General features: G+C 69.2%; 39 protein-coding genes and 2 pseudogenes (2 of these 41 cut by a window edge). 28 read left to right on the forward strand and 13 right to left on the reverse strand.

Translation table 11 applies throughout. The features are described 5' to 3' along the window. A protein-coding gene (locus AWC24_RS07660) for a sensor domain-containing protein (protein WP_234807289.1) crosses the window boundary here: on the forward strand, positions 1-30 show its end. The gene continues 693 nt to the left of window position 1, outside the view; the window shows 30 of its 723 coding nt (coding positions 694-723); the start codon falls outside the window, past its left edge; the stop codon is at positions 28-30. Positions 31-76: 46 nt separating this feature from the next. Here AWC24_RS07660 and AWC24_RS07665 read toward each other — a convergent pair whose 3' ends face one another. Next, positions 77-2,131: a glycoside hydrolase family 15 protein gene (locus AWC24_RS07665; RefSeq protein WP_085083788.1), complete on the reverse strand. Its 2,055-nt coding sequence runs from the start codon at positions 2,129-2,131 to the stop codon at positions 77-79. A gap of 134 nt (positions 2,132-2,265) precedes the next feature. Here AWC24_RS07665 and AWC24_RS07670 point away from each other — a divergent pair, with 134 nt between their 5' ends. From AWC24_RS07670 to AWC24_RS07690, 6 genes are all read left to right on the forward strand, one after another. Continuing rightward, on the forward strand, positions 2,266-2,460 hold the full coding sequence (locus AWC24_RS07670; RefSeq protein WP_085083586.1) for a hypothetical protein: 195 nt from the start codon (positions 2,266-2,268) through the stop codon (positions 2,458-2,460). 141 nt (positions 2,461-2,601) lie between these two features. Then, on the forward strand, positions 2,602-2,694 hold the full coding sequence (locus AWC24_RS23480; protein WP_407663428.1) for an Ms4533A family Cys-rich leader peptide: 93 nt from the start codon (positions 2,602-2,604) through the stop codon (positions 2,692-2,694). A gap of 112 nt (positions 2,695-2,806) precedes the next feature. Continuing rightward, the gene (locus AWC24_RS07675) at positions 2,807-3,826 is read left to right on the forward strand and encodes an extracellular solute-binding protein (protein ID WP_085083588.1); all 1,020 of its coding nucleotides are present in this window, start codon (positions 2,807-2,809) and stop codon (positions 3,824-3,826) included. Positions 3,827-3,849: 23 nt separating this feature from the next. Continuing rightward, positions 3,850-4,680: a sulfate ABC transporter permease subunit CysT gene (gene cysT / locus AWC24_RS07680; RefSeq protein ID WP_085083790.1), complete on the forward strand. Its 831-nt coding sequence runs from the start codon at positions 3,850-3,852 to the stop codon at positions 4,678-4,680. Then, positions 4,680-5,495 (forward strand): sulfate ABC transporter permease subunit CysW, encoded by an 816-nt coding sequence (gene cysW / locus AWC24_RS07685; protein WP_085083590.1) that lies wholly within the window; start codon positions 4,680-4,682, stop codon positions 5,493-5,495. Before cysT ends, cysW begins: the two co-directional genes overlap by 1 nt. After that, on the forward strand, positions 5,492-6,529 hold the full coding sequence (locus tag AWC24_RS07690; RefSeq protein ID WP_085083592.1) for a sulfate/molybdate ABC transporter ATP-binding protein: 1,038 nt from the start codon (positions 5,492-5,494) through the stop codon (positions 6,527-6,529). The genes cysW and AWC24_RS07690 overlap by 4 nt, the downstream gene beginning before the upstream one ends. A 7-nt stretch (positions 6,530-6,536) precedes the next feature. On the opposite strand, the gene AWC24_RS07695 is transcribed toward AWC24_RS07690, so the two are convergent. From AWC24_RS07695 to AWC24_RS07710, 4 genes are all read right to left on the reverse strand, one after another. Further along, entirely contained in the window at positions 6,537-7,373 is an 837-nt protein-coding gene (locus AWC24_RS07695) for an iron reductase (RefSeq protein ID WP_085083594.1), read from the reverse strand. A 137-nt stretch (positions 7,374-7,510) separates the two neighbouring features. After that, on the reverse strand, positions 7,511-8,242 hold the full coding sequence (locus AWC24_RS07700) for a sirohydrochlorin chelatase (protein WP_085083596.1): 732 nt from the start codon (positions 8,240-8,242) through the stop codon (positions 7,511-7,513). Then, positions 8,221-8,952 (reverse strand): phosphoadenylyl-sulfate reductase, encoded by a 732-nt coding sequence (locus AWC24_RS07705; protein ID WP_085083598.1) that lies wholly within the window; start codon positions 8,950-8,952, stop codon positions 8,221-8,223. The genes AWC24_RS07700 and AWC24_RS07705 overlap by 22 nt, the downstream gene beginning before the upstream one ends. Beyond that, positions 8,949-10,628: a nitrite/sulfite reductase gene (locus AWC24_RS07710; protein ID WP_085083600.1), complete on the reverse strand. Its 1,680-nt coding sequence runs from the start codon at positions 10,626-10,628 to the stop codon at positions 8,949-8,951. The genes AWC24_RS07705 and AWC24_RS07710 overlap by 4 nt, the downstream gene beginning before the upstream one ends. A gap of 414 nt (positions 10,629-11,042) precedes the next feature. On the opposite strand from AWC24_RS07710, the gene AWC24_RS07715 reads away from it, so the two are divergent. The 3 genes from AWC24_RS07715 to hemW are packed head-to-tail and all read left to right on the forward strand — an operon-like array spanning position 11,043 to position 13,217. Further along, positions 11,043-11,585: an Rv1363c family protein gene (locus tag AWC24_RS07715; RefSeq protein ID WP_234807290.1), complete on the forward strand. Its 543-nt coding sequence runs from the start codon at positions 11,043-11,045 to the stop codon at positions 11,583-11,585. Further along, on the forward strand, positions 11,582-11,989 hold the full coding sequence (locus tag AWC24_RS07720; protein ID WP_085083603.1) for a transglycosylase family protein: 408 nt from the start codon (positions 11,582-11,584) through the stop codon (positions 11,987-11,989). Before AWC24_RS07715 ends, AWC24_RS07720 begins: the two co-directional genes overlap by 4 nt. 49 nt (positions 11,990-12,038) lie before the next feature. After that, a complete protein-coding gene (hemW, locus tag AWC24_RS07725) occupies positions 12,039-13,217 on the forward strand; it encodes a radical SAM family heme chaperone HemW (RefSeq protein WP_085083605.1) in 1,179 nt (392 codons plus the stop codon). Between the two features lie 20 nt (positions 13,218-13,237). Here the strand turns inward: hemW and AWC24_RS07730 are convergent, their stop codons facing one another. Further along, the gene (locus tag AWC24_RS07730; RefSeq protein WP_407663447.1) at positions 13,238-13,510 is read right to left on the reverse strand and encodes a hypothetical protein; all 273 of its coding nucleotides are present in this window, start codon (positions 13,508-13,510) and stop codon (positions 13,238-13,240) included. 203 nt (positions 13,511-13,713) lie between these two features. On the opposite strand from AWC24_RS07730, the pseudogene AWC24_RS07735 reads away from it, so the two are divergent. Together AWC24_RS07735 and AWC24_RS07740 are read left to right on the forward strand one after the other, a co-directional pair. Next, positions 13,714-14,121 (forward strand): annotated as a pseudogene (locus AWC24_RS07735) (Rieske (2Fe-2S) protein); the annotation flags it as partial. A 26-nt stretch (positions 14,122-14,147) separates the two neighbouring features. Further along, a complete protein-coding gene (locus tag AWC24_RS07740; RefSeq protein ID WP_085083607.1) occupies positions 14,148-14,417 on the forward strand; it encodes a metal-sensitive transcriptional regulator in 270 nt (89 codons plus the stop codon). Positions 14,418-14,461: 44 nt separating this feature from the next. Here AWC24_RS07740 and AWC24_RS07745 read toward each other — a convergent pair whose 3' ends face one another. Next, positions 14,462-19,618: a type I polyketide synthase gene (locus AWC24_RS07745; RefSeq protein ID WP_085083609.1), complete on the reverse strand. Its 5,157-nt coding sequence runs from the start codon at positions 19,616-19,618 to the stop codon at positions 14,462-14,464. Beyond that, positions 19,615-21,267 (reverse strand): (2,3-dihydroxybenzoyl)adenylate synthase, encoded by a 1,653-nt coding sequence (locus tag AWC24_RS07750; protein ID WP_085083794.1) that lies wholly within the window; start codon positions 21,265-21,267, stop codon positions 19,615-19,617. Before AWC24_RS07750 ends, AWC24_RS07745 begins: the two co-directional genes overlap by 4 nt. A 102-nt stretch (positions 21,268-21,369) precedes the next feature. Between AWC24_RS07750 and AWC24_RS07755 the strand changes: the two genes are divergently transcribed. After that, positions 21,370-24,897 (forward strand): non-ribosomal peptide synthetase, encoded by a 3,528-nt coding sequence (locus AWC24_RS07755; protein WP_085083611.1) that lies wholly within the window; start codon positions 21,370-21,372, stop codon positions 24,895-24,897. Positions 24,898-25,108: 211 nt separating this feature from the next. Here AWC24_RS07755 and AWC24_RS07760 read toward each other — a convergent pair whose 3' ends face one another. After that, the gene (locus AWC24_RS07760; RefSeq protein ID WP_085083613.1) at positions 25,109-26,041 is read right to left on the reverse strand and encodes a hypothetical protein; all 933 of its coding nucleotides are present in this window, start codon (positions 26,039-26,041) and stop codon (positions 25,109-25,111) included. Between the two features lie 167 nt (positions 26,042-26,208). Between AWC24_RS07760 and AWC24_RS07765 the strand changes: the two are divergent. The 3 genes and pseudogenes from AWC24_RS07765 to mbtN form a co-directional block, all read left to right on the forward strand. After that, positions 26,209-26,475, forward strand: a pseudogene (locus AWC24_RS07765) (acyl carrier protein); the annotation flags it as partial. After that, positions 26,472-28,055, forward strand: a complete 1,584-nt coding sequence (gene mbtM / locus AWC24_RS07770) for a long-chain-fatty acid--ACP ligase MbtM (protein WP_085083617.1) — start codon at positions 26,472-26,474, stop codon at positions 28,053-28,055. The pseudogene AWC24_RS07765 and the gene mbtM, both read left to right, overlap by 4 nt. Then, on the forward strand, positions 28,052-29,218 hold the full coding sequence (mbtN, locus tag AWC24_RS07775) for a mycobactin biosynthesis acyl-ACP dehydrogenase MbtN (protein ID WP_085083618.1): 1,167 nt from the start codon (positions 28,052-28,054) through the stop codon (positions 29,216-29,218). Before mbtM ends, mbtN begins: the two co-directional genes overlap by 4 nt. Here mbtN and AWC24_RS07780 read toward each other — a convergent pair. Continuing rightward, the gene (locus AWC24_RS07780; protein ID WP_085083620.1) at positions 29,179-29,808 is read right to left on the reverse strand and encodes a GNAT family N-acetyltransferase; all 630 of its coding nucleotides are present in this window, start codon (positions 29,806-29,808) and stop codon (positions 29,179-29,181) included. The genes mbtN and AWC24_RS07780 overlap by 40 nt on opposite strands. 128 nt (positions 29,809-29,936) lie before the next feature. Here AWC24_RS07780 and AWC24_RS07785 point away from each other — a divergent pair, with 128 nt between their 5' ends. The 3 genes from AWC24_RS07785 to AWC24_RS07795 all read left to right on the forward strand — a co-directional run bounded on the left by AWC24_RS07785 (position 29,937) and on the right by AWC24_RS07795 (position 34,922). Then, positions 29,937-32,528, forward strand: coding sequence for an ABC transporter ATP-binding protein/permease (locus AWC24_RS07785; protein WP_085083622.1), 2,592 nt, complete (start codon positions 29,937-29,939; stop codon positions 32,526-32,528). Next, positions 32,525-34,264, forward strand: a complete 1,740-nt coding sequence (locus AWC24_RS07790) for an ABC transporter ATP-binding protein (RefSeq protein WP_085083796.1) — start codon at positions 32,525-32,527, stop codon at positions 34,262-34,264. The genes AWC24_RS07785 and AWC24_RS07790 overlap by 4 nt, the downstream gene beginning before the upstream one ends. Before the next feature lie 73 nt (positions 34,265-34,337). Beyond that, complete coding sequence (locus AWC24_RS07795) at positions 34,338-34,922, forward strand: DUF3060 domain-containing protein (protein WP_174813616.1); 585 nt, start codon at positions 34,338-34,340, stop codon at positions 34,920-34,922. 82 nt (positions 34,923-35,004) lie between these two features. Here AWC24_RS07795 and AWC24_RS07800 read toward each other — a convergent pair whose 3' ends face one another. Next, the gene (locus tag AWC24_RS07800) at positions 35,005-35,379 is read right to left on the reverse strand and encodes a nuclear transport factor 2 family protein (protein ID WP_085083626.1); all 375 of its coding nucleotides are present in this window, start codon (positions 35,377-35,379) and stop codon (positions 35,005-35,007) included. A gap of 222 nt (positions 35,380-35,601) precedes the next feature. Here AWC24_RS07800 and AWC24_RS07805 point away from each other — a divergent pair, with 222 nt between their 5' ends. The 8 genes from AWC24_RS07805 to AWC24_RS07840 all read left to right on the forward strand — a co-directional run bounded on the left by AWC24_RS07805 (position 35,602) and on the right by AWC24_RS07840 (position 53,571). Further along, positions 35,602-36,348: a thioesterase II family protein gene (locus AWC24_RS07805; protein WP_085083628.1), complete on the forward strand. Its 747-nt coding sequence runs from the start codon at positions 35,602-35,604 to the stop codon at positions 36,346-36,348. Further along, positions 36,341-37,666: a beta-ketoacyl [acyl carrier protein] synthase domain-containing protein gene (locus tag AWC24_RS07810; RefSeq protein ID WP_085083630.1), complete on the forward strand. Its 1,326-nt coding sequence runs from the start codon at positions 36,341-36,343 to the stop codon at positions 37,664-37,666. Before AWC24_RS07805 ends, AWC24_RS07810 begins: the two co-directional genes overlap by 8 nt. Beyond that, positions 37,660-40,584 carry an SDR family NAD(P)-dependent oxidoreductase gene (locus AWC24_RS07815; protein ID WP_234807291.1) on the forward strand — a complete coding sequence of 975 codons (2,925 nt, stop codon included), beginning with the start codon at positions 37,660-37,662 and terminating at the stop codon, positions 40,582-40,584. The genes AWC24_RS07810 and AWC24_RS07815 overlap by 7 nt, the downstream gene beginning before the upstream one ends. Then, positions 40,577-47,071, forward strand: a complete 6,495-nt coding sequence (locus AWC24_RS07820) for a non-ribosomal peptide synthetase (RefSeq protein WP_085083632.1) — start codon at positions 40,577-40,579, stop codon at positions 47,069-47,071. The genes AWC24_RS07815 and AWC24_RS07820 overlap by 8 nt, the downstream gene beginning before the upstream one ends. Then, positions 47,068-51,465 carry a non-ribosomal peptide synthetase gene (locus AWC24_RS07825; protein ID WP_165757720.1) on the forward strand — a complete coding sequence of 1,466 codons (4,398 nt, stop codon included), beginning with the start codon at positions 47,068-47,070 and terminating at the stop codon, positions 51,463-51,465. The genes AWC24_RS07820 and AWC24_RS07825 overlap by 4 nt, the downstream gene beginning before the upstream one ends. Continuing rightward, on the forward strand, positions 51,462-52,754 hold the full coding sequence (gene mbtG, locus AWC24_RS07830; protein WP_085083636.1) for an NADPH-dependent L-lysine N(6)-monooxygenase MbtG: 1,293 nt from the start codon (positions 51,462-51,464) through the stop codon (positions 52,752-52,754). The genes AWC24_RS07825 and mbtG overlap by 4 nt, the downstream gene beginning before the upstream one ends. Further along, positions 52,751-52,981 carry a mycobactin NRPS accessory protein MbtH gene (gene mbtH, locus AWC24_RS07835; RefSeq protein ID WP_085083638.1) on the forward strand — a complete coding sequence of 77 codons (231 nt, stop codon included), beginning with the start codon at positions 52,751-52,753 and terminating at the stop codon, positions 52,979-52,981. The genes mbtG and mbtH overlap by 4 nt, the downstream gene beginning before the upstream one ends. A 92-nt stretch (positions 52,982-53,073) precedes the next feature. Then, the gene (locus tag AWC24_RS07840) at positions 53,074-53,571 is read left to right on the forward strand and encodes an MTB12 family secreted protein (RefSeq protein ID WP_085083640.1); all 498 of its coding nucleotides are present in this window, start codon (positions 53,074-53,076) and stop codon (positions 53,569-53,571) included. Positions 53,572-53,594: 23 nt separating this feature from the next. Here AWC24_RS07840 and AWC24_RS07845 read toward each other — a convergent pair whose 3' ends face one another. Both AWC24_RS07845 and AWC24_RS07850 read right to left on the reverse strand, forming a co-directional pair. Beyond that, positions 53,595-55,130: a xylulokinase gene (locus tag AWC24_RS07845; protein ID WP_085083642.1), complete on the reverse strand. Its 1,536-nt coding sequence runs from the start codon at positions 55,128-55,130 to the stop codon at positions 53,595-53,597. Between the two features lie 60 nt (positions 55,131-55,190). Continuing rightward, on the reverse strand, positions 55,191-56,585 hold the full coding sequence (locus AWC24_RS07850) for a pyridoxal phosphate-dependent decarboxylase family protein (RefSeq protein ID WP_085083644.1): 1,395 nt from the start codon (positions 56,583-56,585) through the stop codon (positions 55,191-55,193). Positions 56,586-56,697: 112 nt separating this feature from the next. Between AWC24_RS07850 and hrcA the strand changes: the two genes are divergently transcribed. Further along, positions 56,698-57,671, forward strand: partial view of a heat-inducible transcriptional repressor HrcA gene (gene hrcA, locus AWC24_RS07855; protein WP_085083646.1) — the 5' portion only. It continues 70 nt past the right edge of the window; the window shows 974 of its 1,044 coding nt (coding positions 1-974); it begins with the start codon at positions 56,698-56,700; the stop codon falls past the right edge of the window.

Raw genomic sequence — 57,671 nt, forward strand, 5'->3', positions numbered from 1 at the left:
CTGGACAAGGTCCGCAACCTGAGCGGCTGACCCGGGCACCCCGCCCCTCGCGTCTGCTCGCGCAGAAGAACGGCCCCTAGTTGGGTGCGTTCGCGGGCTGGAAGCCACCGGTGGAGTCGGCCTCCTCTTCGGCGCGGATCACGTGCACCACGGCGTTGATCAGCGCCAGGTGGGTGAACGCCTGCGGGAAGTTGCCCAGGTGCCGACCGGTGCGCGGCTCGATCTCCTCGGCGTAGAGATGCAACGGACTGGCGAACGACAGCAGTCGCTCACACAGATGCTTGGCCTGGCTGACCTCACCGATCTCCACCAGCGCCGAGACCAGCCAGAACGAGCAGATCGTGAAGGTGCCCTCGGCGCCGGCCAGTCCGTCGTCGGTCTCCTCGGTCCGATAGCGCAGCACCAGGCCGTCCTCGGTGAGTTCCTCGGCGATCGCCATCACGGTGGCACGCACCCGCGGATCGTCGGCCGGCAAGAACCGGGTGAGCACCACCAGCAGCAGCGAGGCGTCCAGCGCGTCGCTGCCGTAACTCTGCGTCAGCACCCCGCGCGAATCCACCCCGTTGGCCAGCACATCGGCCTTGATCTCCTCGGCGATCACCCGCCACTGCCGGGCGTAGGACACCTCGCCCTGCAACTCGGCCAGCTTCGAGCCGCGATCCAGCGCCACCCAGCACATCACCTTCGACGAGGTGAAGTGCTGCGGTTCGCCGCGCACCTCCCAGATCCCGCGATCAGGCTCGCGCCAGTGGTCGATCGCCTCCTCCACCTGACGTTTGAGCACCGGCCACAGGGTTTCGGGGATCTGTTCGCGGGACTTGGCGTGCAGATACACCGAGTCCAGCATGGTGCCCCAGATATCGTGCTGGCACTGGTTGTAGGCGCCATTGCCGATCCGCACCGGGCGGGCGTTGTCGTAGCCGGACAGGTGCTCCAGCTCCTCTTCGGCGAGTTCGTGTTCCCCGCCGACGCCGTACATCACCTGCAGCGGACGCTGCTGTCCGTTGTTGCCGCCGGACACGTCGGCGATGAACGAGAAGAAATCGTCGGCCTCACGGTCCAGTCCCAGGGTGTAGAGCCCCCACAATGCGAACGTCGAATCGCGCACCCAGGCGTAGCGGTAATCCCAATTGCGTTCGCCCTGCGGGGTTTCCGGTAGCGACGTGGTGGCTGCGGCCAACAGGGCGCCGGTCGGCGAATAGGTCAGCCCCTTCAGGGTCAGTGCGCTGCGCTGCAGGTAGACCCGCCACGGATGGTCGGGGAAGTTGCCGATGTTGATCCACTGCCGCCAGCACTCGGTGGTGTTCCACATCTTGTCGGCGGCCTCGGCGTAGGTCTGCGGGGCAGGATGTTTGGACCAACTCAGCGCCACGAACACGTCGTCGCCCTCGGTCAGCCGGGTGCGGGCCCGTGCCTCCCGGCCCTCCAGGCCCAGCCGCAGATTCGTCGTCAACCGCAAGGTCGGGTGGGCGTCGGGGTTCTGGCGGGCCCGCGCGATCGCCTCGCCGTAGGCGTTGGACGAGTACTCCCAGGTGGCGCTGGTGCGGTGATAGTCGAAAGCCGGCTCGCAGCTCATGGTCAACTCGACGGTGCCGCTGACGCAGCGCACCGTGCGCAACAAGATGTGCTCGGCGTCCCAGTCGGTGGGGGTGCGCCGGTGGGTCTGCGAACGCGCCTCGATGTCGTGCCACTTGCCCATCACCAGCGCGTCGCGCACGATCAGCCAGCCGGTGTGGGTCTGCCAGGTGGTCTCCATGATGGGACTGCCGGGCAGGTAACGCCGCGCCGCGGGCACCGCAACCCCGTAGGGCCCGAGCCGAAAGTGCCCGGCGCTGCGGTCCAGGATCGACCCGAAGACGCTGGGGGAGTCGGGTCGCGGCACACACATCCACTCCACCGAGCCGGCCGCCGAGATCAGACAGTTCGTTTCGCAGTCCGACAGAAACGCGTAGTCGGCGATCGGTGGAAACGAGTTGCGTACCTGTCCCGGCGCCGCCGAATAGGGGACCGGCGCGGTGGCCGACAGTGGCGGAGTCGCCTTGGTGGCGGCGGCACGGCCGTCGGAGGCGTTTGCGGTGACTTCGGGAGCGGTCTTGTCGGGTGCATCGCCCGGCGGGGTATGCAGGACCATTCCGACATCATCTCTGGCGGTCTGCCGTGAGTCCACCTGACCCACCGCTTCTTGGCGATCGCCGCCGGGCCTGATGGCGACGATCCGCTTCGCCCGGCTTCGCCGCGCTCGCGATCGCCGCTAAGGTGGGCGGGGTGGTTGGCTTCCTGAGCTGGTGGGACGGCGTTGAGCTGTGGCTGTCCGGACTCGGCTTCGTGATCCAGACCGCGGTGGTGATGCCGGTGGTCCTGGCATTGGCCTACGTCCTGGCGGTGATGCTGGACGCGATGCTGGGGCAGGGAATCCGGGTGCTGGAACGGGTCCGGCCCGATGACGGCGAGGTGCGGTAGATGCCGCGCTCGCAGGTGACGTTGATTCTGGTCGCATTGATCGCGCTGGTTATCGTCAGCTGGCTGCTGACCCGCTGAGCCGGCGTCGGCTCTCCTGCGTCGAGACTGGCTGAACCGAGGTGTTCTGTTACGCTTCCCGGCATGCTCGCAGCGTCCGGTAATGAAGAGTGCCATGTCTTGGCGCTCATTGCCGTGGGTACTTGCGCTGTGGCTGACGTGCACTGTTGTCGCTGACTCCCGCCCGTCGGCGCTCTGGGGTCGCACTGCCCGGCTTCTCATCCATCGGGCCACCACCTTTGCCACGCGACGGGAACCGATTTCCCCAGTCTGCACGGAAAGGTCACCAATGCCTCACACCGTCACCCGTGGCGCTGTCCTCGCTCTGGCCGCGGTTCTGATCGCCGGGTGCGGCGGCGGACCCAGCGACGTCGTCGGTGGCGGCGAGCGGTCCGACGCTGACACCACGTTGACCCTGGTCGCCTATGCGGTGCCCGAACCCGGCTGGAGCAAGGTGATCCCGGCCTTCTACGACACCGAGGCCGGCGCCGACGTGCAGGTCGTCACCTCCTACGGAGCCTCGGGTGACCAGTCCCGCGGAGTCGCCAACGGCAAACCCGCCGACATCGTGAACTTCTCGGTGGAACCCGACATCACCCGGCTGGTCAACGCCGGCAAGATCGGTGAGGACTGGAACGCCGACGTCACCAAGGGCATCCCATTCGGCTCGGTGGTGACCCTGATGGTGCGGCAGGGCAATCCCAAGCACATCAAGGGCTGGGACGACCTCCTGGCGCCCGGCATCGAGGTCGTCACTCCCAGCCCGTTGAGCTCCGGATCGGCCAAGTGGAATCTGCTGGCCCCGTATGCGGTCAAGAGTGAGGGCGGCAAGAATCCGCAGGCCGGCCTGGACTTCGTCGACAGACTCGTCACCGACCATGTCAAGCTGCGCCCGGGCTCGGGGCGGGAGGCCACCGATGTGTTCCTGCAGGGCAGCGGCGACGTGTTGATCAGCTACGAGAATGAGGCGATCGCCGTCGAGCGCAAGGGCAAGCCGGTGGAACACGTGAACCCGTCGCAGACGTTCAAGATCGAGAATCCGCTGGCGGTGGTGACCTCCAGCCGGCACCTCGACACCGTCACGGCGTTCAAGAACTTCCAGTACACGCCCGCCGCGCAACGGCTGTGGGCGCAGGCCGGCTTCCGTCCGGTCGACCCGGGGGTGGCGGCCGAGTTCGGCGCGGAGTTCCCGGCGCCGGACAAGCTGTGGACGGTCGCCGATCTGGGCGGCTGGGAGGTCGTCGACAGCGGTCTGTTCGACAAGGACAGCGGCGCCATCACCAAGGTCTACACCCGGGCCACCGGATGACCGAGATCGTGGTCACCGAGGCGATGCGGCCCGCCGGGGACGAGCCGCCGGTGCACACCGGGTTCCGCCGCGAAGGCGTCTCGCTGCGGGTGGGTGCGGCGGTGGTGTGGCTGTCGCTGATCGTGCTTGCGCCGCTGGCCGCGGTGAGCTGGCAGGCCGCCGGTGGTGGGTGGGAGGCCTTCCGGCTGGCGGTCACTTCGCACGCCGCGCTGGAGTCCTTCCGGGTGACGCTGACGATCGCGACCGGGGTCACCGTTGTCAACCTCGCGTTCGGGCTGCTGATCGCCTGGGTGCTGGTGCGCGACGACTTCGTCGGCAAGCGTTTCGTCGACGTCATCATCGACCTGCCGTTCGCGTTGCCCACCATCGTCGCCAGCCTGGTGATGCTGGCGCTGTACGGCCCGGCCAGCCCGGTCAATGTGCACCTGCAGCACACCGGGTGGGGCGTCGGTTTGGCGTTGGCGTTCGTCACGCTGCCGTTCGTGGTGCGCGCGGTGCAACCGGTGCTGCTGGAGATCGATCGGGAGGTCGAGGAGGCCGCGGCGTCACTGGGCGCCTCCGGCGCGACGATCTTTCGTTCCGTGGTGTTGCCGTCGTTGACCCCGGCGCTGCTGACCGGGGCGGGCCTGGCGTTCTCCCGGGCCATCGGCGAGTTCGGCTCGGTGGTGTTGATCGGTGGGGCGGTGCCCGGCAAGACCGAGGTGTCCTCGCAGTGGATCCGCACCCTGATCGAGAACGACGACCGCACCGGAGCCGCGGCGATCTCCCTGGTCCTGCTCGCCGTTTCGTTTCTGGTGTTGCTGGCGCTGCGCGTGCTGGGTGCGCGGGTGACCAAGCGGCAGGAGCGGTCCTGATGACACCGTCACCGAAAGTCCGTCACCTCATCCGCTTCCTGGCGCTGACCTACATCGGTCTGTTGCTGATCGTTCCGGTGTCCTTGATCCTGTGGCGAAGCTTCGCGCCCGGATTCGGGCAGTTCTTCGCCTACATCTCCACTCCGGCGGCGATCTCCGCACTGCAGCTGTCGCTGCTGGTGGTGGCGATCGTGGTGCCGCTGAACGTCGCCTTCGGTATCCCGACGGCACTGGTGCTGGCCCGCAACAGGTTCCGCGGCAAGGGTGCGCTCCAGGCGATCATCGACCTGCCGTTCGCGGTGTCGCCGGTCATCGTCGGTGTCGCGCTGATCGTGTTGTGGGGATCGGCCGGGGTGCTGGGCTTCGTGGAGAACGATTGGGGTCTCAAGGTCATCTTCGGCCTGCCCGGCATCGTGCTGGCCAGTATTTTCGTCACCCTGCCGTTCGTGATTCGGGAAGTCGAACCGGTGCTGCACGAACTGGGCACCGACATGGAGGAAGCGGCGGCGACGCTGGGTTCGAACTCGTGGCAGACGTTCTGGCGGATCACGCTGCCGTCCATCCGGTGGGGACTGACCTACGGAATCGTGCTGACCGTGGCGCGCACCCTGGGTGAGTACGGCGCGGTGTTGATCGTGTCGTCCAATCTGCCCGGCACATCTCAGACGCTGACACTGCTGGTGTCCGACCGCTACAACCGCGGCGCCGAATACGGCGCCTACGCCTTGTCGACGCTGTTGATGACGGTGTCGGCGCTGGTGTTGATCGTCTCTGTGGTGCTCGACATGCGGCGGGCCGGAAAGGGGAGCAGATGACCGACGCGATCACCGTGCGCGGAGCCAACAAACGATACGGCGACTTCGTCGCACTCGACAACGTCGACTTCGCGGTACCGTCCGGATCGCTCACCGCGCTGCTGGGGCCGAGCGGTTCGGGCAAGTCCACCCTGTTGCGGGCGATCGCCGGCCTGGATCACCCGGACAGCGGAACCGTGACCATCAACGGTGTCGACGTCACCGGTGTCCCGCCGCAGCGGCGCGGCATCGGGTTCGTGTTCCAGCACTATGCGGCGTTCAAGCACATGACGGTGCGCGACAACGTGGCGTTCGGGCTCAAGATCCGCAAACGGCCCAAGTCCGAGGTGAAGGAGAAGGTGGACAACCTGCTGGGCGTGGTCGGGCTCAGCGGGTTTCAGGCCCGCTATCCCAGTCAGCTCTCCGGTGGGCAGCGGCAGCGGATGGCGTTGGCGCGGGCACTGGCGGTGGATCCGCAGGTGCTGCTGCTCGACGAGCCGTTCGGGGCGTTGGACGCCAAGGTCCGGGAGGATCTCCGGGCCTGGCTGCGCCGGCTGCACGAGGAGGTGCACGTCACCACGGTGCTCGTCACCCACGACCAGGCCGAAGCGCTGGACGTCGCCGACCGTATCGCAGTGCTCAACCAGGGCCGTATCGAGCAGCTCGGCACCCCGACCGAGGTCTATGACGCTCCGGCGAACGCATTCGTGATGTCGTTTTTGGGGGCGGTGTCCTCGCTCAACGGCGCCCTGGTGCGCCCGCACGACATCCGGGTCGGCCGCACCCCGGAGATGGCGGTGGCCGCCGTCGGAGACACCGGTCGCGACGAGGCGTCGGCGGTGCTGCGCGCGGTGGTGCACCGGGTGGTGGCGCTGGGCTTCGAGGTCCGCGTCGAGCTGATCAACGCCGCCACCCATGCGCCGTTCATCGCCCAGATCACCCGCGGCGACGCCGAAGCGCTGGCCTTGGCCGAAGGGGACACCGTTTATGTGCGGGCCACCCGGGTGCCGCCGCTCGCGGAGAAGCCGATCACGGGTGCATCGGTGCCGGTGTAGCCGCTCGTCACCGTTGGGTTCGGTCGCCGCGGCCCGCGGCGGCCGGCGCGGGGACATGGCTCAGCGCCCGCAGCTGCCGTCTCGCCGGTTGCGGGCGGTCATGGACTGCCATCTTGCACGCGGGCGATTCCACCCGCCGGGACGGCGCGTTCGTCCCGCGTACCGGTAGACCGAATCCGGCCATCACGTCGAGCATGGCCTGGCTGCGCCGGAAGCTGACAGCCTCGTTGTTGCCCGGGAGATGCCGGAGCTGCGAGGCGGCCACCACCACCGCAGAGCCCACGGCTTGCCACATCGAGGCGACGGGAACCGCTCTTTCGCTCACCCCGTGTAGCCAGACGAACAGTGGCGCCAGGGCGCGGTGGCAGCGGTGTGCCACCCAGGTGATCAGGGCCGACTCATCGGGTAACACCACCACTGCGTCCCGGTGCAGGGACCGGCCGTCATGCCCGATGGCCGGGTCGTCGGGAAGCACGCGCATCGTGGGATCCACCACGGCCGCCCAGTCGATGTCGTTGTCGCTGTCGAAGTGCACCCACAGGTTCTCCAGGCCGGTGTCCCAGGCTCTGCCCTCCAGGAGCACCAGCGGTAGCACCCGCCCGAGCACTTCGTGGGTCAGCCGGCCGGCCAGCAGATTGCCCGCCGCGCGCCGGCCTGCGACCGTGGCGGTCTCGTCGAAGACGCTCCCCAGCCGGTCGATGGTGAGGACGGAGTCCATCGGGCACCATCGACGCTTGTTGACCTCGGCCAGCACCGCGACACCGTAGGTTCGCGGGTACAGCGGATGTAGTTCACGCAGCCGGTGACAGGATTCATGCAGTGCCAAAGCGTGCTGATAGTCCATTCCCGCGGTGAGTGGGTTCTCGCCCCTCGGCGCCACCGGACCTCCTTCAGTAGGTTAGGCTAACCATACTAAAGGCCCGCCACGGGTGGAACGGCTGTGACCGCTTTCACTTTTGCGCTCGCGTTTTCGAGGGCCGGTCAGGCTGCGAGGCGATCCGCCAGCGCCGTCTCCACCCGGTCCAGCACGGTCGCGGCCACCAGGCGGTGCGCGCCGAGCGGCTCGGCCATCGGAATGCCCTCGCGGCGTGCATATTCGGCGATGCCGTCGGTGATCGTGCCGTGCGCCAGGAACCACGGCGCGATCATCAGCCGCGCGGCGCCGCGTGCCCGGAGCCGCTCGACCGCCTGCGGCACCGAGCCCGCCATGGTGGCGAAAGCCATTTCTACACCCGCCCAACGGGTTCCGCGCGACAACCGGTCGGCGACTCGTGCGGTGCGAGCGTTGGCGACAGCGTTCGACGATCCGACCGCGACGGCCACCACACCCAGCTGCGGGTCGAACCGCGACGCCCCGGCCGAGGTCAGCCGCTCACCGAGCACCTGCACCAGCCGACGGTCTTCGCCCAGCGTCGGCGCCACCCGCACGGCCGTCCCGGATTCTTCGATCATCCCCGGGATGTCGACGCGAGCATGGTAGGCGCTGGCCAACAGGAACGGCACCACGACTGCATCGTCGGCGTCGTCGCCGACGTCGGCGAGCACGTCGCGCAGATTCGGGGTGTTGTGTTCGCAGAACGCCACCCGCACATCGTGTTCCGGTGCCACCCGGCGCAGGTGCCCGGCGATCGCACGGGTGTTGGCAGCCGAGCGCGGATCCCGGCTGCCGTGCGCCGTCAAGACCAGGGTGGTCACGAGGCGTGCAACCCGCATTCGGTCTTGGCGCTACCGGCCCAGCGGCCGCTGCGCGGATCGGCGCCGGCTGCCGGCTTCACGGTGCACGGCGCGCAACCGATCGACGGGTAGCCCTCGTCCAGCAGCGGGTTGACCAGCACGTTGTGCTCGGCGATGTAGGCGTTCATCTGCTCGTCGCTCCAGGCGGCGATGGGGTTGATCTTCACCAGACCGAACTGCTCGTCGAAGCTGATCAACGGGGCGTTGGCCCGGGTCGGCGCCTCCACCCGGCGCAGCCCGGTCACCCACGCCGAGTAGCCGCCCAGCGTGCGGGCCAACGGTTCGACCTTGCGCAGCCGGCAGCACAGCGCCGGATTCGACGCGAACAGGTCCTTGCCGCGGCCGGCGTCCTGCTCGGCGACGGTCTGTTCCGGGGTCACATTGACCAACGAGATGTCGTACATCGCCTCGACGGCATCGCGGGTGCCGATGGTCTCGGCGAAGTGATACCCGGTGTCGAGGAACAGCACCGGAACCCCGGCGCGGACCTTTGCCGCCAGATCCACCAGCACCGCGTCGGCCATATTGGAGGCCACCACGTAGTTGCAGGTCGCGCCTCCCCGGGGACCGTTCACCCCGCCGAAGTTCGCCTCGGTCCACTCCAGCAGTTCGGTGGCGGTCGCTCCGTCGAGTTCCGCGGCACCTTTGGCGGCCAGCTCGCGCAGCTCGTCTTCGCTGTGCGGCCTCATCGCAGGTCGTCTTCCTCGGCCCGCACCGCCCACTGCGCGAATCGCTCGCCGGCGTTGCGGCCCTTGATGAAGTTGCGCACCACCCGGTCGATGTAGTCACCGAGGTCGTCGTTGAACACCTTGTGCTGACGCAGCTTTCGACCGAATCCACTGTCGGCGCCCAGGCTGCCGCCCAGGTGCACCTGGAAACCGGGTACGGAATTGCCGGCGCCGTCGTCGATCATCTGGCCCTTGAACCCGATGTCGGCCACCTGGATGCGGGCGCACGAGTTGGGGCAACCGTTGATGTTGACGGTGACCGGCACGTCCAACTGCGCGTTGAGGTCATCCAGCCGCTGCTCGAGTTCGGGCACCAGGCTCTGCGCGCGCACCCGGGTCTCGACGAACGACAGCTTGCAGAACTCCAGGCCGGTGCAGGCCATCAGGTTGCGCCGCCACGGCGACGGGTCGGCCGGCAGGCCCAGCGCATCGAGTTCGGCCAGCAGGCCGTCGAGCTTCTCGTCGGGAACGTCGAGGATGATCAGCTTCTGGTACGGGGTGAACCGGGCGCGGTCGGTACCGACCTGCTCCATCAGTTCGGCGATCTTGAGCAGCGTGGCGCCGTTGACCCGGCCGGAGATCGGGGCCACCCCGACCGCGTTGTGGCCGTTGCGGAGCTTCTGCACCCCGACGTGGTCGATGGTCGCGGTGGGCTGCGTGGGGGCCGGGCCGTCGATCAGCTTGCGGCCCAGGTACTCGGTCTCGAGAACTTCCCTGAATTTCTCCACGCCCCAGTCCTTGACCAGGAACTTCAGCCGGGCCTTGGACCGCAGCCGGCGGTAGCCGTAGTCGCGGAAGACCCGGGTGACGGCTTCCCAGACGTCCGGGACCTCATCGAGCGGAACCCACGCGCCGAGCCGCTTGGCCAGCATCGGGTTGGTCGACAGGCCGCCACCGACCCACAGGTCCAGGCCGGGGCCGTGCTCGGGATGGTTGACACCGATGAAGGAGATGTCGTTGATCTCGTGGGCGACGTCCTGCAGGCCCGACACCGCGGTCTTGTACTTGCGTGGCAGGTTGGCGTACTCGGGCTTGCCGATGTAGCGCCGGACGATCTCGTCGAGTGCGGGGGAGGCGTCGAGCACCTCATCGAGGGACTCGCCGGCCAGCGGTGAGCCCAGCATGCCGCGCGGGCAGTCGCCGCAGGCCTCCAGGGTCTGCAGACCCACGGCGGCCAGCCGGTCCCAGATCTCCGGAACCTTCTCGATCTCGATCCAGTGGTATTGCAGGTTCTGCCGGTCGGTGATGTCGGCGGTGCCCCGGGCGTGATCGACCGAGATCTGACCGAGGGTGCGCATCGCGGCGGCCGACAGCGCCTTGCCGTCGCAGCGCACCCGCATCATGAAGTACTTGGCCTCCAGCAGCTCGGCGTTCTCATCGCCGGTGAAGGTGCCGTCGTAGCCCTGCTCACGCTGGGTGTAGAGGCCCATCCAGCGGAACCGGCCACGCAGGTCGTCCTTGGTGATGGCATCGAAGCCCTGCTTGGAGTAGACGTCGATGATGCGAGCCTGCACGTTGAGTGCCGGGTCGTCCTTCTTGAGCTGTTCGTTGGGGTTGACCGGTTCGGTCTCACCGAGGGCCCACTGGGCCTCGCTGCGCTGCCGGCCCTTGCTGGGCGCGGACGGGGTGGCGGTCATCGGTTCTCCTTCGGAAAAGGAGCTGGCGGGGATTGAGCGCAGGGCACCGGTGGCTGAGTCCGGCAGCGCAGATCCGGCGGCCAGCTGGGAAAGTGCAGGTGGGCGGTTCTACGGCATCAAGGCAGACAGCGACAGGTGCAAACCCGCTTGAAATCGATGTGCCGCCGAGCCACCAAGGCAACCCCGGATGCGGTGCAGTAGGCGGCAGTCACACGGGCGATTATGCCATGGATGCCGAAAATCTTCCTTACCGGCGCAAAGTTGTGATCAGCGTGCGTAAAACTCATTTGGGGCCCGAAGGCGAAGCGGCCGGTACGGGAGGACCGGATCGGGACAGCCCGGGACTGTGCGGGCCGGGATGCGGACCGCGCACAACAAGCTGATTGGAAGCCGATCGGAAGGCGGGTGGGACAGGTGAGTGTCGTCGACTTCGGGTGGGAGCCGGTGTGGGAACCGTCCCCGGCACCTGAACCGCCCCCGCGGATCAACGGACGTGCGATGCTGCGACGCTGGCTGGCCGTCGCGAGCCTGGTGGCCGCGGTCGGCGGTGGCGGTTGGCTGGCCGTGCAGCACTACGAAACGCATCTCGCCGGCGAGCAGGCCCGCAATGTCGCCGTGGCATATGTGTTGCGGCTGACCAACGTCGACGCCGACGACGTCGACCGGAACTTCGCCGAGATCGCCGAGGGCGCCACCGGCGAGTTCGACGCGATGCACGCCCGGTCGGCGGCCAGGCTGCGCCAGCTGCTGATCGACGACAAGGCGACCGCGCGCGGCCACGTCGCCGAAGCGGTGGTCAAATCCGCCGCGAAGAACCACGCCGTGGTGGTGCTGCTGGTCAATCAGTCGGTGCGCAACGCCGACCACCCCGAACCGGTGATCGACCGCAGCTCGATCCGGATGACCATGGACCGGGTCGACGGCCGGTGGCTGGCCAGCAAGGTGGAGTTGGTATGAGGAAACTCACAGCGTTGACGGCCGGTGCGCTGCTGATCGGAGCCGCCGACTTGACCGCGGCGGCTCACGCTGACCCGATCGACTGGGCGGCCATCGCCAACTGTGCATCCGGTGGCGACTGGGCGGCCGACTCCGGTGTCGGCGGCTATGGCGGGTTGCAGATCAGTGCCGCGGCCTGGGACGCCAACGGCGGAGTCGGGTTGCCGTCGCAAGCCAGCCCGCAGCAGCAGATCGCGGTGGCCAAGCGCATCATGGCCAGCGAGGGGCCCGGCGCCTGGCCGGCCTGCGCGTCCCGCGGCGCCGCGGCCACCAGCGGTGCCGGGGCGGCCCCGGTCGGCTCGCTGACCCACTACCTGTCGGCACTGGCCGCGGACACCGGCGGGCCGGCCGCACCGGCAGACTGAGCAGTCGCCCACCAGCGCCGTGCCCGGCGCCATGGGATGATCGGGCCCTATGACCACCGCGACCGCGGTAACGCTGCCCGACGTGGCGCCGGACCGGTTTGACCAGCAGCGCCCGTTCGGGGTGTATGTGCACGTCCCGTTCTGCTTCTCGCGCTGCGGGTACTGCGACTTCAACACCTACACACCGGCCGAACTGGGCGGGGCCAATCCGGACGCCTGGGTGGCGGCGCTGGCCAGGGAACTGGAGCTGGCCGCCGCCCGGCTGGGCGGCCCGCGCGCCGACACCGTGTTCGTCGGCGGCGGCACACCCTCGCTGCTGGGCTCCGCGCGCCTGGCGGCGGTGCTCGATCATGTGCGGGAGCACTTCGGACTCTCCGACGACGCGGAGGTCACCACCGAGGCGAATCCCGAATCGACGTCGCCGGAGTTCTTCGAGTCGATCCTGGCCGCCGGCTACACCCGGGTGTCGCTGGGCATGCAGTCGGTGTCGCCGCGGGTGCTGGCCACCCTGGACCGCATCCACTCGCCGGGCCGGCCGGTTGCCGCCGCGCGCGAGGCGAGCGCCGCCGGCTTCGAACACCTCAACATCGACTTGATCTACGGGACCCCGGGGGAGAGCGACGATGATCTGCTTCGCTCGGTGGACGCCGCGCTGGAGGCGGGGGCCGACCACGTCTCGGCCTACAGCCTGATCGTCGAGGACGGCACCGCACTGGCCCGCCGGGTGCGGTGCGGTGAACTGCCCGTGCCCGACGACGACGTGATGGCGCATCGCTACGAGCTGGTCGACAGCCGGCTGCGGGCGGCCGGGATGGATTGGTACGAGGTGTCGAACTGGAGCCGGCCCGGAGCCGCCTGCCGGCACAATCTGGGCTACTGGAACGGCGGCCGATGGTGGGGCGCGGGTCCGGGCGCTCACGGCTACGACGGCATGCTGCGTTGCTGGAACGTCAAGCACCCCAACGCTTACGCGCAGCTGCTGGGGGAGATGACGCTGCCGATCGCGGGCTTCGAGGAGCTCTCCGAGGCCGATCGGCACACCGAAGAGGTGATGCTGCGGCTACGCATGCGCGAGGGGTTGACGCCGGCGGTCCTGGACCCGGGCGAGCGCGAACGCGCCGAGTCCGCCGTCGGCGACGGCTTGCTGCGCGTCGACGGCGATCGGCTGGTGCTCACCGATCGCGGGCGACTGCTGGCCGATGCGGTGGTGCGTTCGCTGCTGGGGTAGCCGCCGGGCCAACCGACAGCTCAGCCGCTGAACCAGCCGCGCCCGCCGTCCCAGCTGCCGCAGATGCCGTTGAAGCAGCCGTGGCCGAAACCGCCCTGACCCGGGATGAAGCCACCGCAGCCCTGCCAGCCGGCGTCGTGGCCACAGCCACCCCCGCCGCCGTTGCCGTCGGGCCCACCGGAACCGTGTGGTTGGGCCACCACGGTCTGGACGGTCGTGCCCGCCGGCACGGTCGTCAGCATCAGGCCGGTCGGGGCGACAGCGATCGCCACAGCGGCGCCGGCTACGAACATCGATCCCACGAACTTTCGAATGCTTAGCATGTCTCCATATTCCATACGGGCGTTCGCCTTGCCAACCGTTGTGTGAGGACCGATACCGAATCGTGAACGCCTGTAACACATCACCGCGCCAGGAGTGCAGCGGCGAGCGTCACGATCCGACGGGGCCGGACCGCGGGCCTCGGAGGCGGTGGATGGAGATCCCGATCTGCGGGGTGTTCGGGTCCGGGATCGGCATGGACCAGTCCGGCGACCGGCTGCGTATCAAGGACTGGACCCCGGTGCTTCCGGAGTCGGAACTGCCGGCGGACCAGCGGCTCAAGCGGGTCGAGGTCGACGGCGTCGGAGTGGTGGTGTGCCGCGACGGCGACAAGGTGGCGGCCTTCGCCGGCCTGTGCCCGCACCTGGCCGCGCCGATGCAGGACGGCTGGCTCGACCGCGGCCACGTCGTCTGACCGTGGCACGGCTCGCAGTTCGACGTGCCGACCGGCGAAGTGGTGCGCGGACCGGCCGCCTCTCCGTTGCCGTGCTACCAGGCGCGGCTACGTGAGGGGATGGTCGAACTGCGCGATGGCGCCCCGACCAGCGGACACCCGGCCTGTGGGATACCCTGCAGGGTATAAACGCTCGGCGCGGGAAGGGATCTGACGTGGTTGGAGACGACGAGAGCGTCAAGGCGGTGTTGAACCGGCTGCGCCGTGCCCACGGCCAGCTTGCCGGCGTGATCGCGATGATTGAAAGCGGCCGGGACTGCAAGGACGTCGTCACCCAGCTTGCCGCGGTCTCGCGCGCGCTGGACCGGGCAGGGTTCAAGATCGTCGCCAGCGGGCTTCGCGAATGCCTGACCGGCGAATCCGACACCGGAAAAGCCCCGCTCACCGAGGACGAACTCGAAAAACTGTTCCTCGCCCTGGCTTGACGGGCCCGTACCGTCGCGACATCGCGTTCCGGGCCAGGCGAGGGCTACGCGAGCAGTTCGAGGATCTTTTTCGTCACCGCCGCCGCCGTCGGATGCTCCCACAGCAGCGTCGGCGAGAGCGTCAGCCCGATCTGCTTTTCCAATCGACGTCGCACGGCGACGGTCATGATCGAGTCGACGCCCATTTCGATCAACGGAAGATGGGGGTCTACGCCGTCCTCGGGTAGACCGATTTGGCCCGCTATCGCGGCGAATACCCGTTCCGCCACCCAATCGGAGGCCTCGGCGGGATCCTCGGGCAAGCCCGCCTGCACCGGATCGTGCGATTCGACGACGTCGGTTTCGGCGGGAGCGATGTCGGCAAGCATGGCCACCGACGCCGCGAGCGGTGTGACCGGCAGGACGACAGCGTTGGCTTGGTCATCGCGCATCGCCAGGTCCAGGGCCCACATCGCATCGTCGGCGGTGACGGTTTGCATGCCCATGGACTCCAGCTGCGCGGCAACGTACTCCGAGGTCGACCCCATCCCCAGACCGCGCCACGCCGTCCACGCGACGCTGATGGTTCGGTCACCGAGGTTGCGGCGTTGCCGGGCGAACGCATCCAGAAACGCATTTCCGCACGCGTAGGCGCCCTGACCCGGAAATCCGGTGAGATAGCCACATGACGAGAACAGCAGCATCCAGTTCAGCGTCCCCGGCGGGAACACTTCATCGAGCACCCGTGCGCCGGTGACTTTTGCGTGCATGGAAGCGTCGACCTGCGCAAGCGTGGTGTCGGCCAGCAGTGCCCCGGTCTCGATACCGGCGGCATGCACGACACCGAGCACCGGCGGCAGATCCCGCAACGCGTGTTGCAGCGCCGCCGCGGCCCCGGCCGCGCCGATGTCGATGGCGGCCACCCGCACGAACACCCCGCGTTCCTCCAGCGATCGGACCGTCTGGGCCAACCCCGCGTTGGTCGGGGCAGCTGCGAGTGCCCTGTCCGGCATTCCCGAACGCGACACGAGCACCAGGCGCCTGGCACCGAGATCGGCCAACCGGTGGGCCATCTGCTGTCCGAGCGCGCCGGTACCCCCGGTGATCAGGTAGGTGCCCCCCGGTGAGCAATGCATCGGTGCACCGACGCACGGCGCGGGGGCCAGGCGCGCGGTGTAGGCGATGCCGTCGCGCACCACTACCACCCCGTGCCCGGTCAGGGAACTCAGCGCGGGAACGGGCAGCCCGGGCTCGGACAGGTCGTCGGAAAGGTCTAAGACTCCGCCCCAGAGCTGGGGGTGTTCGGCAGCGGCCACCCGGGACAGACCCCATAGCGGCGCCTGTTCGATATCGGTGCCTTCATGGACATTTCGGGTCAGCACCCACAGCCGTGCCCTGGAGTCGTGTCCTGCCAGGTGTTTCAGTGTCTGCAGGACCAAGTCGATGGACACGCTCGGCTCCGTCCGCGGCTCGGTCAGCACCAGGACGACGGCACCGGAACCCGGGCTCGCATCGCCGGACGGCAACTCCGCAGGGTCTGCAACGCTGCGGGTCGGCACGCCGGCAGCGGCCAGGTCGCGGGTACACCATGCCCGTGTTTCGGCGGTGCCGCCGATCAGGGTGACGTGGTCGGGGCGATCGGTGTCGCGCCACGGTGTGGGGTGCCACGCCAATCTGTGGACCAGCCGGCTGGATTCACGTTCTCCGGACCGCTCGAGATCTTCGAAGGTCAATCCGGTCAGCGAGACCAAAACCGTGCCGGTGAGATCGGTGATCACGACGTCGGTGATCGCTCCTGCTGCGCGGCGGCGCGCGTGGAGCAGGGCCTCGCCGCGAGGCGGGCCGTGCACCGCCACCCGCTCGATACGCGCGGGCATTTTGAGGCGTCCGGGCTCGCTGAAGAGGACCGACGCCGTCGACGTCGCGGCATCGAGAAGTCCTGCCCAGCTCATCGGAGTCGACCCGTCCGGCTCGGCGTTGACCCGCGCCAGCAATTCGCCTTCGCCGCAACGTAGTTCCAGGATCTCCCACTCGAACCCCATGGCGGCGACACCGAGCGATTCCAGGCTGTCGGTGACATGGGTCGAAGGCAGCACGTCCGTGCAACGGCGTTGCGCGGCCGGTAGTTCGAAGGCCGGCGCCGCGGCGTCGTTGTTGACCTCGGCCACCGCGGTGCAATGGGTCAGCCAGCTGCCCTCGGTCGGCGCATCGTCTGAATCCACGATGCGTGAGGCCAGGCTCAGGCGGTGCTCCTGCAGCACCACCTGGAGGTCGCGGGTCCGCCCGGGGGCGACCGGCGTACGCAGTCGCACATCTGCCAAACCCGTTGTGGCGGCGGTCAGCATCGTGTTCAGCAGCACGGCGGCGGGAACGATCTCGGTGCCTTGCACGGGGTGATCGCCGGGGTAGGGCCGGTTGGACATATCCAGTCGGGTCTGCCAGATGCGGGTGGGAACGGCACCGGCGACATCCACCTGGCCACCCAGGAGGGTGTGGGCGTCGACGTCGTGAATCCCGCTGCCGGCCGGTGGCGGTGTCGGAGTGCGCCAGAAGTGCTGATGCTGCCATTGGGTGACCGGCAGGTTGTCGCTCCAGGGGGAGGCGGCCGTGACACCGTGCGGGAACGGCGCCCCGTGGCAGTACAGCGAGGCCAGCGCCTGGGTGACTGCACGCAGCTGGGGCTGCTGACGCCGGAGGGTGGGAACCACGCCGTGCTCGTCAATCCCGATGTGTGACAACGTTTCGGCAATCGAGTGCGAGACCACCGGATGGGCTGATAGCTCCAGAAACAGCCGGTGCCCGTCCTCCGCGGCGGCGATGACGGCCTCAGCGAATCGCACTTGACCACGCAGGTTGGCCACCCAATAGCGCGAGTCGCGGGGTGCCGTCGAGCGGGGATCGGCCAACGCGGTCGTGTACAGCGGGACGGCAGGTTCGGCTGCCGGTGGGAGGCCTGCGGTGAGTCGGGCAAGGTCGTGGGTAAGTGCGTCCATCTGCGGGCTGTGGAAGGCCACGTCGGTGTTGACCCGACGCGCCGAAATGCCGTCGTCCGAACAGTGTCGGCAGAGCTCATCGATTGCCTCGACGGTGCCCGAGACGACCGTGGACTCAGGTGTGGCGCTGATTGCCGCGACCACGTCGCTGCGCCGGCACAGCCGCCGTTGTGCCTCCTCGAGTGAGAGCCCCACCAGCGCCATCGCCCCGCGTCCGGCGACGTGTCTGAAACCGCGCGCCCGGTAGCACGCCACTTTGGCTCCCTGAGCCAAGTCGAGAACACCGGCTGCCACGCATGCGGCGACTTCGCCGACCGAATGACCGATGACGGCTGCGGGAGTGACGCCGCGGTCGGCCAGCAATGCGGCGAGCCCGGCTTGAATCGCGAAGGTCAGCGCCTGCACCCGATCGGTGGCGCCCAGTTCACCGGTGCTCAGCGCCTCGCGGGCGGAGAATCCCAACTCGGCTTGAAACACCGGATCGATTTCGTCGATGACCGCGGCGAAGGCAGGCTCATTTGCCAGGAGTTCGCTGCCCATGCCTTCCCATTGCGATCCGTGGCCGGAGAAGACCCAGACAGCGCCGCCGGACGCGCCGGGAAGGACCGTGCCGGTGACCACGGCAGGTTGGTGCACGTCGTTTGCCAGTGCGTCCAGGCCGGCCACCAGTTCCTCGCAACTGTCGGCGAGTACCGCCGCGCGGTCCCGTTCGTGCGAGCGTCGGGTCCACAGTGTCGCCGCCACCTGATCGACCGAGCAGTCGCGGGCTCGCAGCTGGCCGGCCAATGCATCGGCCTGGCGAGCGAGTCGAGCGTGGGAGCGCGCCGAGATCGGAACGACGACAGGAACGGCAGTCTGCTCCGCGGCGTCTCGGAGATGCGAGGCGGGCTGCAGCGGCGCTTCTTCGAGCAGGATATGGGCGATGGTGCCGCCATAGCCGTAGCTGCACACCGCTGCGCGGCGCCGGCTGTCCTGCTGTCGGGGCCAGGCTTCGACCGCGGTGGCGACGCGCAGGCCGCTGTCCGCCCAGTCGATGGCCGTCGTGAGTTTGCTGATCCCCGCTGTTGGCGGGATCGTCTCCTGATGGAGCGCCAGCGCCGCCTTGATGAGACCGACCACCCCCGCGCCGCCTTCGAGGTGACCCGTATTGGGCTTCACCGATCCGACCAGGCAGGGCGCGTTCGGGGGGCGTCCGGCGCCGTATACCGCTGCAAGAGCGGCCAGTTCAACCCGATCGCCGACCGGTGTACCGGTCCCGTGCGCCTCGACGAAGTCCACGCTGGTGGGGTCGATGTCGGCGGATGCGCAGGCAAGCCGGAACAAATCTTCCTGCGCCCTACCGTTGGGCGACATGATGCCCGGCGTGTTGCCGTCATGGGCGACAGCGCCACCACGGACCACGGCCAGCACCGGGTTTCCGTCCCGCCGGGCGTCGCCGAGACGCTTGAGGACCACCACGGCGGCGCCTTCTCCGCGGCCGTAGCCGTCGGCGGTCATGTCGAAGGTTTTGGACCGACCGTCCGGTGCGGTGGCGCCGGCCTGGTCGAGTACCCGGGTCAAACCGGGCCCGATCAGCGCGCTCACTCCGCCTGCCAGCGCAAGCGACGTCTCGCCGGTGCGCAGTTGCTGGCACGCTTGATGCACGGCCACCAACGACGCGGCGCACGCCGCGTCGAGGGCGACACTGGCGCCACGAAGATCCAGCAGATGTGAGACCCGGTTGGCGACTCCGCACAGCGCTGTTCCGATTCCGGACCAGGCCTCGATACCGGGCAGGTCCTCCATGATCAACTTGCCGTAGTCGTCGGCGTTGACGCCCATCAACACCGCGGTGTCACTGCCCGCCAACGACCGGGGCGCTATCCCGGCGTGCTCGAGTGCCTCCCAGCACACTTCGACTGCCAGACGCTGCTGCGGATCCATCAATTCGGCCTCGCGGGGGGCGACGCCGAAGAATTCCGCGTCGAAGCCGGCCAGATCGTCCAAGAAGGTGCCCCACGGTGTGGTGGCTCGCAGCACCGCGGCGTTTCGCGGGTCACGCCGCAGATACGGCTCCCACCGTTCGGAAGGGACCTGCCGCACCGCACTGCGGCCGTCGAGCAGAAAGGCCCACAAGTCCGTCGGTGTGGTGATGTCCCCGGCCAGCCGGCATCCGATGCCGACGATGGCGATGGGTTCGGCAGTGTCGTTGGAGGGGGTGGCGTGCCGGTGGGTGGCGTGCGTCGTCATCTGCTGCCCACTCGGGCGACGATCTGCTTCTTGTCCACTTTCCCGACGGCGGTGATGGGCAGCGACGACATCGCAACGAGCATGTCCGGGCGCGAATGGGCAGAAACCCCACGCTGGTCCAAGTAGGAGTTGAGTTCGGCGAGGTCAATCTGTTCGCCGTTGAAGATCACTGCAGCGCAGATTTTTTCACCCAGAAAATTATCTGGCAGCGCGATCGCGGCAGCAGCCGAGACGGCCGGGTGGGTAAGGATGTGCTCCTCGATGTCGGACGCCGAAACAGTCTCGCCGCCACGGTGAATCACATCCTTAATGCGGCCGGTGACTTCGACATTGCCGGCGAGCGGACCGTCGGCAAAAATCCGCACCTGGTCTCCGGTCCGGAAGAATCCGTCCGGACTGAACGACCGCGCATTGGCCTGCTCCGCCCGGTAATAGCCGTTCAGCGTGTACGGTCCGCGGACCAGCAGTTCGCCTTCCTCGCCCGGCGCCACGTCGTCGCCGTTGTCGTCGACGACTCGCAGTTCGTCGTGCGGTGACATCGGCCGCCCCTGCGTCTGTTCGATGATCTCGATGGGATCACCGGGGCGAGTGAAATTCAGCATCCCCTCGGCCATTCCGAAAATCTGCTGCAGACCCGGCCCCAGGGTCTCTCGGAGATAGCGGGCTTCGTCGGGTGCCATCCGTGATCCACCCACTTGCAGCAATCGCAGTGCTGTCGGCGGGTTCGGCTCCCAATCGCAGGCCTGTGCCCACAATTTCGCCAGGGCGTTGACCAACCCGGTAGCGGTCACACCGTGCCGGTGGATCAGCGCAAAAGCGGCTTCAGGACTGGGGTCGGCGGTGAACACAGTGGCGGCGCCCACCGTCATCGCGCCCAACATGCCCGGGCATCCCAGCGGAAAGTTGTGACCGGCTGGCAGTGCCACCAGGTAGACGTCGTCTCCGGTCAGTTCGCACGCCTGAGCGCAGGCTGTCGCGTTGTAGACGTAGTCGTCATGGGTGCGGGGAATGAGCTTGGGCATGCCGGTCGTGCCGCCCGATACCAGCAGCAGAGCCGGCGTGGTGGTGTCGACATCGGCGCGCTGGACGGCGGGGACCGTGCATTGGGCGACCGTCGACCACGCAGTGAACGGCCCGGGATCGCCATCGACGATGACGTGCTGCAGACTCGGGCGGCCCTCGGTAACACGCGCGGCGAGTTCGCGGTAGTCGAAACCGCCTGCACGGTCGGCGATTATCAGTGCAACCGCGGCACTGACGTCGGCGAAGTGGCCGAGCTCGGCGGCACGGTGACCCGGCAAGCACATCACCGGGACGGCGCCGGCCCGCAGGACGCCGAAGAACGCCAGCGCGAATTGCGTCGAGTTCGGAAGCTGAAGCAATACGCGGTCGCCCGCAGCGATGCCGAGCCGCGCCAGGCCTGCCGCGAATCGGTCAGCAGCCGAATCGAGTTCGGCAAAGGAATAACTGCGGTTCGGATCGATGACGCCGGGCCGCCGGGGCCAGTTGCTCGCCGCTTCGGTGAGGATCGAGTCCAAGGTGCGTCCGGTCCAGTAACCCGCTCGTCGATAATCGGTGGCGCGGTCCGCCGGGAAGGGCGCGAAGCCGGCGAGGAGTCCGTTGGGTTCGGGCTGGGGCACAGCACTCATCCAGTCGAACCACCCCTCGGTCAATCATGGTGGTGTGCGACCGACCCCCATGAGATAGCCTTCGTAAAGTTAGGCCATCCTATACTAACTTAAGGAGACGTCGTGCGCGGTGGGGCGACACCTTCACAGTCGGTCCGTGACGAGGTCGCCGAACTCCTTGGCGTGAGTCCAGACACCGTCGATCCGGCGCAGGATTTGATCGCCTCGGGCCTGGATTCCATCCGGATGATGGCGTTGTCGGGCCGCTGGCGAAAACGGGGGATCGACGTCGATTTCGCGACCCTGGCGGCCGATCCCACCGTCCAGGCGTGGACGGACCTGATCGCCGCGCACGGCCCGGACCCCGGCGCCGGCGACGCCGCGACGGACGGCGGCGCGTCGTCGGGGGATTGCGGCGACCCCGCAGCGCCGTTTCCCCTTGCGCCGCTACAACACGCCTACTGGGTGGGTCGAAGCCATCAGCAGCAACTCGGTGGAGTGGCCGCGCACCTGTACGTCGAATTCGACGGTGCCGGCGTCGATCCCGAGCGCCTGGCCGCGGCGGCTGCCGAACTGGCCGTCCGGCACCCGATGTTGCGGGTCGAGATCCTTCCGGACGGCACCCAGCGCATCGGAGACCGTGATCTTCCGGTCAAGATCAGTGACTTGCGCGCCCTGGACGCCGAGGCCGTCGAGCAGCAACTGCTGGCGACGCGCGAGGCCAAGTCTCACCAGCTGCTCGACGGCGAGGTGCTTGAGCTGAGCCTGTCGCTGCTGCCGGGCGGACGAACGCGACTGCACGTCGATCTGGACATGCAGGCGGGCGATGCCGTGAGTTACCGCAGATTCATGTCCGACCTCGCGGTGCTGTACGCGGGCGGAAGCCCACCGCAGCTGGACTACAGCTACCGCGAGTACCGCGCCGCCATGACCGCGCTGGAGGCGGCCCGGTCAGCTGAGGATCAGCCATGGTGGAGCGAACGCATACCCGGGCTGCCCGGCCCGCCCTCATTGCCGCTCGTCCCGACAGCTGAGCAGTCCGATCCGCGACGCAGCGTGCGGCGTTGGCACTGGTTCGACGCAGCAGCCCGCGAGGCCCTGTTCGCCGCAGCCCGCAGCCACGGCGTCACACCGGCGATGGCGTTCGCGGCGTCTTACGCCGGGACGCTGGCGCGATGGTCCACCAGTCGTCGATTTTTGCTGAACCTGCCGATGTTCGGCCGCGAGCCGTTCCATCCGCAGGTAGACATGCTGGTCGGCGACTTCACGTCGTCGTTGATGCTCGATGTCGATCTGACCCAGGCGAACACTCCGTTGTCGCGGGCGGTCGCGGTACAGGAGGCGCTGCATTCCAGCGCGCGCCACCTGGGCTATTCCGGGTTGTCGGTGCTGCGCGATCTGAGCCGCCACCGCGGTGTCCAGACGCTGGCGCCGTTCGTGTTCACCAGTGGACTCGGTCTGGGCGACCTGTTCGGTGGCGAGGTGACCGAGCTGTTCGGCGCGCCGGTGTGGACGATCTCCCAGGGGCCGCAGGTGCTGCTGGATGCTCAGGTGACACCGCTCGGCGGCGGCCTGCTGGTGAACTGGGACGTTCGTGAGGAGGCCTTCCAGCCCGGTGTCGTCGACGCCATGTTCGGTCACCAACTCGATGAACTGCACCGGCTCGCCGACCCCGAGGCCTGGAAGACCCCCGATTCGCCGGAGGTCCCCGAATCCCAGCGTGTGGTGCGGGCGGCGGTGAACAGCGCGGTCGCCGACCCGAGCGGAGAGGCGCTGCACACCGGGTTCTTTCGGCAGGCAGAGCGGCAGCCCGATGCTCCTGCGGTCTTCGCCCGCTCCGGCGAACTGAGCTACCGACAGTTGCGTGATCAGGCACTGGCGGTGGCCGCCGCCCTGCACACCGAGGGGGTGCAGGCCGGCGACACGATCGCGGTGCTGGGACCCAAGAACGCCGAGCAGGTGCCGGCCGTGCTGGGGATCCTGGCCGCGGGGGCGGTGTACCTGCCCATCGGTGCCGACCAGCCACGCGAGCGGGTGGAACGCCTATTGCAGACCGGATCGGTCCACTTGGCGTTATTGTCCGGTGCGCAGCAGGCACCGTCGTCGGTGCCCGCGCTCCGCCTGGCCGAGGTGCTTTCCGGCCCGACGAACCCGGGTGAATCGGTTTCTGTCGCAAGTGATCCCGGAGCGCCGGCCTACGTCCTGTTCACTTCGGGCTCCACTGGAGAACCCAAAGGCGTGGAGCTCACGCACGACGCCGTGATGAACACCGTCGAGTTTCTCCTCCGGCATTTCGACATCGGGGCCGGCGACCGCTGGCTGTCACTGGCGACGTTGGAATCGGACATGTCGGTGCCGGACATCTTCGCCAACCTTCGTGCGGGTGGGGCGATCGTCGTGGTCGACGAAGACCAGCGCCGTGACCCCGACGCCTGGGCCAGCCTGATCCAGGCGCACCGGGTCACCGCCCTCAACTTCATGCCAGGCTGGCTCGAGATGCTGCTCGCGGTCGGTGATGGACGGTTGTCTTCACTGCGGGCCGTCGCCGTCGGCGGGGACTGGGTACGCCCGGAGTTGGCCCGCCGGCTGCGGTTGCAGGCACCCCGAGCCCGCTTCGCGGGATTGGGTGGTGCCACCGAAACAGCAGTGCACGCCACCATTTTTGAGGTGGATGAGGCGGCGGGGCTACCGGTGGAAGGCAGCTCGGTGCCCTACGGTGTGCCGCTGCCGAACATGGCTTGTCGGGTGGTCAGCGAAAGCGGCAGCGATTGCCCGGATTGGGTGATCGGCGAGCTCTGGGTGACCGGACGCGGCATCGCCAGCGGCTACCGTGGCCGCCTCGACCTGACTGCGGAGCGCTTCGTGGAGTATCCACTGCACGGTGTGCCGCGCAGCTGGTACCGGACCGGAGACCTCGCCAGGTACTGGCCGGACGGCACGCTGGAATTCGTCGGACGCGCTGATCACCGCATCAAGATCAGCGGCTACCGCGTCGAACTCGGTGAGGTCGAGGCCGCGCTGGGAAGAATTCCCGGTGTACATGCCGCGGTGGCTGCGGTCCTGCCCGCCCCGGGTGGCTCAGACGGGCTCGCGGCGTTGGTCCGCGTGGGTGAAGATTCGGGTTTGACGGCAGGCCGGATTCGCGATGCACTGATCGATCTCGTTCCTGCGCATATGATTCCGCGTTGGATCTCGCCGGTGGATCGGATCCCGTTCACCGATGCGGGCAAGATCGACCGTGCGGCCGTTGCCCGCCTACTCGGCGAGGAGTTCGGCCAGCTCGGTGGCGCGACAGGATCTGTCACCGCGCCGCGATCGACCTTGGAGCAGGCGCTGCGTCATATCGTTGCGGGCGTCTTGGGCCGTGACCGTGACACCGTAGGTGTCCACGACGATTTCTTTTCGCTCGGCGGCGATTCGGTCCTTGCGACGAAGGTGGTGGCCGAGATCCGGGTGTGGCTCGATTCGCCGCGGACGATGGTTTCGGACATGTTCGCTGCCCGGGCGGTCGCGGCGTTGGCTGAGGTCCTCACCGGCCGGGAAAGTGACGCCGGCCGAATGGAGTCGGTCGCCGAGGCGTATCTCGAAGTTGCGGCGATGTCGGAAGCCGATGTCCTGGTGGCACTCGATGCGGGTTCGGCGAACGAGTAGCTGATCCTGGGGCCTGCGCCGTGCTGTGGCGCTCGGAAGATCTGGTAGCCGAGTTGACGGCAACGGTGCGATCGGCAAAGGCAATGTATAGGGCCGGGCTCGGGTAGCTGCTACCCGAGCCCGGCATCCGCGCTGCGCGAACGTGCGTGCTTTCGCGCACGCACGTTCGCGCAGGAGGCGGTACCTGCGGGTGTGCGCAGGCGTTGTGCAGTTAGTTGAACAGGCCGGTCAGCCAGTCCAGGTCGAACAGGCTGGGGTCTGCCAGTGAGGCGCCGACGTCAGGGTCCACCACCTCATCGACCGGCAGGTTCAATGTCAGCGCCTCGGCGATCCGGCTGGGCAGCACGTCGAGGAAGTAGGAGAAGGTGCCCTGCTCGGTGAGCAGCCCCCACCACTGGCCGGTGTCTTCACCGGTCTCCGAGTCCCAGGTGATGTAACCGTTGAGCAATGCGTCGAACGGGTCCTGCACTTCGTGTGCCACGCCGTCGGGCACACCGCTCAGATTCTCCGACAACGCGAATGCGAAGCCGGTAAGCGGCTCCATCAGGTACTTGGCGGTGCTCTTCCAGAAGCTGAAGTCGCCGAAGAGCTCCTGCACGTTCGCCCAGACATGGGTCATGTCGGCGCCGATGCCCATCACGCCGGGGACCTCGACGTCCTCGCCGCGCGGCACGTGGTCGAACAGCGGCTGGAAGATATTGTTCATATTGAACAGCCAGTCGTTGTTGATCAGGTTCCAGGCACTGGTGAGGTCACCCTGTTGCAGGAATTCCATGACCTGCGGGAGCATGGTCTCCAGGCCGAGGACCCGGCCGCCCCCGGACCACATGATTTCGAGGCCGGCCTGCACGCCGTCGAAGCTGTTCTGGGCGACCTCACCGTAGTAGCTGGACAGCTCGCCGATGGCCGTGGTGATCGGGTTCGGGCCATTGAGCAGGTCCATGATGTAGTCGAGGTTCTCCGACGTGGTCGCGGTGAGCTCCACGGCGGGCTGGTGGACGACCGCCGGGGCCAGCGGGGCCACCGGGCTGACGGCCAGCATGCCGGCGCCGGCCAGTGCGATCCCGGCGGCCAAGAGCCCGGTGGTTCGGGCGTGAGATTCGGTGCCGCGGTCGGACGAACCGGCGGCGAGAGCGAGCTGCATTGCTTCTCCTTGTCGTGACCTCAACTGGCATGAGGTACCTGTGTATTTGTAAACGCTGACTTACCTTAGACACATCTTTGTTCAACAGGCAAGCCTTACCTAACTGTGTGTCCATCGTCACAAACTAGGGTAAGGCTAACCTTACTTTCGGTGGTGGTGTAGCGTCCCTCGGCATGAGTGCCTCGCCATCCGATGCCATCAGCGTCGCGCTGCGGGAGATCCTCCGCGATGATCTGAATGTCGACCTGGCCAAGGTGACTATGGAGTCGCGGCTGATCGATGACGTCGGCTTGGACTCGGTGGCGTTCGCGATCGGCATGGTCGCCATCGAGGACCGGCTCGGGGTGGCGCTGTCTGAAGAAGACCTCTTGAGCTGCGACACGGTTGGAGACCTCGAGGCAACCATCCGTGCGAAAGCCCCCGCCGACGCGTGAGCGTGCTGGCAAGCGCCCTGACCAGGGCGATGACCGCCTCGGATGAGGATCTGGTCGTCTTCGATCAGGGCAGCGGCAGCTGGCAGCGTCACCCATGGGCGCAGGTGCACGCCCGCGCACAGGGGGTGGCGTCGAGAATTCTCGACACCGGCCGCGGCGGGGCGGTCGGCCTGGTCGGGGACCCGACCGTCGAACTGGTCGCCGCGATCCAGGGCGCCTGGCTGGCCGGGCGCAGCGTGTCGATCCTGCCCGGGCCGGTCCGCGGCTCCGATCCGCAGCAATGGGCCCAGGCGACCCGAAACCGGTTCAGCGGTATCGGTGTCGACACCGTCTTCAGTCACGGCGGACCCCGGCAGTTGCTGGATGAGCCCGGCGCCGGCATCACCGTGCACGACGTCACCGCCGCCGCCACCGAGCCTTCGACCGGCTTCGCCACGGTGACCGCCGCACCGGATGTGCCGGCAGTACTGCAGGGCACCGCCGGCTCCACCGGCACCCCCCGCACCGCGCGGTTGTCACCGGCGGCGGTGCTGGCCAACGTCTCCGGACTGAGCGAGCAGCTCGGTGTCGATCCGGCCGACGACGTCGGCTGTAGCTGGCTGCCGCTGTATCACGACATGGGGCTGACCTTCTTGCTCAGCGCGGCGTTGACCGGTTCCCCGCTGTGGCTGGCGCCCACCGCGGCGTTCGCCGCCTCGCCGTTTCGCTGGCTGAGCTGGCTGCACGACAGCCGGGCCACCATGACGGCCGCACCCAACTTCGCTTACGGCGTGATCGGCAAGTACGCCCGTCGGGTTCCCGAAGTGGACCTGGGCCGGCTGCGGGTCGCGATCAACGGGGGCGAGCCGGTCGACTGCGCCGGACTGGAGCGATTCGTCGCCGAACTCGGCAGATACGGCCTCGATCCCGGTGCTCTCATGCCGTCTTACGGCCTGGCCGAAGCCACCTGCGCGGTGACCGCACCACGGCCGGGAACCGGCCTGCAGTACGACGAGATCGCCGGTGCAGCAGATGATGACACCCAGGCGGTGCGCAGGCATGCGGTGCTCGGCGAACCGATTCCCGGGATGCAGGTCCGAATCAGCCCGGCAGCCGAACGACACGAGGAGCTGCCGCAGCGCGAGGTCGGCGAGATCGAGATCCGCGGGACGTCGATGATGTCGGGCTATCTGGGCCAGCCGGCGCTGGACCCGGACGGCTGGTTTGCCACCGGCGACCTCGGCTACGTCACCGACGCCGGACTGGTGGTCTGCGGCCGTGCCAAAGAAATCATCTCGATCGCCGGACGCAACGTGTTTCCCACCGAGATCGAGCGAGTGGCCGCCGAGGTGCGCGGCGTCCGCGATGGGGCGGTGGTGGCGGTCGGCACAGCCGGAATCCGCCCGGGACTGCTGATAGCCGCGGAGTTCCGCGGCCGCGACGAGTCCGGTGCGCGCGCCGACCTGATCTCTCGGGTGGCATCGCAGTGCGGGGTGGTGCCCGCAGATGTGGTATTCCTGGCGCCCGGCTCGCTGCCGCGGACCTCGTCGGGGAAGCTACGGCGGCTGGAAGTCAAACGGAGCCTGGAGGTTAGGAAGTGACCGACGGATCCGACGTCGCCATTTATCGCGCCTTGCTGGACGAGGTGTTCGATCAACAGGTCGCCGACTGGACCGCCGAAGCCGAAGTCACCGAACGTTTTCCCCGCGCACTGATCGAACACCTGGGCCGCACCGGCGTGTTCGCGGGCAAATGGTCCAACGGCCAGCATCCCGACGTCGCCAAGCTGGTGGCGCTGGCGTTCAAACTGGGACAGCTGCGATCGGCCGGGATCGGTGTCGGGGTGAGCCTGCATGACTCCGCGATCGCGATCCTGCGCCGATTCGGGCGATCGGAGTACCTGAAGGACATCTGCGAGCAGGCCATACGCGGCGAGGCGGTGTTGTGCATCGCAGCCTCGGAAGAATCCGGCGGCTCCGACCTGCAGATCGTCGAGACCGAAGCCCGTTCCGCGCGAGACGGTTTCGAAGTCCGCGGCCGCAAGAAGTTCGTGTCGCTCTCGCCGATCGCAGACCACATCGTGGTGGTGGCGCGCGGTGTGGACCACGACGAGAACAGCCGGCACGGCAACGTCATGGTGATCGCGGTCCCGACGTCCCAAGTGCACGTCAACGAGCCCTACCGCAAGGTGGGGGCCGGACCGCTGGACACCGCCGCGGTCGATATCGACACCTGGGTGCCGGCTGATGCGCTGATCGCCCGCCCGGGCACCGGCCTGGCGGCGATCTCCTGGGGTCTGGCCCATGAACGTATGTCGATCGCCGGGCAGGTCGCCGCGTCGAGTCAGCTGGTGCTAGGCCTCACCCACGCTCGGATGATGCGCCGCCGACAGTTCGGTGCCACCCTGTTCGAGCACCAGGCGCTACGGATGCGGGTAGCTGACCTGCAAGCCCGTGTCGATCTGCTCCGCCACGCACTCAACGGCATTGCCGCCGGCGGGCGGCTCGATCTGCGTACCGCCGCCGCCATGAAGGTCACCGCCGCCCGGCTCGGTGAAGAAGTGTTCTCCGAATGCATGCACATCTTCGGTGGTTCGGGCTACCTGGTCGACGAGACACCGATCGGGCGCTGGTGGCGGGACATGAAGTTGGCCCGCGTCGGCGGCGGCACCGACGAAGTGCTGTGGGAGTTGGTGGCCGCCGGGATGCGTCCGGACTATGACGGCTACGACGAGCTGTTCGACAGCGGGTCGTCGTCGGGGTAGCGCAGCACCGCATACAGCGCCATCTTGCGATAACCCATGTCGTGTTCGCCGAGGAAGGTGCCGCCCACATACTCGGCCAGCCGACGCATCGCCGTATTGCGGTACTCGGGTTCGAACATCATCCGCCGGCACTGCGGTTCGAGGTCGAACACGCTTGTCATGACGCGCGGTAGCAGGATGGCCGCGAAGCCCCGATTGGCCACCGCGGCATCGGCGACGGCTCCGTGCATGCCCAGATCATGCGGGTCGGCGGCGTAGTACTTGGCGATGGAATCTTTTGCGGCGCGGTATAACTCGATATAGCCGTAGTCTTGCCCGTGTCGGCTGACGATGAGTGGCCGAGTGAAGGTGCCGGCGACCTGGGCGCTCAGGTAGAGATGCCAGCGTTCCGGCGGCCAGGCGGACTCCCACGTTTCCACCAGGTGCGGCCGGTTCATCCACGCCGAGATCATCTCGGCATCGGCATCCGGATCGGCCACCCGGATCGCATACGGCTCGGCCAGCACCGGGATCGGGGGCGCAGGGACTTGACGAACCTGGTCGGATATATCGGTCAGCTCGCGGTGCAGGATGGCGGCGGCATCAGTCATAACGAACCGTCAGCCTACCGGAGGAGCTGCCCGCCTAAGTGAGGGTAGGGTAACCTAGGTCGGGCTTGGATGGCGTGAGCGCCAGGCTCCGCCCCGCGGGGAGGGTAACCGTTGGCGAAAGGACCTTGATGGCGCGCGGTTTGCAGGGCGCGATACTTAGGGGCTTCGGCGCCCGGGACCACGTCGTGACGGTGCTCGAGACAAGCTGGATCACCCCGCACTTCCTCCGCATCTGGATGCATTCACCGACCCTGTTCACCGAGGCGAGCGTCGAACCCGCGGCCTGGCTGAGGTTCTGGTTCCCCGACCCGGATGGCTCGGACACCGAGTTCCAGCGTGCCTACACCATCGCCGAAGGCGATGCCGCCACCGGGCGTTTCGCGATCGACATGGTGCTGCACGAACCGGCCGGGCCGGCCACCCGCTGGGCCCGCGCCGTGGAACCCGGAACCACCATCGCGGCGGTATCGCTGATGGGCTCCTCGCGCTTCGCAGCGCCCGACGCCGACGCCCAGCCCGCCGGCTACCTGCTGATGGGGGACTCGGCGTCGATTCCGGGAATCAACGGAATCATCGGGACCGTCGCGCCGGAGATACCGATCGAGCTCTACCTCGAACAGCACAACGACGACGACCTGCTGATTCCGCTGCGTGAGCACCCCCGGTTGCGGGTGCACTGGGTGCCCCGCGGTGACGCGAGCTCGCTGGCCGCAGCCATCGAGGCTCGCGACTGGTCGGACTGGTATGCCTGGGCCACCCCCGAAGCCGCGACGCTCAAGGCGCTGCGGACCCGGCTGCGTGACGAGTTCGGGTTTCCCAAATCCGAGATTCACGCGCAGGCCTACTGGACCGCCGGGCGTGCCATGGGAACTCAACGCGGACCCGAGACTCCGGCCGCCGAGCAGCCGGCACCTGCTGCCGCACCGGAGGCCGCGACGCCCACTGCCGCCGCGGCGACACCACGCGGCAGGTGGCGTGCCCAGGCGGCGGGCCGGCTGCTCGGCCCGCTGCGGGTGCCGCTGATCATCTCCGGTGTCCTGCAGGCATTGATCACGCTGCTGCAGTTGGCCCCGTTCGTGCTGCTGGTGGAGCTGGCCCGGCTGCTGGTCGCCGGCGCCGACGAGTCACGGCTGTGGACGCTTGCCATCGCGGCGGTCTCCCTGCTCGGCCTGGGCACGCTGCTGGGCGCGGGGCTGACACTGTGGCTGCACGTGATCGACGCCCGCTTTGCCAGCGCGCTGCGCACTCGATTGCTGAGCAAGCTGGCGCGGCTGCCGCTGGGCTGGTTCACCGCGCGTGGCTCGGGCTCGATCAAACAACTGGTCGCCGACGACACCCTGTCGCTGCACTATCTGGTGACCCACGCCATCCCCGATGCCGTCGCCGCCGTCGTGGCACCGGTCGCGGTGTTGGTCTACCTGTTCGTGGTGGACTGGCGGGTGGCGCTGGTGTTGTTCGTGCCGGTGCTGATCTACCTGGTGCTGATGTCGGTGATGATGACCCAGTCGGGTCCCAAGATCAGTCAGGCGCAGCGCTGGGCCGAGCGGATGAACGGCGAGGCCGCCACCTACCTGGAGGGGCAGCCGGTGATCCGGGTGTTCGGCGGGGCCGCGGCCTCCACCTTCCGCCGCCGCCTCGACGAGTACATCGATTTTCTGGTGTCCTGGCAGCGTCCTTTCATCGGTAAGAAGACGCTGATGGATCTGGTCACCCGCCCATCGACCTTCCTGTGGCTGATCATGCTGACCGGCACCCCGCTGATCGTGGCGGGTCGCATGGATCCGGTGAGCCTGCTGCCGTTCCTGTTGCTGGGCACCACCTTCGGGGCTCGCCTGCTGGGCATCGGGCTGGGCGTCGGTGGCATCCGCGGCGGCATGCTGGCGGCTCGGCGCCTGCAGATCGCCCTGGACGAACCCGAACTCGAGGTCGGCGAGCATGCATCGGCGGCATCGGCGGCACCGCAGCCGGCCGGGACGGTGCGCTTCGAGGCGGTCGGCTTCGGTTACCGCCCGGGTGTGCCGGTGATCCGCGATGTGTCGCTGACGCTGCGGCCCGGCACGGTGACCGCGCTGGTCGGCCCGTCGGGGTCCGGCAAGTCGACGCTGGCCGCGCTGCTGGCCCGCTTCCACGACGTGCAGCAGGGCTCGATCACCGTCGACGGCCGGGACATTCGGTCGTTGTCCGCCGATGAGCTCTACCGCCGGGTCGGTTTCGTGCTGCAGGAGACCCAACTGGTGCACGGCAGCGTGCGAGACAACATCGCGCTGGCGGCGCCCGATACAACAGACGAGCAGGTGCACAATGCCGCCCGCCAAGCGCAGATCCACGACCGGATTCTGCGATTGCCCAACGGTTACGACACCGTGCTCGGCGCCGCCGCAGCGCTCTCCGGCGGTGAGCGCCAACGGCTCACCATCGCCCGCGCCATCCTCGCCGACACCGGCGTGCTCATCCTCGACGAGGCCACCGCCTTCGCCGACCCCGAATCGGAATACCTGGTGCAGCAAGCCCTGAATCAGCTGACCAAGGACCGCACCGTGCTGGTCATCGCCCACCGGCTGCACACCGTCACCGGCGCGGATCAGATCGTGGTGCTCGACCACGGCGCCGTCGTCGAACAAGGCCGCCACGACGAACTGCTCGCTGCGGGGGGACGCTATCGGCAGCTGTGGGAGACCGGGCGTCGGGCGGTCGGCGTCGGAGCGGAGGCAACACCGTGATCCGCACCCTGATCCAGCTGATTCCGCCAGACCGACGCGGCCGGCTTGTCGGCTACACGGTGCTGACGCTGCTGTCGGTGGTGGCGCGGGCGGGCAGCACCGTCCTGCTCGTCCCACTGGTGGCCGCGCTGTTCTCCGATACCCCGAGCCGGGCGCTGAGCTGGCTGGGCTGGCTGACCGCGGTGACCGTCGCCGGCTGGCTGATCGACTTCGCCTGCGCACGAATCGGATTCGATGTCGGATTCGCCGTCCTCGACCACACCCAACACGATGTCGCCGACCGGCTACCGGCGGTCCGGCTGGACTGGTTCACCGCCGACAACACCGCCACCGCGCGGCAGGCGATTGCCGGCACCGGCCCCGAACTCGTCAGCCTGGTCGTCAACCTGCTGAGCCCATTGATCAGCGCCATTCTGCTGCCGCCGGCGATCGCGGTGGCGCTGCTCGGCGTCTCCTGGCAGCTGGGTCTGGCCGCCCTGGGCGGCGTGCCACTGCTGCTGGGGGCGCTGTGGGCGGCCAACCGGCTCAGTGCCCGCGCGGACGGCGCGGCCGGAGCGGCCAACACCGCGCTGACCGAGCGCATCATCGAGTTCGCCCGCACCCAGCAGGCACTGCGCGCGGCGCGGCGGGTCGAACCTGAACGCAGCACCGTCGGTGCGGCCCTGACCGCCCAGCACGGCGCGGCAATGCGGCTGCTGCTCATGCAGATTCCCGGCCAGCTGTTGTTCAGCCTGGCCAGCCAGGGGGCATTGATCCTGCTCGCCGGCGCGACCACCGTGCTGACCGTGCGCGGCACCCTGGGCGTTCCGGAAGCGATCGCCCTCATCGTCGTGACCGCCCGCTACCTGGAGCCGTTCACCGCGATCAGTGAGCTGGCGCCCGCCCTGGAATCGACGCGGGCCAGCCTGGAGCGGATCCGGGCCGTGCTGAGCGCACCGGTGTTGAAGGCCGGCGATGGTGAGCTGCCCGGTGGTGCCGAGGCTCCCCGTATCGAATTCGACAACGTCACCTTCGGCTATGAGTCGGCCGGCGAGCCGGTGCTCGACCGAGTCAGTTTCACACTGGAGCCGGGCACCACGACCGCCATCGTCGGGCCGTCCGGGTCGGGCAAGAGCACCATCCTGGCCCTGATCGCCGGCCTGCACGAACCGACCGGCGGCCGGGTCTTGCTGGGCGGGGTCGACACCGCCGGACTGACCGCTCCGGCGCGGCGCGCGGCGAGCAGCATGGTGTTCCAGCATCCCTACCTGCTGGACGGCACGATCCGGGACAACATCCTGGTCGGAGACCTCGATGCCGATCAGGATGCGCTTGGGCGGGCGGTCGAACTCGCCAGGGTCGACGAGCTGACCGGACGGTTACCCGACGGTTCCGACACCAAGGTCGGGGAGGCCGGCGGGGCGCTGTCCGGCGGTGAGCGCCAGCGCATCAGCATCGCGCGCGCCCTGCTCAAGGGAGCACCGGTGCTGCTGGTCGACGAGGCGAGCAGTGCCCTGGACACCGAGAACGAGGCCGCTGTCGTCGATGCGCTCAGCGCCGAACTGCGGCCGCGCACCCGAGTGATCGTCGCGCACCGGCTGGCCAGCATCGCACAAGCCGACCGGGTGCTGTTCCTCGACGACGGCCGGGTCGTCGAGGACGGCACGATCGACGAATTACGTGCCGCCGGGGGGCGTTTCGGCGAGTTCTGGCGCCAGCAGAACGATGCTGCCGGATGGCAGATCCACGCCGGTTAGCGTTGGTCGCAGGCGCGGCGGAGCCGGGCGCAGCGGGCCATCGCCGTCGGGTGGCTGTGCGATCATCAGAGGCGTGAACGCCGACGACCCCGAGGCCCGGATCCGGGAGTTGGAACGCCCGCTGTCGGACTTCGCCAAGGCCGCGGAACTGACGGTCTCCTCCGCCGAACGGCCGATGTCGCCGCCGTCCGGCAATCGCGCCGTCGCGGTCCGTGCAATGGCGGCGGTAGTCGTGACGGGCGTCGCCGTCGCGGTGTTTCTGATCTCCCGCGGCCCGACCAGTACGACGCCGGGGTTCCCCACCCTGCCCGGCACCGCCGCGCCAACACCATCGCGATCGGTGCCGGTGGCGCCGGCCCCCTCGGCGCTGCCGGCCGACCCGACGCCGGGCCGCACCGAGACCCTCACCGTCTCCGGGGCCGGGGCGGACAAGACCCTGGCATGCGCCGGCAACCGGGTCTCGGTGAGCGGGGTCCGCAACACGGTCACGCTCACCGGCCGGTGCGCAGGGCTGACCGTCTCGGGCATCGGCAACGTCGTCACCGTCGACTTCACGCCCGCGATCACCACGTCCGGTGTCGAGAACCGGGTGACCTACCGCTTCGGGGATCCCGAGGTGAGTACCTCCGGGTTCGACAACGTCGTCGAACGTGGTTGAGGCGACTCGGCCCGGCCGGACGCGGTCGGGCAGATGTATCCGAAGGTGGCACAGCTGAATTCGGGAGCGGCGGCCGACGCCCTCAGTCGATGACTTCTGACGCCCAGTATTCGCGTAGGCCGGCGATCTGCTCCCCGGCGAACTCCAGAATGGCGACTTCGCGCATCCGCTTGCGCTGCCCTTGGACGCGGTCGTCGAAGGTGGCCTCCCACTCGGCGATCACCGTGCTGCCGTCGGTGGCGGTGTAGAGATTGAGCAATCGGGCGTCGATGTCGGCCTGCCCTTCCACGACTTTGGCCTGCCAGTAGTCCCGGATGCCGGCCCGGGTGCGGATCGGTTCCTGCAGCACCCGCTCGTGATACGTCGCGTCGTCGGTGAAGATCGTGGTGATGAGCTCGGGATCCTGCTGCATCCAGGCCCGGAGGTAGGTGTCGATGGTGCCGCGGACGTCGGTCATGACAGGAGTGTGGCCCATGTTGCGGCCAGGTCTTCGCCGAACGTGCCTTCCTTGCGATGAAACCCCCGAGAAAGCGCGCTCAGTGCACGTTCGGCGTCCCGGTGCGTCCGCAACCGGCGCACCAGTGCCCGGATTTCCGGGCCACTTCCGGTCGGGGTAATCTAACCCGGGAAATTAGGGCAGCCTTTACTAACACGCTGGCTAACATGCGGAGGGGATCGGATGGCCGTCGACGACACCTCGGCGGGCGCGCAGTTCCCGTCCTGGATCGGCCGCTTTCCCGGACCCGGGCCGGCGACCCTGGTTTTTCCGCACGCCGGGGGCTCCGCGGTGAACTACCGCCCGCTGGCGTTAGCGCTGGCCGCCGGGGTCGACACCTACGTGATGCAGTATCCGCAGCGTGCCGACCGGTTCCGGGAACCGCCCGCCGAAACCCTGCCGCAGCTGGCGCGCGCCCTGTTCGACGCGGCGCCGTGGCAACGGCTGGGACCGCTGCGGTTGTTCGGGCACAGCATGGGCTCGCTGGTCGCGTTCGAATTCGCCCGGCTCGCCGAAGAGCGCGGCATCGAGATTCAGCGGCTGTGGGCCTCGGCGGGGCCGGCACCCGGTGTGGTGTCCGGGCTGCGCAAAGTGCCGACCGAGGATGCCGCCCTGCGCGCGGAGTTGGAGGAACTCGGCGGCACCGACCCGCGAATCCTCGCCGACCAGGAATTCCTCACCCTGCTGCTGGCCCCGGTCCGATCGGACTACCGGGCGTTCAACTGCTACCGATGCGATCCCGACATCACCATCCGGGCGGGTATCAACGTGCTCGGCGGCCGGTCCGACGACCGGGTCGGCACCGACCTGCTGGAGCGCTGGGAGGCGCACACCACCGGGGTCTGCACGGTCTCGCTCTACGACGGCGGGCACTTCTACCACTACGAGCACATCGACGCCCTGGCGAAGCGGATCATCGCCGATGACTGACCGGCGTGAGGACCCGGTCGTCATCGTCGGGCTCGGTGTCGAGGCGCCCGGCGGGATCGAGACCGCCGAGCAGTACTGGACACTGCTCGCCGAGGGCCGCGAGGCGCTCGGCGCCATCCCCGAGGACCGGGATTGGGCAGTGCGAGAACTCATCGACGGATCACACCGCGACGGCTTCAAACCCATCTGCAATGTCGGTGGATTCCTGTCCGGGGCCGCCGAATTCGACCCGGGTTTCTTCGGGATCGCGCCCCGGGAAGCCATCGCCATGGATCCGCAGCAACGGGTCGCGCTGCGGGTGGCCTGGCGCGCCCTCGAGGACGCCGGCATCAACCCCGACGAGCTCACCGGCCACGACGTCGGCGTCTACCTCGGCGCCTCGGTCACCGGTTACGGCCCGGACATGGCGCAGTTCTCCGCGCACAGCGGCCATCTGCTGCCCGGCACCGCGCTGTCGGTGATCTCCGGTCGCGTGGCCTACACCCTCGGGCTGGCCGGGCCGGCGATCACCGTCGACACCTCCTGCTCGTCGGCGCTCTCGGCGCTGCACCTGGCGGTACAGGCGATCCGGACCGGCGACGCCGATATGGCGCTCGCCGGCGGCGTGTGCGTGATGGGCTCGCCCGGATTCTTCGTCGAGTTCTCCAAGCAGCACGCGCTGTCCGACGACGGACACTGCCGGCCCTACAGTGCCGCCGCGACCGGAACCGTGTGGGCGGAGGGCGCTGGAATCTTTGTGTTGCAACGCAAATCGTCCGCACTGCGCGACGGCCGGCACATCTACGGCGAGATCCTGGCCAGCCGGCTCAACCAGGACGGTCGCACCACCGGTCTGCTCACCCCCAGTGAGGCGGCCCAGCAGCGCCTGTTCCGGTGCACGTTGACCGAAGCGGACGTGCAGCCCGGCCAGGTCGGCATGATCGAAGGCCACGGAACCGGAACCCGCGTCGGTGACCCCGTCGAACTGCGGTCGCTGATCAACGTCTACGGCGCCGACACCGAGCCGGGCGCCGGCCCGCGGCTGGGCTCGGTCAAGTCCAACATCGGGCACACCCAGGCCGCCGCCGGGGCGCTGGGCCTGAGCAAGGTGCTGCTGGCCGCCGAGCATCAGGAGATCCCGCCGACCCTGCATGTGCGCGACGGGTGGCACGACGGCATCGACTGGGACGGCGGGGGCATCACGCTGGCCGATACCATCACCGCCTGGCCGGCGAGCGACGGCCGCCGGGTCGGCTCGGTCTCGGCGTTCGGGATGAGCGGCACCAACGCGCACCTGATCGTCGCTGTGCAGGACGCCGAAGAGGCACTGGCGTGCTGAGCACCCACCCGACCGCGCTGCCCGACGGCCGTATCCCCGTCCTGATCTCGTCGCACGCCCGCGACCTGCTGCAGGCCGAAGCCGGCGCGCTGGCCCGCCACCTGCACACCCGGACCGCCGAGGTGGGCGCCGTGGCCCGGACGCTGCGCGCGACCCGGCCGATCCGCCGGTACCGCGCCGTGATCCGGGCCCGCGACGCGGACGAACTCCGCAGCGGCCTCGACGCCGTCTACCACGACGTGGAGCACCCACTGGTGGCCCGATCCCATCATCAGGAGCCCGCCCGCACCGCCTTCGTCTTCCCCGGCCAGGGCAACCAGTGGCCGGGCATGGGCGCCGACCTGCTCGCGATCGCGGCCTACCGGGCCGAGGCGGACCGCTGCGAGGCGGCCTTCCGCAGCGCCGGCCACGCCTCGCCGGTGACGTATCTGCGCGGCACCGACGACCCGGATCCGGTGGTGGTGCAGGCCGCGCAGTTCACCCACGCCGCGGCGCTGGCCGCCACCTGGCGGCATTTCGGCGTCCTGCCCGATATCACCGTCGGTCACAGCCTGGGGGAACTCGCCGCCGCCTACACCGCCGGGGTGGTGGACCTGGACGCCGCGGCTGCGGTGGTGATCGCGCGGGCGGAACTGACCGATGACGCCCCGGGCCGGTTCGGCATGGCGATGATCGCCCTGGGCGCCGACGATGCCGCCGAATTCATCACCGGTATCCCCGGCTGGCTGGAACTGTCGGTGGTCAACGGCCCCGAATCGGTGGTCGTCTCCGGGGAATGGGCCGCGGTACAGCAGATCCTGGAACGCGCCGCCCGCCGCGGGGTGTTCGCCCGCGAGCTCGCGGTGCGCTACCCGGCGCACACCAGCGTCCTGGAACCGCTGCGCGACCGGATGATCGCGCAGCTGCCCGATGCGCAGTTCCACAGCGCCCCGGTGGAATTCATCGGTTCCGTGTACGGCGGAGCGACCCCGGAGGGAAAGACGTTCCGGCAGTACTGGTTCGACAACCTCCGCCGGCAGGTTCGGTTTGATCTGGCCACCGCCGCCGCGGTGGACCGCGGGGTCACCACGTTCATCGAGATGTCGGCGCATCCGACCCTGCTCGCGTCGCTCGGCGACATCGCCGAATCCGCGCTGGTGCTGGGCAGCGCCGACCGCGATCACCCGGCCGACGAGGCGCTGGCGGCCAACATCGCCGCCGCGGCGATCGCCGACCCCGGCTACCGCTGGCGGGACTTCGCCCCGCCGGGCACCGGTGCACCACTGCGTCATTTCCCGCACGCGCCGATGCACACCACCCGGCTGTGGGCGGGCACCGAGCCGTCCGCGCAGCGCCACCGACAGCCGGTCGTCATGACCGAACAGTGGGCACCGATCGAGGCCGTCGCGGACCGCGCCGTCGGGGTGGCCGTCGTCGACTACAGCGGGGAATCCCCGGAGCTGACCGAGCAGCTGACCGCTCTGTTGGGCCCCGCCGCGGTGCATCCGGACCACGCCCGGCTGCTGGTGCTGATCGCGCCGCCGGCCGACGGCGGTGAAATCGCCGCCGCAGCAACTGCGTTCGCCGGCCACGCGGCCGCCCAGACGCTGCCCGGGCCCGGTCCGAACTGCGCCCGGGTGTGGTTGATCACCCGCGGCGCCGAACGACTCGACGGTGACCCGCCGCCGCTGCCGGGGGCCGCCGCACTGGCGGCGCTGCACCGCAGCACCGGATTCGGCTACCCCGACCAGACATTCGCCCACCTGGATCTGCCGGTCGATCCGACCGCCGACGACATCGGCGCCGCGGTCGCCGCGCTGCGCCTGACCGACACCGAAGTCGCGGTGCGCGCCGGCCGCCCTTCGGTGCGCCGACTCGTGCGATCCGATACCGCCCCGGCCGTGCCGGCGATCCCGGAGACCGTCGTGATCAGCGGCGGCACCGGCGCCATCGGAATGGCCTTCGCGGCGTTCTGCGCCGACCACGGCGCCCGCGACATCAGCCTGCTCAGCCGCAGCGGCGACACCGATGCCACCGCGGACCGATTGTGTGCACTGCGCTTGCGTACCGGGGCTCGCATCACCGCGATCCGGTGCGACATCACCGACGATGCCGCAGTTGCGGCACTGATCGCCGAACACCACCCGGCCCCGGCCGGGCTCGTGGTGCACACCGCGTCGGCGGAAGCCGTCGCCGCCGAGCAGATCACCGAAGCAGCGGTTCGGGATGCCCTCGGCGCCAAAGTGTTCGGCCTGGACAACCTGGTGCGGCACTGGCCGCAGCGCCCCGACGCCCGGGTGCTGGTCTGCTCGTCGGTGCTGGCGCTGTGGGGCGGCTCGGGTCACGGCCTCTATGCGGCGGCCAACCGGATGGCCGACGCCCTGGTGTGCCGGATGCGGGCGCAGGGCCGAAGCGCCACCTCGATCCGGTGGGGATTGTGGCAGAGCGTGGCGGTGGTGAGCGGCGAGGAGAAGAACCGGATCGCCCGGACCGGTCTGACCCCGATGGCGCCCGAGGCCGCGATCACCGCGGGGCTCAGCGCCACGCCGAACGACCCGGCGATATTGGCCGCCGACTTCGACCGGCTAGGGGTGTTCTTCGACAGCCAGGGCGTTCCCTCTCCCTTCGACGCCACCGCGGCACCCGCGAGTGCCCTATCGGGGGACCGCCCGGTCGGCGACGTCGTGATCGCCGAACTCGCGGCGGTGCTCGGCCTGGACCGCACCGACGACATCGACATGCATCGGGCGTTGACCGACCTCGGCATGGATTCACTGCTCGCCCTGGACCTGCGCAAGCGGCTGGCCCGGACCACCGGGAGAAGGGTGGCGCTCGGACCGCTGCTGGCCGGCATGACCGCGGCGCAACTGACCGCGACGCTCCGTGATGACACCGCTGCCGCCGCGGCGACGGAAAGGACTGTTTTCACCCATGACTGACACCGTCGACCAGTCGACCGACGCGAGCGAGTTACGGCTGGAGTTGCTGCGCCGCCGGCTCGCCGAACGCGGATTGGCAGCCACCGCGCCGGCCGGTGGACCCGCCGAACCCGCGATGAACGACGGGCAGCGCCGGATGTGGTTCGTGCAGACGCTGGACCCCGACGGCACCGTCGCCAACATCTCGGTCTCCTACCGGCTGTCCGGCCGGCTGGACAGCGACCGGTTACGCACAGCTCTGGCCGCGGTGGCCGACCGTCACCCGGTGCTACGCACCACCTATTGCGTCGATGACAACGGCGAACCGCGGCCGGTGCTCGCCGAGGTCACGCCGGTCGTCACCGAACACGACCTCACCGAGCTCGCCGGACAGGCCCGGGCACTGCGGCTGGAGGTGCTGGCCCAGCGGGAGTTCGCCACCCCGTTCCGGCTGGAGTCCGATGCCCCGTTGCGGCTCACCGTGATCCGACTCGAGCCCGACGAACACATTCTGCTGCTGGTCGCCCACCATATCGCTTGGGACGACGCCTGCTGGACGGTTTTCTTCGCCGATCTGACCGCCGCCTACACCGACCCCGACGCGTTCGCCGCCCGCCCGCCCGCACCCGTTGTCAGCACACCACCCGTCTCCGATCACAGTGCCGACCTGGACTACTGGCGCACCCTGCTGGCCGAGCCGCCCGACCCACTGGAACTGCCCGGCCCGCGCGGCTCGGCGGTGCCCCACACGTTGCGCGCCGGATTGTGCACCCGCGCACTGCCGGCCGGGTTGATGCACGGCATCACCGAACTGGCCCGCGACAACGGCGCAACGCCCTACATGGTGGTCGCGGCGGCGTTGTCCGCGCTGATCTACCGCTACACCGGTACCGACGACTTCCTGATCGCCTCACCGGTTCTCAACCGAACGGCCGGCACCGAGGAAACCATCGGCTACTTCGGCAACTCCGTGGTGCTGCGTGCCCGGGTCACCGCATCCGACCGATTCAGCGACCTGCTGACACGCACCCGCGACACCGCCTTGGGTGCGTTCGCCCACCAAGGCATCAATCTCGACCGGGTGGTCCGCGAACTCAACCCGGACCGGCGGCACGGGGGAGTGGAGCGGCTCACCCGGCTCAGCTTCGGATTCCGCGCGGCACCCGGGGACGGTCTCCAGCCGCACGGGATCACCTGCCGGCGAGCCGAATACCGCGCCAAGATCGCCCAACTGCCGTTGGGGATAATGGTCGAGGCCGGCGGCACCCCCGACAGCGGCGCGCTGATCGAAGCCGAATACCTGCACGACGTGCTCGACGAAGCGCTCGTCGACCAACTGCTGCGGCACCTGGTGCAGTTGCTGGCCGCCGCGGTCGCAGCACCGCAGACCACCATCGGCGAACTGGACATGCTCGGCGAAGCCGACCGCCGTTGGCTGGACGCGGTTTCGCGCGGATCGGATTTCACCGCCGCCCCGACCACGCTGGGCGCATTGGTCGCCGACCGGGTGGCGGCCACCCCTGACGCGATCGCCGTCGTCGACGATGACGGCCGCTACACCTACGCCGAGATCAACGGCCGCGCCAACCGCATCGCCCACCACCTGATCGCCGCCGGGATCGGCACCGAGGACAAGGTCGCCGTGCTGTTGGGCCGCTCGGTGGACCTGGTGGTCACCGCGCTGGGCATCGCCAAGGCCGGCGCGGCCTACGTTCCCGTCGACCCCGAGTATCCGCCGGACCGTATCGAGTTCATCCTGGGCGACGCCCGGGCCGCCCTGGTGATACGCGAGCCCCTCACCCCCGAGGCGTTGGCCGGTCATCCCGACACCGACCCGACCGATGCCGACCGGGTGCGCCCGCTACGACCGGATAACCTGGCCTACCTCATCTACACCTCGGGTTCGACCGGCCTGCCCAAGGGTGTCGAGGTGTCCCACGCCCCGATCACCGAGTACCTGACCTGGTTCGGCGGCGAGTACGGCGTCGACGACACCGACGTGCTGCTGCAGGTCGCGTCACCGAGCTTCGACGTCTCGATCGGCGAACTGTTCGGCACCCTGGGAAACGGTGCCCGGCTGGTCATTCCGCGGCCCGACGGGCTGCGCGACATCGGCTACCTGACCGATCTGCTGCAACGCGAAGCCGTCACCGCCATGCACTTCGTACCGTCGCTGCTGGGGTTGTTCCTGTCGCTGCCCGGCGTCAACCAGTGGCGCACATTGCGGCGCATCCCGATCGGCGGCGAGCCGCTGCCCGGTGAGCTGGCGGACAAGTTCCACGCCACCTTCGATGCGCTGCTGCACAACTTCTACGGCCCCACCGAAACGATCGTCAACTCGACCCGGTTCAAGGTCGAAGGCACGCAAGGCAACCGGATCGTGCCGATCGGCAGCCCCAACATCAACACCACGATCCGGCTGCTCGACGACTCGCTGCAGCCGGTGCCGGTCGGGGTGATCGGCGAAATCTACATCGGCGGAACACATGTCGCCCGCGGCTACTTCGACCGGCCGGGATTGACCGCGGAACGCTTCGTGGCCGACCCGTGGGCCGCCGGGCAGCGGCTGTACCGCACCGGTGACCTGGCCCGCCGCAACGCATCCGGCGACCTCGAATTCATCGGCCGCGCTGACGACCAGGTCAAGGTCCGCGGCTTTCGTATCGAGCTCGGCGAGGTAGCCTCGGCCATCTCGGTGGACCCCAGCGTGGGTCAGTGCGTGGTAGTCGTCTCCGACCTGCCCGGGCTGGGCCGCAGCCTGGTCGCCTACCTGACGCCGGCGGCGCACGACGCCCCCGAAGACGCAGTCGACATCCCGCGGATCCGGGCCCGGGTGGCCGCCGCGCTGCCGGAGTACATGGCCCCGGCGGCCTACGTGGTGGTCGACGACATCCCGATCACCGCTCACGGCAAGATCGACCGCGCCGCACTGCCCGAGCCGCAGCCCATCGAGTCGGCACCCTACCGGGAGCCGCAGACCGACACCGAACACGCGGTCGCGCAACTGTTCTCACAGCTGCTCGGCCGCGACCGGGTCGGCGCCGACGACTCGTTCTTCGACCTCGGCGGGCACTCGCTGCTGGCCACCAAGCTGGTGGCGGCGGTCCGATCCCGCTGTGATGTGGAGATCGGTATCCGCGACATCTTCGAGTCGAGCACGGTGGCCCGACTGGCCGCCGCGATAGACCGGGCCGCCGGCGGCGAGGCCGGGCCGGGTCGCCCGCCGCTGGTCGCGGTGCCGCGATCGGGCCCGTTGCCGGTGTCGGCCTCGCAGCTGCGCACCTGGTTCGCCTACCGGCTGGACCCGGCGGCGACCGGCGACAACATCCCGCTGTCGGCCCGGCTCACCGGTCCCTGCGACACCGCCGCGCTCACCGCGGCAATCAACGACGTGGTGGCCCGCCACGACAGCCTGCGCACCACGTTCTGCGAGATCGACGGGCTGCCCCACCAGATCATCAACCCGCCCGTACCGGTCGAGGTAACCGAACTGCGGTGCCCGGAAGGCGATCCGGAGGCGGTCGAGCGGTGGACCCGTGACCGGCTCGACGAGCAGCGCAGCGCCGGTTTCGACCTGGAGAACGACTGGCCGATCCGGACGGCGCTATTGCACCTACCCGGCGATGAGCGGGTGCTGTCACTGGTGGTGCACCACATCGCCGCCGACCACTGGTCGGTGGAGGTGATCTTCACCGACCTGCTGATCGCGTACCGGTCCCGGACTGCCGGCAGTGAGCCGTCGTGGCCGCCGCCGGCTTTGCGGTATGCCGACTTCGCGCACTGGCAGGGCGAACTGCTGCTTGACGCATCCGGGTTGATCGACGCGCAGCGCCGCTACTGGATCGAGCAGCTGGCCGGCCTTGCCGACGACACCGGGCCGCGGCCGGACTTCCCGCGCCCGGCCACCGGCACCGGCGGCGGTGACTCCGTGGCCTTCACCGTCACCCCGCAACTGCGGGCCGGGCTGGCCGCGCTGGCCCGCGACACCGGCGCCACCGAGTTCATGGTGATGCAGGCCGCGGTCGCGGTACTGCTGCACCTGGCCGGCAGCGGCGACGACATCCCGCTGGGGGTGCCGCTCGCGGGCCGAACCGACAACGCCCTGGACAACCTGGTCGGGTTCTTCGTCAACATTGTCGTGCTGCGAAACCGGTTGGACGGCAACCCGACACTGCGCGAGGTGGTGCTACGGGCACGCGAAGCGGCGCTGGGGGCCTACGCGAACGCCGACCTGCCGTTCGATCGGCTGGTCGAGGCGCTCAACCCGGTCCGGACGCTGTCGCGCAACCCGCTGTTCCAGGTGGTGGTACACGTCCGCGATGCCGCCGACGTCACCCACGTCGTCGACACCGGACCCGACGGCGACCTGGTGTTCCGCACCGTCATGCCGACCTTCGACATCGCGCACGCCGACCTGTCGGTGAACCTGTTCGCCACCGAGACTGCCGACGGCGCAGGCTATGACGGCCACCTGATCTACCGCACCGATCTCTATGAGCGCGCCACCGTGCAGCGACTTGCCGACTGGCTGGGGCGGGTGCTGGCGGCGATGGTCGATGCCCCGGAGCGAACGCTGCGCGAGATCGGCCTGGTCGACGACGAGCAGCGCGAACGAACCCTCCAGCAGAGCCGCGGTGCGGAGGTTCCCGCGGATGATCCGCGCACCATCGCCGAGGTGCTGGCCCCGAGCCGGAGTTTCGACGGCGTCGCGGTGCGCTGCGCCGGCGCCGAGCTGACCTACCCGGCTCTGCACCTCCGCTCCGACCGGCTCGCCGAACTGTTGATCGGAGCCGGCGTGCGGCCCGGAACGCTGGTCGGCCTGTCGGTGCGGCGCGACCTCGATCTGGCAGTGGCGCTGGTCGGCATCATGAAGGCCGGGGCGGGCTACTTCCCGCTGGACGCCGGCTATCCGCGCCGGCGCCTGGCGTTCATGGTCGATGACGTCTTGCCGAGCGTGATCGTCGTCGATACGACCACCCGTGCAGCGATGCCGGCCCCCGATGGCGTGACGCTGATGTGCCTCGACGACGCGGCGGTGCAGGCCGAACTGGTGAAACCCCCCACCGGCGGCCGACTTCCGGTGCCGCACCCCGACGACCCGATGTATCTGGTGTTCACCTCCGGCTCCACCGGCGCTCCCAAGGGCGTGGTGGGCACCCACCGGTCGATGAGCGCCCGGCTGAACTGGCAGCTGGCCCACTACCCGGTCGACGGGCCGGACATCCGGCTGGCCCAGTCGTCGATGACGTTCCTGGAAGGCGGGATGGAACTGCTGGCCGGCCTGGCCGCCGGTGCGACGATGATCCTGGCCGACGACAACGAGTTCCGCGACCCCGAGGCACTGGCCCGGCTGATCGTGGACGAGCAGGTGGCGCAGGTGACCGCGGTCGCGAGCCTGGTGTCGGTGCTGGCCGATGCGGACGCACTGCGAGGCCTGCGCCGGCTGGTGTGCAGCGGTGAACCCGTCTCGGCGGACCTGTTGGCCCGGCTGGACTCCGCACTCGGTTCGGACACCCAGCTGCTCAACAACTTCGGCGCCACCGAGACCTCCGGGGCGGCGGTGCGAGGTGCACTGGCGCCGCCCACCCCGAAACTGGGCCGGCCCACGCCCGGCTCGCAGGCCTATCTGCTCGACGACGCCCTGCAGCCGGTCGCGCCCGGGGTCGTCGGTGAGGTCTATTACGCCGGACCGCAGATCGTCCTCGGCTACTGGAAACGCCCGGGACTGACCGCAACCCGGTTCGTCGCCAACCCGTTCAATCCCGGAGACCGGCTCTACCGCAGCGGGGACCGCGCCCGCTGGGGCACCGATGGGGTGCTCGAGTTCGTCGGCCGCACCGACCACCAGGTCAAGGTGCGCGGCTTCCGGGTGGAGCTGGCCGAGCTGGAGGCGGCGCTGCGCGCCGCACCCGGAGTGGCGGCGGCTGCGGCCCGCACCTGGGAACAGCGGGGAGCCACCACGTTGGCCGGCTATGTGGTGCCGGCCGGTCCGGTCGCCGACCCGGCGGACTTCATCGCATCGGTACGCGCCGCGGTGGCCGCGACGCTGCCCGGCTACATGGTGCCGTCGTCGCTGACGGTGCTGGAGGCCATGCCGCTCACCGATTCCGGGAAACTGAACCGGCCCGCACTGCCGCAGCCGGCAGTGGCCACCCGCGGCGAAGCCGACCCGCCCGTCACCGCCACCGAGCAGACCCTGGTCGGTATCTGCGCCGAATTGCTGGGTGTCGAGGCGATCGGGCGCAGCGACGGGTTCTTCGAACTCGGGGGCGACAGCATCCTGTCGGTGCAACTGTCGGCACGGGCGCGCGCGGCCGGAGTCGAAGTCGACCCGCGGATGATCTTCGAGCACCCGACGTTCGCCGAACTGGCCGCGGCCGCTGATGCGCGGGCCGGAGCCGACAGCAGTCCCGACACCGTCGACACGTCGTTCGCCCCGATGAGCGTCTCGGGCCTGAGCGGCGATGCCCTGGCGGATCTGACTGCCGCATGGGGCGATTCACCATGACCGAAGCCACCGCACAGCGCAGCAATGCGCAGTCGATCGAGGACGTGCTGGCCCTGTCGCCGCTGCAGCAGGGACTGTTCTCGCTGGCCAAACTCGCCGTTGATGACGGCGGTTCCGACGGCGGGGTGGACGTCTACACCGTGCAGTTCGTCATCGACATCGTCGGCGCCGTCGATGCCGGGCTGCTGCGCCGCAGCGCCGAAACCATGCTGGCCCGCCACGCCAACCTGCGGGCGTCGTTCTGGGATGTCGACCTGCCGCATCCGGTCCAGATCGTGCCGGCACAGGCTGCGGTTCCGTGGCAGGAGATCGATGCCGCACCAGCCGAATTCGATGATCTCGCCCGGGCAGAACGCACCACCAACTTCGACCTGGCCCGCGGGCCGCTGCTGCGTTTCGTGCTGGCCCGCTCGGCGCCCGACCGGCACCGGCTGATTCTCACCGTGCACCACCTGCTGCTCGACGGCTGGTCGATGGCGGTGTTCTTCGACGAACTGGTGGCGATCTACCGCGCCGGCGGCACCGACCCGCTGCCCGCGCCGCGGCCCTACCGCGACTACATCGGCTGGCTGGCGTCCCAGGACGTCGCTGCCGCCGCCGAGCGGTGGGGGGACTACCTGGCCCCGCTCAGCGCCCCGACCATGCTGGCCGGCAGCGGGCGAGCCGGGTTGGGCAGTGTCCTCCCGGACACCCACGAGGTGGCCCTGGACCGCGACGACACCGCCCGGCTGACCGACTGGGCCCGCCGGCACGGCCTGACCCTGAACACCGTGCTGCAGTTCGCCTGGGGCGTGCTGCTGGCTCGGCTCACCGATCGGCGCGAGGTGGGATTCGGGGCGGTGGTCTCCGGTCGGCCCCAGCAGCTCGGCGGCGTCGAGTCCATGGTCGGGCTGTTCATCAACACCGTCCCGGTGGTGGTCGCGGCGCCGCCGCGAGCCGAGGTGGTCGCGACCTGCCAAGCGCTGCAACGTGACACCGCGGCGATGCGGGACTTGGGCTACCTGAGCCTGGCCACCGTGCAGCGGGCCAGCGGCAACGCGGTCTTCGACACCTTGCTGGTGTTCGAGAACGCGCCGATCGGTTCGGCCGCCGCGGGGGTGACCACCCCCGACGGCGTTCGGTTCGTGCCGGTCACGGTGGAAAGCCTCACCCACTACCCGCTGACGCTGGTCAGCTCCCCACCGCGCGACGGGCGGCTCACCGTGCTGCTGGAGGCGGTGCCGGATGCGCTGGGGGAGCTGTCCGTGGCGGATCTGGGCCGGCGACTGCTGCAGGTGCTGCGCCAACTGGTCGACCCGGCGCGGCCCCGCATCGCGGATCTGGATGTGCTGCTGCCCGCCGAGCGGGCGCGTCGCGCCGAACCGGTGGTTCCGGGGAACTCAGCCGCCGTATCGGTGCCGGCCCTGTTCGCCGCCGCTGCCGCCGAGCACCCGGACAGTCCGGCGCTCACCGGCGAAGACCGCGCCCTCACCTATGCCGGGCTGGCCGCCGAATCGGCCCGCCTGGCGTCGGCACTGGCCGGGCGTGGGATCGGTCCCGAAGACCGGGTGGCGATCGCGCTGCCCCGCTCGCTGGATTCGGTCATCGCGATCCTGGCCGTGCTGCAGGCCGGGGCGGCCTACGTCCCGATCGATGTCAGCCTGCCGGAAACACGGATCAAATCCATTCTGCGACAAGCGGATCCGAAGCTGACGCTGACCGCCGAAATACTTGCCGAACTGCGGTCCGACGATGCCGAGCAGCGGCCGACACCGACGGTGATCCACCCCGACTCCGCGGCCTATGTCATCTTCACGTCCGGTTCCACCGGCGAACCCAAAGGCGTCATCGGCACCCATCGGGCGCTCGCGTCCTACTTCGCTGATCACCAGCAGCGCATGTACCTCCCGGCCGTCGCCCGGCTGGGCCGGACACTGCGCGTCGCGCACGCCTGGTCCCTGAGTTTCGACGCGAGCTGGCAGCCGCTGGCCGGCCTGCTCGGCGGACAGTGCGTGCACCTGTTCTCGGCCGAGGACATGCGCGACGCCGAGGCCATCATCGACGGCATCCGCCGGCACCGGCTGGACATGATCGACACCTCGCCGTCGATGTTCACCCAGCTGTTCGACGCCGGCCTGCTCGATGCGCAGGCTGCACACCGGCTCAGTGTGCTGGCACTCGGCGGGGAGGCCATCGCCGCGCACACCTGGGCGAAGCTGCGGTCGGTGTCGGCGGCATCAGCGGTCGCGGTGCACAACTGCTACGGGCCGACCGAGACCACCGTCGAGGCCGTCGTCGCCGATGTCGCCGACACCGAGCTGCCGGTGATCGGCGCAGCGGTGCGGGGCATGACCGCTCACGTGCTGGACTCCGCGTTGCGGGAGGTGCCCGACGGGGTGGCCGGCGAGCTGTACCTGGCCGGTGCGCAGGTCACCCGCGGCTACCGCGGCCGCCCGGGGGCGACCGCGGCCCGCTACGTCGCCGACCCGTTCTCCGTCGGCGCGCGGATGTATCGCACCGGGGACCTGGTCCGGCGCCGCGCCGACGGCCGGCTGATCTACCTGGGCCGCGCCGACGACCAGGTCAAGGTGCGCGGGTACCGGGTCGAGATCGCCGAGGTCGAGACCGCGCTGGCCGCGGCGACCGGAGTGACCGCCGCGGCGGTGCTTCCCGTGCACGGCGCGACCGGAACCCAACTGGCCGGATTCGTCACCGGTTCGGGTGTGGACGCCACCCGGGTCCGGGCCGAGGTCGGCGCCCGGCTGCCGGCTTATCTGGTGCCGGCCCGGATCACGGTGGTGGAGTCGATGCCGTTGACAGTCAACGGGAAGCTCGATGCGCAGGCATTGGTTTCGCTGGCCGCGCCGGCCGTCGGTGGTGGTGAACCGGCCACCGACACCGAGCGGGCCCTGGTCGAGATCCTGGCGGAGGTCTTCGCGGGCCCGGACGGAGCGCAGCTGCCCGGTGTCGAGGCCGATCTGCGGGAGCTGGGGCTGGACAGCATCGTCGCGCTGTCGATGGTGCGTGCGGCACGCCGGCGCGGATTGCCCATGCGGCCGCGGACCGCGCTGAGCTGCATGACGATTCGGGACCTGGCCGCGGCGTTGGACCTGGAAACCGGCGAAGCCGCGCAAGCCGCGCAGCAGGCTGACACCGCGGCCGACGAGCCCCTCCCGCTGCTGCCGGCCGGGCGCTGGCTCTACCAGTACGGCAGCCCGCGCCGGCTCGGCCAGGTCGAAGCGGTTCGTCTTCCCGACGACACCCGACCTGAGCGGCTGCGGGCCGCCCTGGCGGCGATCGTGGCCGCGCACCCGGCACTGCACGCGCGGCTCGACCCGGCCGGGTTGCTGCTGCACCCCGTCGACCCGGTCGACATCTTGACCGAGATCCCCGTCGGTGCCGTCGATCTGGCGACCGTCACCGAGCACGGCACCCGGCTGCTGGCGGGCCTGGACCCCGAGGCCGGGGTGCTGCTGCGGGCGACATGGCTGCGCCCGCCCGCCGGCAGCGGGGTACTGCTGCTGTGCGGGCACGTGCTGGCGCTGGACCCGGTCTCGTGGCAGCTGCTGCTGGGCGAGCTGGATGCCGCGCTGGCTGGCGCAGATCCGCTGCCCGAACGCAGCGGATACCGGCGCTGGGCGGCCGCCTTGACCGAACGGGCCCACGCCCTGGACACCGTGGAATTCTGGGCGGCCCAGCTGGCCGGTGACGATCCCGAACTGGGAGCCCGGCGCGTTCGCCCCGACCGCGACCGCGCCGGGGACCTCACGGTGTCGACGGCGGTCGCCGACCCGGCGATCACCGCTGCCCTGTCGGCGGCCCAGGCCCCGATGCATGACCTGCTGGTGGCCGCAACCGCCCGGATGGTCGCCGGGTGGCGGTCGCGGCGGGGACAGCACGGTCCGGCGCCGTTGCTGGCGTTGGAGACCCACGGGCGCGCCGAGGACGTCGTTTCCGGCGTCGACACCGCCGACATCGCCGGGCTGCTGACCGCCATCTACCCACTGCGAGTGGACCAACCCGACCCGGCCGGTGTCGCGCGCGCGCTGGCGCAGATCCCCGGCAGCGGTATCGATTACGGGCTGTTGGCCTACTTGCGTACCGATACCGCCGACCGGCTGGGCGCCGTTGCCGGCCCACAGTTGTTGCTGAACTACCTGGGCCGCGTCGACCGGACCGGGGGCGGGCCGGCGCTGGCCCCCGACCTGATCGCCGGGCTGCCGTCGGTGCCCGAACCCGACCAGGCGGTACGCCACGAGCTGAGCATCTTCGCCGCGGTGGCCGACCTCGGCGCGGGTCCGACGCTGCTGACCCAGTGGCGCACGTTGCCCGACATCCTCGGCGACGCCGAGATCACCGAACTGCAGGAGCTGTTCACCGGGGCCCTGCGCGATCTGGTGGAGGAACTGTCATGAGCACGCTGGCGGTGGTCGGTGCGGGTGCCAAGGCGGTGGCGGTGGCCGCGAAGGCCGCGGTGTTGCGTGCGATGGGCGTCGACACGCCGGAGATCGTCGCCGTCGAACGCACCGAGGTGGCCGCCAACTGGCGGGCGACCGGCGGCTGGACCGATGGCGCACACCGGCTGGGCACCAGCCCGGAGAAGGACGTCGGCTTCCCGTACCGTTCGGCGCTGGTGGCGGGCCGCAACGCCGAACTCGACGAGCGGATGACCCGCTACAGCTGGCAGTCCTACCTGATCGCCACCGGCCAGTTCGCCGAGTGGGTGGACCGGGGCCGGCCCGCACCCACTCATCTGCGGTGGAGTCAATACCTGCGCTGGGTCGCCGACGCAGTGCAGCTGACCGTGATCCCCGGCGAGGTCGACCGGCTGGCGGTGGCCGGCACCGGCTGGGCGTTGCACACCCGGGAGACGGAGGTGGCCGCCGACGCGGTGATGATCACCGGCCCCGGCCAGGCCGAGAAGTCGATCCTGCCCGGCAACCCACTGGTGCTCTCGATCGCCCAGTTCTGGCACCGGGCGGCAGCCGACCGGATCAGCGCCGAGCGTGTCGCGGTCATCGGCGGCGGCGAGACCGCCGCGTCGATGCTCAACGAGCTGTTCCGGCACCGTGTTTCGACGATCACGGTGATCTCTCCTCAGGTGACGCTGTTCACCCGCGGAGAGGGCTTCTTCGAGAACGCGCTGTTCTCCGACCCGACCGACTGGACCGCGCTGACCCTGCCCGAGCGGCGGGATGCGCTGGCCCGCACCGACCGCGGAGTGTTCTCGGCGCGAGTCCAGGACGCACTGCTGGCCGACGACCGGATCCGGCACCTGCGGGGACGGGTCGCTCACGCGGTGGCCCGCGACGGCCGGATCCGGTTGACGCTGAGCACCAACCGGGGCGGCGAGAACTTCGAGACCGTGCACGGCTTCGACCTGGTCATCGACGGTTCCGGGGCCGACCCGCTGTGGTTCACCTCGCTGTTCGGCCAGGACACCCTGGATCTGCTGGAGCTGGGGCTGGGCGGGCCGCTGTCGGGGGACCGGCTGGCCGAAGCGATCGGCCACGACCTGGCCGTGGCCGGCGTGACGCCGAAACTGTTCCTGCCCAACCTGGCCGGGTTGACCCAAGGACCCGGCTTTCCCAACCTGAGCTGCCTGGGACTGCTGTCCGACCGGATTCTGGGCACCCGCCCCACCACCGCCGCGGGCAGTGACCTGATCGCTGCCCGACGGACCGACATCGAGGAGACCCGATGAGCACCAACCCCTTTGACGACGACAACGGCGCGTTCTACGTGCTGGTCAACGACGAGGACCAGCACAGTCTGTGGCCGGTGTTCGCCGACGTGCCCGCCGGGTGGCGGGTGGTTTACGGAGACCAGCAGGGCGCGACCCGGGCGGCCTGCCTGGATTATGTCGAGCAGCACTGGACCGACCTGCGCCCCAAGAGTCTTCGTGATGCCATGGCGACCGACCGCGGGTAACCCGGCCACGAGCGCGTCGCAACCACGTACCCTCGGATGAAGACGAAGACTCACCCAGCGATTTTGCTCGACGCAACCGGAAAGGCGTGGTTATGTCCGTGAAAGTGCTCACCATCGGCATGGGCTTGGCGGCCGCGATCGCCGTACCAGGCCTGGCGGTCGCCGAAGTGCCGAACCAGCCGCCGCTCACGGTGTTTCACGCGCCGCATCCGCAGGACCCGCCGCCGACGGCGAGCCTGCCGAGCGCCGAACAACTCACCGGAATCCTGGACAACCTGGTCGACCCGCGGGTTCCCGCCGAGGTGAAGAGCGGCTTGGTGGCCGGGGGCCTACAGCGGCACCAGGCCGATGTGCTGGACCATCAGCTGCGCCGATTGGGGCACCACCATGGCCTTCCGCTGATCTTCACCGCGTCCGACATCGCCTCCACCGGACCTGACACGGTCAGCGCCGATATCACCGCCACCGGGCCCACGTTGCCGGCTCCGATCACCAAACCGGTGACCTTCACCGACCAGAACGGCTGGATGCTGTCCCAGAACGGGGCCGACGAGCTGATGGAGGAGATCGTCGGGCGGCTGCCCAACTGAGCTCGGACCGCCCCGGGGAACGGTCAAGAACGGTTGAGCCGGGCGAACATGGTCTGCTGCGTCTTGTAGAGACCGGGGAACTCGGCGAAGAGCCGGTCGTAAACCGCGCGGTTCGCGGCGACCGGCTCGAAGACGCCGTCGAGCGGGATCAGGTCGTGTAACTCATCGCGGTCCAATTCGCCCATCCCGATACCGGCGAACAAGGCCGCACCTCGCAACTGTGCGTTGAGCGGGTCGGCCACCCGTTCGCAGGTGCGGCCGCACACGTCGGCGATGATCTGGCACCACAGCTCCGAGCGGGCTCCGCCGCCGATGATCCGGATCGGCCCGGTGGTGGTGGTGAATCGGTTGATGCAGTCGAGCAGCCAGCGGCTGTTGTAGGCCACCCCTTCCAGCACCGCCCGAACCAGATCTGCGCGGCTGGTGTCCAGGGACAGGTTGTGGAAGCCGCCGCGAGCATTGCGGTCGTCGATGGGGGAGTGTTCGCCTTTGAGCCACGGGGTGAAGATCACCCCGTTCGAACCAGCCGGCGCACCGGCGGCCAACGCGGTCAGCTCGGGGTAATCGAGTCCGTCGAAAAGGGTGTCGCGCAACCATTGCAGCGCCCGGCCCGCGGTGTCCTGATTGTTGACCAGCAGGTAGCTCGCGGGGTCGATGCCCGGCACCGTGGCGAGTTGGTGAAACGCATCGGTCTTCTTGACCGCCATCGGACAACTGATCCACGACGTGGTGCTGATGGTCAGGTGCAGCTCGCCTGGCCGCACCGCACCGGAACCCACCGCCGCACTGTGCATATCCGGGGTGCCGGTGACCACCTGCGCCGCAGGGGAGATGCCGAGCTCGGCGGCGACCGCCGGTGCCACGCGGGAGATGATCGAGCCGGTCGGCACCAGCGGCGGCAGCTTGGCGCGGTCGACACCGGCCAGTCGCACCAGCACGTCGTCGTAGTCGAGCACTGCCAGGTCGCGGTTGTCGGTGAGCCAGGAGGCCATCATCGACGCACGAGACGCCGCGGCCTGCCCGGTGAAACACATGCTCAGGTAGTCCACCGGCTCCAGGAACCAGCGGGCCGCGCCGGCGACCACCGGATCGCCGTGTTGCAGATGCAGCATGTGCCCGACCGGATCGTCGCCGCTGGGTGACGGGATGCCGCCGTTGCGGCGAAGCCAACTGAGCAATGCCCGCGGTCGGTAGCCGGCCAGTCGGCCACCGAATGCCTTGCGGCTGTGGGGCGCTCCGCGGGTGTCCATCCACATCACGCACGGACCGACCGGGCGACCGTCGGCGTCGACCGGCACGGTGCTGGCCCACTGCCCGGTGATCGACACCCCGGCCACCTGATCGCCGGACACGCCGCTGTCGGCCAGGCCGCGCCGGGTGGCGTCGCGGATGATCGCCCACCACAGACCGGCGTCCTGGGTGGCCGCCCCGCTCGGCCCGTACTCGGTCGGGACGCCGATGAGGGCCGACCACAGCACGGTGCCGTCCAGCGCGACGAACCCGACTTTGGGGCCGCCGGTACCGAGGTCGACCGCAAGGACGACGCGGTCGCGGTTCATATGGCGCCGCTCCTCCTCATCACTCCGCCGACGCTCCGTTCTGCATCGTCTCGGCGCGGCTCATAGCGGCGGCAGCGACTGCTGGGTGTCGAGCATCTGCTCCATGAACCCCTCGATGAAATGGGCTGCCTCGTCGGTCATTCCGCCCGGCACGCCGCCATAGATCGCGGCGCTGATCGGCGCCTCCCCGGCGGCGGTCTTCTTCTTGGCGTACTCCACCGCGTCTGCCAAATCGGCGGCGAAGGCCTCGGCCACGCCGGGCTGGGTCTGCGGCCGGGTGACCGCCATGTGGATGGCGTTGGGGTACTGCTGGCCGTTGAACCGCCAGCCCTTGGGCTTCATGGCGTCGGCGACGTGGTAGATGTCGAACTCGTCGGAGCGGAACGCGAAGCAGAACGTCGGCGAGCCCATGATCGTCAGCTCCGGGTGGCTGCGCACCGCGTCCTGCATGGTGAACGCGGTCTGCAGAATCGCCTTGGCGTAATTGCGGTAGCCCTCCCGGCCCAGCTGCACCATCGAGGCCCACGCCGCGGCGATCAGACCACCCGAGCGCGAGCCCTCGATGCCCGGCGAATGGTATTTCCCGCCACTCCATTCCGGCAGATAGAAGTACTGTGCGTTGCGGTAGGCCTTGTCGCGGAACAGCAGGGTCGAGGCGCCCTTCAACGCATAGCCGTACTTGTGGTTGTCCGCGGAGATGCTGGTGACCCCGGGCACCCGGAAATCGAACAGGGGAACGTCATAACCCAGTTCCCGGGCGAAGGGCAACACGAACCCGCCCAGGCAGCCGTCGACGTGCAACCCCACCCCGCGCGATGAGGCCAGCTCGCCCAGCGCCGGGATCGGGTCGACGGTGCCGTAGCCGTAGTTGCAGGCCGACCCCATGATCGCGATGGTGTTCTCGTCGATGTTGTCGGCCACCCAGTCGACGTCGACCTGCGTGGTCTGCGGGTCGATCGGCGCCCGGCGAATCTCGATCCCGAACAGGTGACAGCCCTTGTCGAACGCCGGATGGCCGGTCTCGGGCTTGATGAAATTCGGGCGGGTAATGCCCCGGTGCGCCGCCGCATGCTCGCGATAGGCCAACAGGGCGTGGATGATGCTGCCGGTGCCGCCGGTGGTGACCATCCCGACCGGCTCGGTGTCGGTGACGGCGTCGGCGTGCATCAGGTCCAGGGCCATCGCGATGATCTCGCCCTCGAACTTGGTCGCCGACGGGCAGATGTCGCGCTGCAGCACATTGACGTGGGCGAACAGCCCGAACGCCTCGTCCAGGAAGCGGTAGTGCTCGTGATCCCCGCAGTACATGGTCCCGGATACCTTGCCGGTCTCCCAGGTGGGATCTTCGGCCTGTGCCATCTCCCGCAGCTCGGCCAGCACCTCCTCGCGCGGCCGGCCGTGCTCGGGCATCACCCGGTTGACCGTGAAGCGGTCGGTGTAGGGAAAGTCGGACATGCCGATCCTCTCGTCTGCGCCAGCGTGCGGAGATGTACGGAAATCGCGGCGTGTCTGAGTGCAACCACGCACGTTCGCGCCGGGGAATAACTCAGAACGTAATCTAGTGCCTATGAGTGTGGCTGATGATCGTCGCTTCGAGGTGCTGCGCGCCATCGTCGCGGATTTCGTCGCGACCAAGGAACCGATCGGGTCCAAAGCCCTGGTCGAGCGGCACAGCCTCGGGGTGTCCTCGGCCACCGTGCGCAACGACATGGCCGTGCTGGAGGCCGAAGGCTACATCGCCCAGCCGCACACCAGCTCCGGGCGGGTGCCCACCGAGAAGGGCTACCGGGAATTCGTCGACCGCATCGACGAGGTCAAGCCGCTCTCGAGCGCGGAGCGCCGGGCGATCCTGTCGTTTCTGGACTCCGGTGTCGACCTCGACGACGTGCTGCGCCGCGCGGTGCGCACCCTGGCCCAGCTGACGCGCCAGGTGGCCGTCGTGCAATACCCGACCCTGTCGGTGTCCACGGTGCGCCACCTCGAGGTGATCGCGCTGACCCCGGCGCGGCTGCTGCTGGTCGTCATCACCGACTCCGGCCGGGTCGACCAGCGCATCGTCGAACTCGGCGACGCCATCGACGACCACCAGCTGTCCCAGCTGCGCGAACTGCTCGGCGCGGCGCTGGACGGCAAGCGGATCTCGGCGGCCTCGACCGCTGTGGCCGAGCTCGCCGCGCACCTGGACGGCCGCAGCGGGCTCTCAGCCGGCCTGGCCAACGCGGTCGGGCGGTCGGCCACGGTGCTGCTGGAATCACTCGTCGAGCACCGCGAGGAGCGGCTGCTGCTCGGCGGCACCGCCAACCTGACCCGCAATGCCGCCGACTTCGGCGATTCGCTGCGCTCGGTGCTGGAAGTACTCGAGGAGCAGGTCGTGGTGCTGCGGCTGCTCGCGGTGCAGCAGGAAGCCGGTAAAGTCACGGTGCGCATCGGTCACGAGACCGAGGCGCAGGAGATGGCCGGCGCCTCGGTGGTGTCCACCGCCTACGGCTCGCAGGGCACCGTGTACGGAGGTATGGGGGTACTGGGTCCCACCCGGATGGA

The organism is Mycolicibacter senuensis, assembly GCF_002101885.1.
GTDB classification, from domain to species: domain Bacteria; phylum Actinomycetota; class Actinomycetes; order Mycobacteriales; family Mycobacteriaceae; genus Mycobacterium; species Mycobacterium senuense.

Excerpts from the sequence above, each read along its gene's own strand:
- AWC24_RS07695 (WP_085083594.1), bottom strand. The coding sequence starts at position 7,373 with ATGGACTATCAGCACGCTTTGGCACTGCATGAATCCTGTCACCGGCTG.
- AWC24_RS07745 (WP_085083609.1), bottom strand. The coding sequence starts at position 19,618 with ATGACGACGCACGCCACCCACCGGCACGCCACCCCCTCCAACGACACT.
- AWC24_RS07845 (WP_085083642.1), bottom strand. The coding sequence starts at position 55,130 with ATGAACCGCGACCGCGTCGTCCTTGCGGTCGACCTCGGTACCGGCGGC.
- AWC24_RS07675 (WP_085083588.1), top strand. The coding sequence starts at position 2,807 with ATGCCTCACACCGTCACCCGTGGCGCTGTCCTCGCTCTGGCCGCGGTT.
- AWC24_RS07705 (WP_085083598.1), bottom strand. The coding sequence starts at position 8,952 with ATGAGGCCGCACAGCGAAGACGAGCTGCGCGAGCTGGCCGCCAAAGGT.
- AWC24_RS23480 (WP_407663428.1), top strand. The coding sequence starts at position 2,602 with ATGCTCGCAGCGTCCGGTAATGAAGAGTGCCATGTCTTGGCGCTCATT.
- AWC24_RS07800 (WP_085083626.1), bottom strand. The coding sequence starts at position 35,379 with ATGACCGACGTCCGCGGCACCATCGACACCTACCTCCGGGCCTGGATG.
- hemW (WP_085083605.1), top strand. The coding sequence starts at position 12,039 with ATGACCACCGCGACCGCGGTAACGCTGCCCGACGTGGCGCCGGACCGG.
- AWC24_RS07730 (WP_407663447.1), bottom strand. The coding sequence starts at position 13,510 with ATGTTCGTAGCCGGCGCCGCTGTGGCGATCGCTGTCGCCCCGACCGGC.
- mbtG (WP_085083636.1), top strand. The coding sequence starts at position 51,462 with ATGAGCACGCTGGCGGTGGTCGGTGCGGGTGCCAAGGCGGTGGCGGTG.
- cysT (WP_085083790.1), top strand. The coding sequence starts at position 3,850 with ATGCGGCCCGCCGGGGACGAGCCGCCGGTGCACACCGGGTTCCGCCGC.
- AWC24_RS07850 (WP_085083644.1), bottom strand. The coding sequence starts at position 56,585 with ATGTCCGACTTTCCCTACACCGACCGCTTCACGGTCAACCGGGTGATG.
- AWC24_RS07820 (WP_085083632.1), top strand. The coding sequence starts at position 40,577 with ATGACTGACACCGTCGACCAGTCGACCGACGCGAGCGAGTTACGGCTG.
- AWC24_RS07690 (WP_085083592.1), top strand. The coding sequence starts at position 5,492 with ATGACCGACGCGATCACCGTGCGCGGAGCCAACAAACGATACGGCGAC.
- AWC24_RS07805 (WP_085083628.1), top strand. The coding sequence starts at position 35,602 with ATGGCCGTCGACGACACCTCGGCGGGCGCGCAGTTCCCGTCCTGGATC.
- AWC24_RS07750 (WP_085083794.1), bottom strand. The coding sequence starts at position 21,267 with ATGAGTGCTGTGCCCCAGCCCGAACCCAACGGACTCCTCGCCGGCTTC.
- AWC24_RS07785 (WP_085083622.1), top strand. The coding sequence starts at position 29,937 with ATGGCGCGCGGTTTGCAGGGCGCGATACTTAGGGGCTTCGGCGCCCGG.
- AWC24_RS07665 (WP_085083788.1), bottom strand. The coding sequence starts at position 2,131 with ATGGTCCTGCATACCCCGCCGGGCGATGCACCCGACAAGACCGCTCCC.
- AWC24_RS07700 (WP_085083596.1), bottom strand. The coding sequence starts at position 8,242 with ATGCGGGTTGCACGCCTCGTGACCACCCTGGTCTTGACGGCGCACGGC.
- cysW (WP_085083590.1), top strand. The coding sequence starts at position 4,680 with ATGACACCGTCACCGAAAGTCCGTCACCTCATCCGCTTCCTGGCGCTG.
- AWC24_RS07780 (WP_085083620.1), bottom strand. The coding sequence starts at position 29,808 with ATGACTGATGCCGCCGCCATCCTGCACCGCGAGCTGACCGATATATCC.
- AWC24_RS07810 (WP_085083630.1), top strand. The coding sequence starts at position 36,341 with ATGACTGACCGGCGTGAGGACCCGGTCGTCATCGTCGGGCTCGGTGTC.
- AWC24_RS07710 (WP_085083600.1), bottom strand. The coding sequence starts at position 10,628 with ATGACCGCCACCCCGTCCGCGCCCAGCAAGGGCCGGCAGCGCAGCGAG.
- AWC24_RS07760 (WP_085083613.1), bottom strand. The coding sequence starts at position 26,041 with ATGCAGCTCGCTCTCGCCGCCGGTTCGTCCGACCGCGGCACCGAATCT.
- mbtH (WP_085083638.1), top strand. The coding sequence starts at position 52,751 with ATGAGCACCAACCCCTTTGACGACGACAACGGCGCGTTCTACGTGCTG.
- AWC24_RS07840 (WP_085083640.1), top strand. The coding sequence starts at position 53,074 with ATGTCCGTGAAAGTGCTCACCATCGGCATGGGCTTGGCGGCCGCGATC.
- AWC24_RS07825 (WP_165757720.1), top strand. The coding sequence starts at position 47,068 with ATGACCGAAGCCACCGCACAGCGCAGCAATGCGCAGTCGATCGAGGAC.
- AWC24_RS07720 (WP_085083603.1), top strand. The coding sequence starts at position 11,582 with ATGAGGAAACTCACAGCGTTGACGGCCGGTGCGCTGCTGATCGGAGCC.